Origin of the sequence: Paraburkholderia sp. BR10954, assembly GCF_040965775.1 — a bacterium.
GTDB classification, from domain to species: Bacteria; Pseudomonadota; Gammaproteobacteria; order Burkholderiales; family Burkholderiaceae; genus Paraburkholderia; species Paraburkholderia youngii.
Map to the genome: position 1 here is coordinate 54879 of NZ_JBFRCK010000022.1, position 56539 is coordinate 111417.

51 protein-coding genes (2 of these 51 only partly in view) are annotated in these 56539 nt (G+C 64.2%); 31 read left to right on the forward strand and 20 right to left on the reverse strand.

Going from position 1 to position 56539, the window contains the following annotated elements; all coding sequences use genetic code 11:
* On the forward strand, positions 1-917 hold the 3' portion of the coding sequence (locus AB4Y34_RS26460; RefSeq protein ID WP_368717690.1) for a phosphoribosyltransferase family protein. Its footprint begins 31 nt before the window's first position; 917 of the gene's 948 nt are visible here — the last part of the coding sequence; the start codon falls outside the window, past its left edge; its stop codon occupies positions 915-917.
* Positions 918-932: 15 nt separating this feature from the next.
* Here AB4Y34_RS26460 and AB4Y34_RS26465 read toward each other — a convergent pair whose 3' ends face one another.
* Positions 933-2600, reverse strand: a complete 1668-nt coding sequence (locus AB4Y34_RS26465) for an ATP-binding domain-containing protein (RefSeq protein WP_368717691.1) — start codon at positions 2598-2600, stop codon at positions 933-935.
* 238 nt (positions 2601-2838) lie between these two features.
* Here AB4Y34_RS26465 and AB4Y34_RS26470 point away from each other — a divergent pair, with 238 nt between their 5' ends.
* Complete coding sequence (locus AB4Y34_RS26470; protein ID WP_368717692.1) at positions 2839-3465, forward strand: glutathione S-transferase family protein; 627 nt, start codon at positions 2839-2841, stop codon at positions 3463-3465.
* A gap of 160 nt (positions 3466-3625) precedes the next feature.
* Complete coding sequence (locus AB4Y34_RS26475) at positions 3626-4231, forward strand: Fur family transcriptional regulator (RefSeq protein ID WP_368717693.1); 606 nt, start codon at positions 3626-3628, stop codon at positions 4229-4231.
* Between the two features lie 157 nt (positions 4232-4388).
* Here AB4Y34_RS26475 and AB4Y34_RS26480 read toward each other — a convergent pair whose 3' ends face one another.
* Positions 4389-4901: a response regulator gene (locus AB4Y34_RS26480; protein ID WP_176105726.1), complete on the reverse strand. Its 513-nt coding sequence runs from the start codon at positions 4899-4901 to the stop codon at positions 4389-4391.
* Between the two features lie 548 nt (positions 4902-5449).
* Here AB4Y34_RS26480 and AB4Y34_RS26485 point away from each other — a divergent pair.
* Positions 5450-6181, forward strand: a complete 732-nt coding sequence (locus AB4Y34_RS26485; protein WP_176382821.1) for a ribonuclease activity regulator RraA — start codon at positions 5450-5452, stop codon at positions 6179-6181.
* A gap of 49 nt (positions 6182-6230) precedes the next feature.
* On the opposite strand, the gene AB4Y34_RS26490 is transcribed toward AB4Y34_RS26485, so the two are convergent.
* Positions 6231-7001: a TetR/AcrR family transcriptional regulator gene (locus AB4Y34_RS26490; protein WP_368717694.1), complete on the reverse strand. Its 771-nt coding sequence runs from the start codon at positions 6999-7001 to the stop codon at positions 6231-6233.
* Positions 7002-7118: 117 nt separating this feature from the next.
* Between AB4Y34_RS26490 and AB4Y34_RS26495 the strand changes: the two genes are divergently transcribed.
* From AB4Y34_RS26495 to AB4Y34_RS26505, 3 genes are all read left to right on the forward strand, one after another.
* Positions 7119-8660: an MDR family MFS transporter gene (locus AB4Y34_RS26495; protein WP_368717695.1), complete on the forward strand. Its 1542-nt coding sequence runs from the start codon at positions 7119-7121 to the stop codon at positions 8658-8660.
* Positions 8661-9080: 420 nt separating this feature from the next.
* On the forward strand, positions 9081-10271 hold the full coding sequence (locus AB4Y34_RS26500; protein WP_176382818.1) for a hypothetical protein: 1191 nt from the start codon (positions 9081-9083) through the stop codon (positions 10269-10271).
* 256 nt (positions 10272-10527) lie between these two features.
* Complete coding sequence (locus tag AB4Y34_RS26505; protein WP_176105722.1) at positions 10528-11601, forward strand: TAXI family TRAP transporter solute-binding subunit; 1074 nt, start codon at positions 10528-10530, stop codon at positions 11599-11601.
* 44 nt (positions 11602-11645) lie between these two features.
* On the opposite strand, the gene AB4Y34_RS26510 is transcribed toward AB4Y34_RS26505, so the two are convergent.
* Positions 11646-13085, reverse strand: a complete 1440-nt coding sequence (locus AB4Y34_RS26510) for a PLP-dependent aminotransferase family protein (protein WP_368717696.1) — start codon at positions 13083-13085, stop codon at positions 11646-11648.
* A 110-nt stretch (positions 13086-13195) separates the two neighbouring features.
* On the opposite strand from AB4Y34_RS26510, the gene AB4Y34_RS26515 reads away from it, so the two are divergent.
* From AB4Y34_RS26515 to AB4Y34_RS26525, 3 genes are all read left to right on the forward strand, one after another.
* A complete protein-coding gene (locus tag AB4Y34_RS26515) occupies positions 13196-14083 on the forward strand; it encodes a DMT family transporter (protein ID WP_368717697.1) in 888 nt (295 codons plus the stop codon).
* Positions 14084-14201: 118 nt separating this feature from the next.
* On the forward strand, positions 14202-15110 hold the full coding sequence (gene sapR / locus AB4Y34_RS26520; RefSeq protein ID WP_176382814.1) for a sap1 transcriptional regulator SapR: 909 nt from the start codon (positions 14202-14204) through the stop codon (positions 15108-15110).
* A 76-nt stretch (positions 15111-15186) separates the two neighbouring features.
* A complete protein-coding gene (locus AB4Y34_RS26525; protein ID WP_176382813.1) occupies positions 15187-15768 on the forward strand; it encodes a GNAT family N-acetyltransferase in 582 nt (193 codons plus the stop codon).
* A 50-nt stretch (positions 15769-15818) separates the two neighbouring features.
* On the opposite strand, the gene AB4Y34_RS26530 is transcribed toward AB4Y34_RS26525, so the two are convergent.
* On the reverse strand, positions 15819-16373 hold the full coding sequence (locus AB4Y34_RS26530; protein WP_176382812.1) for a putative glycolipid-binding domain-containing protein: 555 nt from the start codon (positions 16371-16373) through the stop codon (positions 15819-15821).
* A gap of 166 nt (positions 16374-16539) precedes the next feature.
* Between AB4Y34_RS26530 and AB4Y34_RS26535 the strand changes: the two genes are divergently transcribed.
* From AB4Y34_RS26535 to AB4Y34_RS26545, 3 genes are all read left to right on the forward strand, one after another.
* A complete protein-coding gene (locus AB4Y34_RS26535) occupies positions 16540-16896 on the forward strand; it encodes an urea transporter (RefSeq protein ID WP_368367295.1) in 357 nt (118 codons plus the stop codon).
* Between the two features lie 171 nt (positions 16897-17067).
* Positions 17068-17844, forward strand: a complete 777-nt coding sequence (locus AB4Y34_RS26540) for a class II aldolase/adducin family protein (RefSeq protein ID WP_368717698.1) — start codon at positions 17068-17070, stop codon at positions 17842-17844.
* Positions 17762-18088, forward strand: coding sequence for a 4-oxalocrotonate tautomerase (locus AB4Y34_RS26545; protein WP_176105715.1), 327 nt, complete (start codon positions 17762-17764; stop codon positions 18086-18088). Before AB4Y34_RS26540 ends, AB4Y34_RS26545 begins: the two co-directional genes overlap by 83 nt.
* Before the next feature lie 164 nt (positions 18089-18252).
* On the opposite strand, the gene AB4Y34_RS26550 is transcribed toward AB4Y34_RS26545, so the two are convergent.
* From AB4Y34_RS26550 to garD, 7 genes are all read right to left on the reverse strand, one after another.
* The gene (locus AB4Y34_RS26550) at positions 18253-19491 is read right to left on the reverse strand and encodes a porin (protein ID WP_176105714.1); all 1239 of its coding nucleotides are present in this window, start codon (positions 19489-19491) and stop codon (positions 18253-18255) included.
* A gap of 78 nt (positions 19492-19569) precedes the next feature.
* Positions 19570-20922 (reverse strand): TRAP transporter large permease, encoded by a 1353-nt coding sequence (locus AB4Y34_RS26555; RefSeq protein WP_176105713.1) that lies wholly within the window; start codon positions 20920-20922, stop codon positions 19570-19572.
* A gap of 13 nt (positions 20923-20935) precedes the next feature.
* Positions 20936-21445 carry a TRAP transporter small permease gene (locus AB4Y34_RS26560; RefSeq protein WP_368717699.1) on the reverse strand — a complete coding sequence of 170 codons (510 nt, stop codon included), beginning with the start codon at positions 21443-21445 and terminating at the stop codon, positions 20936-20938.
* 167 nt (positions 21446-21612) lie between these two features.
* Complete coding sequence (locus AB4Y34_RS26565) at positions 21613-22605, reverse strand: TRAP transporter substrate-binding protein (protein ID WP_176105711.1); 993 nt, start codon at positions 22603-22605, stop codon at positions 21613-21615.
* 612 nt (positions 22606-23217) lie between these two features.
* A complete protein-coding gene (locus AB4Y34_RS26570) occupies positions 23218-24147 on the reverse strand; it encodes an SMP-30/gluconolactonase/LRE family protein (protein ID WP_368717700.1) in 930 nt (309 codons plus the stop codon).
* A complete protein-coding gene (locus AB4Y34_RS26575) occupies positions 24144-24998 on the reverse strand; it encodes an NAD(P)-dependent oxidoreductase (protein WP_176382808.1) in 855 nt (284 codons plus the stop codon). Before AB4Y34_RS26575 ends, AB4Y34_RS26570 begins: the two co-directional genes overlap by 4 nt.
* A 100-nt stretch (positions 24999-25098) precedes the next feature.
* Positions 25099-26688, reverse strand: coding sequence for a galactarate dehydratase (gene garD / locus AB4Y34_RS26580; protein WP_176382807.1), 1590 nt, complete (start codon positions 26686-26688; stop codon positions 25099-25101).
* Between the two features lie 254 nt (positions 26689-26942).
* On the opposite strand from garD, the gene kdgD reads away from it, so the two are divergent.
* The 3 genes from kdgD (at position 26943) to AB4Y34_RS26595 (ending at position 30376) form a co-directional block, all read left to right on the forward strand.
* Complete coding sequence (gene kdgD, locus AB4Y34_RS26585; RefSeq protein ID WP_176105707.1) at positions 26943-27860, forward strand: 5-dehydro-4-deoxyglucarate dehydratase; 918 nt, start codon at positions 26943-26945, stop codon at positions 27858-27860.
* A 189-nt stretch (positions 27861-28049) separates the two neighbouring features.
* The gene (locus AB4Y34_RS26590; RefSeq protein ID WP_176382805.1) at positions 28050-29408 is read left to right on the forward strand and encodes an MFS transporter; all 1359 of its coding nucleotides are present in this window, start codon (positions 28050-28052) and stop codon (positions 29406-29408) included.
* Between the two features lie 224 nt (positions 29409-29632).
* Entirely contained in the window at positions 29633-30376 is a 744-nt protein-coding gene (locus AB4Y34_RS26595) for a FadR/GntR family transcriptional regulator (protein ID WP_368717701.1), read from the forward strand.
* 144 nt (positions 30377-30520) lie between these two features.
* Here AB4Y34_RS26595 and AB4Y34_RS26600 read toward each other — a convergent pair whose 3' ends face one another.
* Positions 30521-32104, reverse strand: a complete 1584-nt coding sequence (locus tag AB4Y34_RS26600) for an aldehyde dehydrogenase (NADP(+)) (RefSeq protein ID WP_176382802.1) — start codon at positions 32102-32104, stop codon at positions 30521-30523.
* Between the two features lie 238 nt (positions 32105-32342).
* On the opposite strand from AB4Y34_RS26600, the gene garL reads away from it, so the two are divergent.
* The 4 genes from garL (at position 32343) to AB4Y34_RS26620 (ending at position 35594) form a co-directional block, all read left to right on the forward strand.
* A complete protein-coding gene (gene garL, locus AB4Y34_RS26605) occupies positions 32343-33143 on the forward strand; it encodes a 2-dehydro-3-deoxyglucarate aldolase (protein ID WP_176382800.1) in 801 nt (266 codons plus the stop codon).
* Positions 33140-34069, forward strand: a complete 930-nt coding sequence (locus AB4Y34_RS26610; protein ID WP_368717702.1) for a 2-hydroxy-3-oxopropionate reductase — start codon at positions 33140-33142, stop codon at positions 34067-34069. The genes garL and AB4Y34_RS26610 overlap by 4 nt, the downstream gene beginning before the upstream one ends.
* Before the next feature lie 392 nt (positions 34070-34461).
* On the forward strand, positions 34462-35295 hold the full coding sequence (locus AB4Y34_RS26615) for an RNase A-like domain-containing protein (protein WP_368717703.1): 834 nt from the start codon (positions 34462-34464) through the stop codon (positions 35293-35295).
* Between the two features lie 8 nt (positions 35296-35303).
* Positions 35304-35594: a contact-dependent growth inhibition system immunity protein gene (locus tag AB4Y34_RS26620; protein WP_368717704.1), complete on the forward strand. Its 291-nt coding sequence runs from the start codon at positions 35304-35306 to the stop codon at positions 35592-35594.
* Positions 35595-35794: 200 nt separating this feature from the next.
* Here AB4Y34_RS26620 and AB4Y34_RS26625 read toward each other — a convergent pair whose 3' ends face one another.
* The 3 genes from AB4Y34_RS26625 to AB4Y34_RS26635 all read right to left on the reverse strand — a co-directional run bounded on the left by AB4Y34_RS26625 (position 35795) and on the right by AB4Y34_RS26635 (position 39123).
* Entirely contained in the window at positions 35795-37093 is a 1299-nt protein-coding gene (locus AB4Y34_RS26625) for an MFS transporter (RefSeq protein WP_176382791.1), read from the reverse strand.
* 45 nt (positions 37094-37138) lie between these two features.
* A complete protein-coding gene (locus tag AB4Y34_RS26630; protein WP_176105699.1) occupies positions 37139-37936 on the reverse strand; it encodes an NAD(P)-dependent oxidoreductase in 798 nt (265 codons plus the stop codon).
* 365 nt (positions 37937-38301) lie between these two features.
* Entirely contained in the window at positions 38302-39123 is an 822-nt protein-coding gene (locus AB4Y34_RS26635) for an alpha/beta fold hydrolase (protein ID WP_176105698.1), read from the reverse strand.
* A gap of 531 nt (positions 39124-39654) precedes the next feature.
* On the opposite strand from AB4Y34_RS26635, the gene AB4Y34_RS26640 reads away from it, so the two are divergent.
* The 4 genes from AB4Y34_RS26640 to AB4Y34_RS26655 all read left to right on the forward strand — a co-directional run bounded on the left by AB4Y34_RS26640 (position 39655) and on the right by AB4Y34_RS26655 (position 43459).
* Positions 39655-41079, forward strand: a complete 1425-nt coding sequence (locus AB4Y34_RS26640; RefSeq protein WP_368717705.1) for a cytochrome ubiquinol oxidase subunit I — start codon at positions 39655-39657, stop codon at positions 41077-41079.
* A gap of 22 nt (positions 41080-41101) precedes the next feature.
* Positions 41102-42106, forward strand: a complete 1005-nt coding sequence (cydB, locus tag AB4Y34_RS26645) for a cytochrome d ubiquinol oxidase subunit II (protein ID WP_368717706.1) — start codon at positions 41102-41104, stop codon at positions 42104-42106.
* Complete coding sequence (locus AB4Y34_RS26650; protein ID WP_368717707.1) at positions 42081-42278, forward strand: hypothetical protein; 198 nt, start codon at positions 42081-42083, stop codon at positions 42276-42278. The genes cydB and AB4Y34_RS26650 overlap by 26 nt, the downstream gene beginning before the upstream one ends.
* A 437-nt stretch (positions 42279-42715) precedes the next feature.
* Positions 42716-43459 carry a response regulator transcription factor gene (locus AB4Y34_RS26655; protein WP_176123157.1) on the forward strand — a complete coding sequence of 248 codons (744 nt, stop codon included), beginning with the start codon at positions 42716-42718 and terminating at the stop codon, positions 43457-43459.
* Positions 43460-43497: 38 nt separating this feature from the next.
* On the opposite strand, the gene AB4Y34_RS26660 is transcribed toward AB4Y34_RS26655, so the two are convergent.
* Together AB4Y34_RS26660 and AB4Y34_RS26665 are read right to left on the reverse strand one after the other, a co-directional pair.
* Entirely contained in the window at positions 43498-45393 is a 1896-nt protein-coding gene (locus AB4Y34_RS26660) for a hybrid sensor histidine kinase/response regulator (protein WP_176382785.1), read from the reverse strand.
* A 239-nt stretch (positions 45394-45632) separates the two neighbouring features.
* Positions 45633-45791 (reverse strand): hypothetical protein, encoded by a 159-nt coding sequence (locus tag AB4Y34_RS26665; RefSeq protein WP_176105693.1) that lies wholly within the window; start codon positions 45789-45791, stop codon positions 45633-45635.
* Here AB4Y34_RS26665 and AB4Y34_RS26670 point away from each other — a divergent pair.
* Both AB4Y34_RS26670 and AB4Y34_RS26675 read left to right on the forward strand, forming a co-directional pair.
* The gene (locus AB4Y34_RS26670) at positions 45790-46581 is read left to right on the forward strand and encodes a hypothetical protein (protein WP_176382783.1); all 792 of its coding nucleotides are present in this window, start codon (positions 45790-45792) and stop codon (positions 46579-46581) included. The genes AB4Y34_RS26665 and AB4Y34_RS26670 overlap by 2 nt on opposite strands.
* 268 nt (positions 46582-46849) lie before the next feature.
* Positions 46850-50266 carry an alpha/beta fold hydrolase gene (locus tag AB4Y34_RS26675; RefSeq protein WP_368717708.1) on the forward strand — a complete coding sequence of 1139 codons (3417 nt, stop codon included), beginning with the start codon at positions 46850-46852 and terminating at the stop codon, positions 50264-50266.
* A 191-nt stretch (positions 50267-50457) separates the two neighbouring features.
* Here AB4Y34_RS26675 and AB4Y34_RS26680 read toward each other — a convergent pair whose 3' ends face one another.
* Positions 50458-51894 (reverse strand): FAD-binding oxidoreductase, encoded by a 1437-nt coding sequence (locus AB4Y34_RS26680; protein ID WP_368717709.1) that lies wholly within the window; start codon positions 51892-51894, stop codon positions 50458-50460.
* Between the two features lie 11 nt (positions 51895-51905).
* Entirely contained in the window at positions 51906-52880 is a 975-nt protein-coding gene (locus AB4Y34_RS26685) for an isopenicillin N synthase family dioxygenase (protein ID WP_368717710.1), read from the reverse strand.
* A 238-nt stretch (positions 52881-53118) separates the two neighbouring features.
* Here AB4Y34_RS26685 and AB4Y34_RS26690 point away from each other — a divergent pair, with 238 nt between their 5' ends.
* The 5 genes in view from AB4Y34_RS26690 to hutC are tightly spaced (at most 55 nt apart) and all read left to right on the forward strand, a layout consistent with a single transcriptional unit that may run on beyond the window.
* Complete coding sequence (locus AB4Y34_RS26690) at positions 53119-53946, forward strand: transporter substrate-binding domain-containing protein (RefSeq protein WP_368717711.1); 828 nt, start codon at positions 53119-53121, stop codon at positions 53944-53946.
* A 55-nt stretch (positions 53947-54001) separates the two neighbouring features.
* The gene (locus AB4Y34_RS26695) at positions 54002-54652 is read left to right on the forward strand and encodes an amino acid ABC transporter permease (RefSeq protein ID WP_176105687.1); all 651 of its coding nucleotides are present in this window, start codon (positions 54002-54004) and stop codon (positions 54650-54652) included.
* Between the two features lie 28 nt (positions 54653-54680).
* Positions 54681-55343, forward strand: coding sequence for an amino acid ABC transporter permease (locus tag AB4Y34_RS26700; RefSeq protein ID WP_368585298.1), 663 nt, complete (start codon positions 54681-54683; stop codon positions 55341-55343).
* 13 nt (positions 55344-55356) lie between these two features.
* Positions 55357-56244, forward strand: a complete 888-nt coding sequence (locus tag AB4Y34_RS26705; RefSeq protein WP_368717712.1) for an amino acid ABC transporter ATP-binding protein — start codon at positions 55357-55359, stop codon at positions 56242-56244.
* Positions 56241-56539, forward strand: the start of a protein-coding gene (gene hutC, locus AB4Y34_RS26710; protein ID WP_176382770.1) for a histidine utilization repressor. The gene runs 514 nt beyond the window's last position; 299 of the gene's 813 nt are visible here — the first part of the coding sequence; it begins with the start codon at positions 56241-56243; the stop codon falls past the right edge of the window. The genes AB4Y34_RS26705 and hutC overlap by 4 nt, the downstream gene beginning before the upstream one ends.

The following is a 56539-nucleotide window of genomic DNA, read 5'->3' on the forward strand; positions in this document are numbered from 1 at the left end:
AACAGCTCGATCACTGGATCGAATCGCTGCAGCCCGAGTTGCTCGCCGGGCGTTTCACGCTGGCGCTCGGCATTCTGCGCGGCGGCGCGCCGCTCGCGCTGATGGTGTCGCACGCGGTCGGCGCGCCGGTCGCGTTCCTGCGCTACGATCGCCAGACGCGCGCGGTCGCATGGGATTCGACGCTGCCGATCCCGCCCGCCGGCTCGAAAGTGCTGTTGTGCGAGGACATCGCCGGACGCGGTTTTACGCTCGCCGATTGCATCGCGTTCCTGCAATCGCACGGGCTCGAAGTCAAAACGCTGACCGCCGCGGTCGATGAACTGAGCCGCGTGCAGCCCGACTACGCGATCGACGCGCGCGGCTACTTCGCCCTCTTTCCATGGGAGCGCCAGGCGTACACCGAGCGCTACCGCGACGACTGGGCACGCGTCGAAGCCGGCGCCGCGCCGGCGATGGCCAATGACCACGAATACGCGGCTTACGCAATCGACCTCGATGGCATCCTGCTGCCCGACGTCCCGCTCGCGCGCTACGACGAAGACCTTGCCGGCGCGCTCGCCGAGCGCGACGCGCTGCTGCCGTTCGACGTGCTGCCCGGCATCGACCTGCAACACGTGCGCACGATCATCACGGGCCGCCCGGAGATGGATCGCGCGCGCACCGAAGCGTGGCTCGACCGACACGGCTTCGCTCATCTGCAACTGGTGATGCGCGCGCCCGGCCTGCATGACGACAGCCCCTCCGGCGCGGCCGCGCACAAGGCGAGCGCGGCGCTGCGCTCGGGTGTCACGCACTTCGTCGAAAGCGATCCGGTGCAGGCGCTGCTGATCGCGCAGCAGGCGCCTTTGTTGCGAGTGATCTGGTGGGATGCGCTGACGCGCACGGGGATGCTGGTGAGCGCAAGGGCGTGGAGTTGAGCCGAGCTCAGCGCTCTACTTGTCCTTCCCCTCGCGCAACTGCAAATGACGCGCGGCCCGCTGCGACGCGACGACGATCAGCTTCATCGTCGCGCGCGTCGCGCCGACGAACAGCTTGCGCGCGACGCGTTCGTCGAACGCGTCGAAGTCGATCTCGGTGAAGATCACGCACGGCGCCGCCTGCCCCTTGAAGCGGTAGATCGATTCGAACAGCACGTCGCCGTCGCGATACTCCGGGTTGCCGAACAGATCGTATTTGCCGGTGAAGCTGCGCAGCCGATGCGGTCCGAGATGATCGAGCGCGCTCATCGCCGAACCGTCCCTGCCGCGGAACGACAGCACCACGATGTCCTGCTTGCGAAAGCCGAGCCCGAGCGCGTGGGTGATCGCGCGCTTGGTCGCGTCGATACTGCTTTCGGCGGCCTGCGCTTCGTCGTAGACCGACACCGAAACGTCCGAGCCGTCGAACGGACTGCCCGACGCGAGCGCCGCGGCAAGCGGCACCGACGAGCCGACCACATCGCGCAGATAGTCGAGGATGTCACGCGGACTGCGGTAGTTGGTGGTTTCCTTCAGCGTGGCCCAGCCGGGCAAGGACACCGGCTCGCGCATGTATAGATTCTGCAGCGGGTCTTCGAGCCACCACCACGCGCCGCCCGGCCGCAGCAGCCGCTCGAGCGAGGCGATCCACGACTGCTGGAAATCCTGCCCTTCATCGACGATCAGCGCGTCGAACTGCCAGCGCGGTTCGATCGGCGTGTCGGCGAATCCGGCCTCCAGTTGGTCGAATACCTGCGCGGACTGGAAATCGGGCGCGCGGCCCGCGTCGCGCATGATCCAGTCGCACAGCTGGTGATAGTTCGCGACCTTCGCCTCCGGCGGCGCGACCCGCGCAATGTGATCGGCGAGCGGCCGGTTGAAGCACACGTACAACGGTCGCTCGTCGCGCGCGACGGCGTCCTTCATCACCTGCACCGCGAGTTGCGTCTTGCCGGAGCCTGCCGTGCCGACCACGCGCAAACGGAACGGCGCGAATTCGAGCCGCCGGGCCCACGTGGCGAGTCCGCCCGACAGGCGCGTGACGAGCGTGCCCGCCTGGCCGACGAGCGCGCTCGTGTCGGGTGCCAGCGCGAGTTCGTCGGCGAGAAAGTGGTGGATTTTCGATGCGCTGGGAAGGCGCGGCTCATCGGCCGGCAGCGCTTCGCGAATGATCGCCGCGAGCCGTTCGCGCCGCGTCGCGTCGACGATGCGCGCGGGATTCACGCCGGCGATCGCCGCGTCCTTGACGATGTGATCGGGACAGTACAGCAGTTCCTCGATGAAATACGTGCCGGCGCCGAACGCCGCGGTAAAACGCCGGTGCAGACTCTCGATCGTATGCGCGAGCGCGATCGCGACGTTGCGCTCGGTCTGCAGATACACCTTGACGAGCCCGTTCGGCGTTTCACGCAGAAAGCCGGTCTTCTGCTCGACGATCATCAGACGCCCGGCAGGACTCACGATCACGAAGTCGGCCTCGCCGAATACCGAGAAGTTCTGGTTCAGGCGAGTCCAATGCACGCCGTGATAGACGGTGTAATCGTCGGGCAGTGCCTGTTCGAGCAGCGCGAGCGTTTCGCGTTCGCGCGCCGCCGCGCCGGTCGCTTCGAGGCTCTTCCAGTCGTCGGGAACAATGCGGGCCATGCGATGCCTTATTGGGTTTGGATGCGTGAGTCCACGCGTGTCGGCTCAGTGCGCAATTCGGGGTGCGGTCATTGTACGCAACGCGGTGGCGGGCGTCGCGTCCGCGAGGCTGGGTGCCGCCTCGCGCGCAGAGCGCCGTTCGGATGCCGCGCAAAGCTTCGCGCATCGTGTATCGTAACTGGCTGAACGCCGCGCGCGAGGCGCGGCTTGCCAACCGTAAGAGAAAAGGATTTACCGGATGATTACGATCTGGGGACGTACCAATTCAGTCAACGTCCAGAAAGTATTGTGGTGCTGCGACGAACTCGTCCTGCCATTCGACCGCATCGACGCGGGCCTGCAATTCGGCCGCAACAACGAACCCGACTATCTAGCGATGAACCCGACCGGCAAGATCCCGACGCTGGTCGACGACGACTTCGTGCTGTGGGAATCCAACTCGATCCTGCGCTATCTGACGATGCAATACGGCGAATCGAGCCTGCTGTATCCGGCCGAGCCGAAACTGCGCGCGAGCATCGACCGCTGGCTGGACTGGTCGCTGTCGACGCTGCAGCCGGTGGAACGTCCGGTGTTCTGGTCGCTCGTGCGCACGCCGGAGGCCGAGCGCGACGCCGCCAAACTCGCCGCCGACGTGAAGGCGGTCACCGTGCTGTGGCGCCTGCTCGACACGCATCTGCAGGGCCGCTTCTTCCTCGAAGGCGAGAAGTTTACGCTCGCCGATATCGTGATCGGCGCGTACGCGAAGCGCTGGTTCGGCCTCGACGGTTTGCAGCGGCCGCCGCTGCCGAGTCTGGAGCGCTGGTATTCGCGTCTGACGACGCGCACCGGCTTCAAGAAGTACGTCGATTTTCCGTTGACCTGAACGGCCGGTTCATTGGCGACTTCGTAAGCGCCGCCCGCGCGCTTGTGCCGCGCCTGTGCCGCGCCTGTGCCGCGCCTGTGCCGCGCCTGTGCCGCGCCTGTGCCGCGCCGATCCCCCGACCGGCGCGGCGACCCACCGCGCATGCCTCTATAATCGACGCATGAAAACCGCCAACCCCGCCGCCAACCCCGCCGCCAAGCCCGCCGCAACCGGCCATCCGGTCACTCCCGCACCTGCCGCCTCCGCCGCCGATGCGCACGAGCATCATGTGCATCACGACGTGCATCAGCCGTCGCAGGAAGCGGCTCTCGCACTGGCCGAGCAATATTGCCGCGAACGCGGCGAAAAACTCACGCCGATCCGGCGCAAGGTGCTCGAACTGCTGCTGAACTCGGGACGCGCGACCAAGGCCTATTCACTGCTCGACGAAATGCGCCAGATTCACCCGGGCTCGGCGCCGCCAACCGTCTATCGCGCGTTGGATTTTTTGCTGTCGGCGGGACTCGTGCATCGGATCGAGTCGATCAATGCGTTCACCGTTTGCCATGATCTGACGCAATGCCAGCACGGCATTCTCGTCGTATGCCAGCAATGCGGCAGCGTCACCGAGTTGCATCAACCGAAGCTGCGCCAGGCCCTGATCGCGCAGATCGAAGACGCGGGCTATCGGCTCGCGAGCGACGAAATCGAGTTGAAGGGCCTCTGTGCGGCCTGTCAGGCGGCCGCAATGGCTGCCGAAGCCGCGCCGGTGGCCGCGGCGAAATAGCGGCGCGCTACGCGTCAGGTGCGCAACGCGGTGTGATGCGCTGCGAAGCGTCAATGGCTGAGCGCTGTTCCGCGAAACGACGTCTTCCCGCCGCGCGCCGGCCTGCTACTACTCGCTCTCCACGAAAGCCCGCTGCGAGCCCGCTACGAAGCGGCGATCACCCCGCCGCGCGGGCGTCGATCGCGTCGCGCAGCAACGTCACGAGCGCTTCGGGTAACGCGGGTTTGGTCATGAAATGCTGGAAGCCTTCGCCGATGCTGCGCAGGCGATATGCGTCGTCGGTATGGCCGGTCAGCGCCACCGCCACCGCGGGTGAATGGCCGCCGCAAATCTCGTGGTCGCGCAGCCGCTGGATCAGATAGAAGCCATCCATGGTCGGCAAGTCGAGGTCGCAGACGACCGCGTCGGGAAGCAACTCCATCGCCGCCACGACACCCTCTTCCGCATCGGCGACTGCGCATACCTTCGCGCCTTCCGCCTCGAGTAGCAAAGTCAACGATTCCCGGCTGTCGGGATCGTCCTCTACCAGCACGATCGTGGCCTGATCGAGCCTCATTGCTGCATTCATCGTATGTTGTTGCTCTGGAAAACCGGTTAGGCCATCGGAAGTGGCCAATGTTTCACTCTGCTGATTGCCGCCGATTTGCGCGGCCGATGTGTTGCTGTCCATGGTTCCGACTCGATTTCGCACGCCGAGTTGCAGACAGGTCCGCGATTGTAAAACATTGCTGAGCACCTTCCCGAGTACAACGCGTGCGCACGGTAACGCGCCAAAATTGCACGTCGATGAAAAAACGGCGCTCGACGCATGCCGCGATTTAGCTGCTGAGTGTCCGCAGTTTTTCCGCGGCTCGCCGATTGCCGGCACCCGATGTTCCGGCGCGGTTCGCACGAACCCCGTTCGTACGGCCTTCTCCGCCCGGTCTCGATTCCGTCCTTCGTATTGTTTGCGCGACGCGGCGCTGTCGTTCGTGTCGCGCCGCTCGCATCCGACGACTCTGCAAGCATGTCGCGTGCCTCCATGCAGGGGTTCGCGTCACGTGAAGAGGGGCCGGGTCGCGCGTGTCGATGACACAAAGATGAATTGGCGCTTACCCGCTAACCGTTGGCGCCGCGGCGCTATCATCGTGGGCGCGCATGCGCGGCATGCTTCGGTTCGCGGCCGTCCGCACGCGTCTATCGATGTCCGCTCATCCTAACCCGAGGCTACCCGACACCATGTCCGCCACATCGTCCGCGCTTTGCACCGCGACGCTCGAGATCCTTCGTCACGTCAGCACCGCCACGCTGACCACGCAGCTATTCAAGCGCGGTCTGCGCAATACCTTCATGCAAGGCGTCGCACCGCTCGGTCCGCTCCGCTGCGCGAATCTGGTTGGGCCGGCGTTCACGCTGCGCAATATCCCGTCGCGCGAAGACATCGACGTGCTGGAGCTATTCGCGGACCCTGAGTACGCGCAACGCAAATGCGTCGAGACCATTCCGCCGGGCCATGTGCTCGTGCAGGATTGCCGCGGCGAGCGCGGCAGTGCGTCGTTCGGTTCGATTCTGTCGCTGCGTTTGCAGGTGCGCGGCGTGGCCGGCATGGTGTCCGACGGGCCGGTGCGCGACAGCGCGACGATCGCCGCGCTCGACATGCCGGTGTTTTGCGCCGGCGCGAGCGCGCCGCCCAATCTGATCCGCCATCACGCGGTCGACATCAACGTGCCGATCGGCTGTGGCGGCGTCGCGGTGTTTCCGGGCGACGTGATCGTCGGCGATGGGGATGGGGTCGTCGTGATTCCGCTGAAGATGGCCGACGACGTCGCGCAAGCCGCGGCCGAACAGGAACGGCTCGAAGCGTTTCTGACCGAAAGGATTCGTGCCGGCGCCGCGCTACCCGGCACCTATCCGCCGAACGACGAGACGAAGGCGGCGTTCGACGAGTGGAAGAAAAACCGCAAAATCTAGGGGCCTTTTCAAACGAACCGGCGACCGGTGCGCCACACCGGCCGCCGGTTCAAGCGCCCTTGGCGGGCCCGATGCCCTGCACCAGCAACGCCACCGCATGCCGTGCGATCTCCGCGCCGCCGATATTGCGGCGCAACGGATCATTACGCCACAGCTTCGAGGTGGCCAGCGGCAGAATCGTCATGCCGAGCAGCGTGACGAATACGAGCGCGGGTTCGAGCGATGCATTCAGGCGCCCCTCCTTCTGCCAACGCGCGATCGCCAGCAGCGACTCCTTCTGATGCGCGAAGCCGAAACGCTCATGCATGCGCTGGCGCAGCAGACCGCCGTCGCCGATCACTTCGCGAATCCACAGCGACGCGAACCACGGGTTATCGCTCGCGATCTGCACGAGCCGCTCGGTGAACTGCGTGATCGCCGCGACCGGATCGTCGGGATTTTCCCGGAACGGCAGACCGAGGCTTGCGCGCAACGGCGCGAAACACTCGTCGATCAGCACATCGAGCAGTTGATCGCGTGTCTTGAAGTAGTAGTGCACCATCGCGGGGGTGAAGCCGGTCTCGCGGGCGATCTCACCGAGCGATGTCTCGACGATGCCCTGCCTTGCGAACAACGTCAGCGCAGCGTCGAGCAAGCGCGCACGTTGCTCTGGGCCGCGCGCGGCGCCCGTCGGCCGGCCGGGGCGGCGGGCGGGCGACCCGGTTGGCGCGCCGCTTGTGAGATTCGCGGTTTGCGTATCCGCTTGCGTCGCCTCGAGTTTGGGCTTCGACGCGCCACGCTTTTTCGCGGCAATTCGCGCGGGTGGCCCCGCATCTGTCACGACGTGGTCCGCAGCGGCGTCATCAGACGAGATCCTTGTCATTGCATTGAATTTGACGTGAGAGGCGATGTCGCCTATATTAATCGTTCGGTTAATTAATTTCAACGCGTTGCCGCCATGGAACAACCCGCTACGACCCTGTCCGTCGACTCCGCGCCCGACGAACCCGGCCAGGCCTCGGCTGCAGACGCAGCCGCTCATCCGCCGATCCGGCTGCTGTTTCCGGCACTGCTGCTGGTCATGCTGCTCGCCGCGCTGGACCAGACGATCGTGTCGACCGCGCTGCCCACCATCGTCGGCGATCTGGGCGGGCTCAATAACCTGTCGTGGGTCGTGACCGCCTACCTGCTCAGCTCGACGATCGTCGTGCCGCTGTACGGCAAGTTCGGCGACCTGTTCGGCCGCAAGATCGTGCTGCAGACGGCGATCGTCATCTTTCTCGTCGGCTCGGCGCTGTGTGGCATCGCGCAAAACATGAGTCAGCTGATCGTGCTGCGCGCGCTGCAAGGCCTCGGCGGCGGCGGCCTGCTCGTCGTGACGATGGCGGCGATCGCGGACGTGATTCCGCCCGCTGAGCGCGGCCGCTATCAGGGCGTGTTCGGCGGCATCTTCGGTCTCGCCACCGTCATCGGTCCGTTGCTCGGCGGCTTTCTGGTCGAGCATCTGACCTGGCGTTGGATCTTCTACATCAACCTGCCGCTTGGCATCCTGTCGCTGATCGTGATCGGCGCGGTGTTCAAACCGCACGTGCGCCACGTCAAGCACACGATCGACTACATGGGCGCCGCTTTTCTCGCCGGCGCGCTGACCTGCATCATCCTGTTCACGAGCCAGGGCGGCACGATCCTGCCGTGGACCTCGCCCCAACTGTGGTTCACGCTCGGCATGGGCCTCGTAGCGATCTGGGGCTTCATTCACGAAGAGCGCAGCGCGGTCGAGCCGATCATGCCGCTCGGACTGTTCAAGCAGCGCACGTTTCTGATCAGCAGCCTCGTGAGCTTCATCATCGGCGTATCGCTGTTCGGCTCCGTTACGTTCATTCCGCTCTATCTGCAGGTCGTGAAGGCCTCCACGCCGTCGCAAGCCGGCATGCAGATGCTGCCGATGATGGGCGGGCTGTTCATCCTGTCGATGGTGACGGGCCGTCTGATTAGCAAGATCGGCAAGTATCGGCTGTTCCCGATCATTGGCACGTTCCTCGTCTCCGTGGCGATGCTGCTGCTCGCGCGCCTGCAGATCGATACGCCGATTCATGTGATGTATCTGTACATGGGCCTGCTCGGCTGTGGCCTCGGCATGGTGATGCAGGTGCTGGTCCTCGCGGTCCAGAACACCGTCGAGTTCAAGCATATGGGGGTGGCGACGTCGGGCGTCACGCTGTTTCGCTCGATCGGCGGCTCGATCGGCGTGGCCGGTTTCGGCGCGGTGTTTTCGAACGGACTCGCCGCACGCCTCGAAAAGCTGATCCCGCCCGATACCGAACTTCCGCAGGCCCTGGGTCCCGCCGCGATTCATCAGCTACCCGAAGCATTGCGCAATGACTATCTGCATGCGTTCGCTGGCGCGTTGCATACCGTGTATCTGTCGGCCGCATGCGTCGTGGTGCTCGCCTTCGCGCTGGCATGGCTGCTGAAGGATCATCCGTTGCGCAGGCACTGAGCGTTCTTCTGCGCCTGATCCGGATGCTGATGCAAACACTTACCGGCAAGCATCCAATAGCCGGGCGATCACGAGGCCGCACGCGCAGCGCGTCGGCCTCGTTGTTTTTTTGTCGCGCTCACTAGATGGGGCGCGCCCGTGCATTTGTCGTGAAACAACAGACACATACATTCGTTTTTGAGCGTAACGGCAAAGTTTCTTCATACCTCCGAATGAGCGGTAGCGCACACAATCCAGGGGCCTACCGCGTTGACGTCCCCCGTGAAACATCACATATTGGAAACCGTGGAAACGCAGGCGCGGCCTACGTCTCCGCGACCTCCGGCGCATGTGGATCGTGATTCCGCGGACAAGGCTCCTGCCTCAACACGATCCGGAGCATGCCTTTACGGCATCGTTTTCCAAAGGTGGGTCCACGGCATGTCCACCCAGACAGCAACCGGCCAAAGTTTCCCCACGCCCTGCAAACGCTGCGGCGGCGCACTGTACCGACAAGTCGACGCCTGCCCCTACTGTGGCGCTGCGCATCCGTTCGAGCAAGACGATCCGCACATCCGCACCGGTATTCCAGGCAGCCGCGCGAGCGCTACGCACAAGCCGCTGCCCCGCTTCGACGACGAGCTCGGCACACGGGATGAGCCCGTCATCGCCTCGGCCGCGATGGCGTCCGAATCTCTGTTGCAGAGCGAGCCGATCATGCACACGGCGCTCGTCTCGACCGACACCGCTATCCCACCTTACGAAGATCCGATGTACGCGCCGCGCAACACTGCGCAGACGATCTGGCGCGTGCTATACGTGATCGGCGCGGTCATCGCGATCGGCCTGGCGTATATCGCTTATACGTTATTCAGCGACGGTGGCGAATCGGAAGATAAAGGCGTCGAGCAGATCACTCAGGATGTCCGCACCACGACGACCGGCATGATCGCGCCGCTTGCGTCCGCACCGGTGATGGCTCAGGCACAGACCGCACACGCGCCGGCCGCGGCCAGGCCTGCGCCTCCGCCCGTGAGCGAACTGGCGGCGAAGCCCGCGCCCGTCGTGCCCACGGTTCCCGTCATTCCAGCGACACCGGCTGCGCCGCCTGTCGCGCCGCCGCTCGCTGCGACGCCCGTGCGGCCCGCGACGCCATTCCACGACGCCGCACAGGCGTTGCAGGTCGCGAGGACCGCGATCCGCGCCAACGACCTGTCCGCCGCGCAGGCCGCTCTCGCGGCCGCACAAACGTTACAACCGGGAAACAGCGATGCGCAGGTTCTGGCCGATCAGATGCGGCCGCTCGTCCAGCGTCGCGATACCGCGCTGCAGGCCGCGCAGGTCTGCGTCGCGCAGCAGTCGTGGCCGTGCGCGCGTCAGCACGCGAACGAGGCGCTCGCGATCGACAGCAGCAACGACGCGGCGAAAGTGATCCTCGAGCGCGTGATTCGCGAGACCGGCTGGGCGCCGCTGACTCCGCCGCATGCGGCAACGGACGCCGCACCGGGCGCGCCGCTCGCGCAGGCGCAACTGCAGGTACCGCTGCCCGCCGGCATGCTGGAGCACGGCGCGCTTGCCGCGACGGCAACGAACGCCGGCGTCGTACGAACCACGACGCCGCGGAGCAACTAGCGCTCAAGCGCGACGCAACCCTCCGCTCAGGGTCGCGGAGACGCGAACGACTGCGCCGTCGCGCAAAAACATTGCTTCGCATACCAGATCGAATGGTCGCCGTCTGTGCCGATCCCCACATAATCATTCGCCCTCTGAGCGGCAACAGACGGAGCGGCCCTGACAGCAGTTTGAACATGACATGGCAACCGGATCACTGGTGCTTCCACGCGCCACGCGTGAAGCGGGATCAACCTGACCGATAGGTAGAATGACCATGCTGAAGAGACTTCTCGCGGGCTGGCTGGGGCTGGTGGTACTGGTCGTATGTTCGCTGGCCGGCGCGGAACCGGCGCACTACAAGATCGTCACCGGGCCGGAGCGCGGCACCTATATCCAGATCGGCAACGACCTGTCGAAATGGGTGGCCCAGCCGGTCGGCATCGACCTGGAAGTGGTGGCGTCGAAAGGCTCGGCCGAGAACGTGCAGCGCATGCGTTTCGAGCCCGGCGTGAAGCTCGCGCTCGTGCAGTCCGACGTGTACCAGGCGTTCATCGACATGGCCAACACGGGCAATCCCGATGCGGGCACGACGATCCGGCCGTTGCGACTGATCATGCCGCTCTACGACGAGGAAATTAACGTCGTCGTGCGGGCGGATTCGCCGCTGAAAACGCTCGCCGACATCAAGGACAAGACCATCAGCGTCGGCCTGCTGGGCAGCGGCACCGCGCAGTCGGCGACGACGCTCTACCGCCTGATGTTCGGCCAGCCGATTCCCGAGCAGAACGTCGTGCATCTGAGCAACGAGGACGCGCTGGCCGCGCTGATCGTGAAGAAAATCGACGTCGCGATCATCGTGGTCGGGCAACCCGCGAATCTATTCACCAGCATGAAGCCCGACCTGCTGTCACAACTGCGTCTGCTGCCCGCCGACCCCAACGCGCCGGAGACGAACCGCGCAAAGCAGACCTACTTTCCGACGACGATCCGTCAGAGCAGCTACCCAGGCTGGCTGAAGGAAGACGTGCCGGGCCTCACGGTCAAAGCGTTTCTGGTCACCTACGACTATGGCTTGCGCGACACCGTCAGCAATCTGAATCATTTCGCCGACTCGTTGTGCGCGAACTTCGACAATCTGCAGGAGCACGGTCATCCGAAATGGAAACAGGTGAAGCTCGAATTGCCGACGCTCGTACGCGGATGGAAGTACTACGGTCCGGTCGAAAAGCACCTGCGCGCGTGCCTCGCGAACCGCACCGCGGCGATGAGCGCGGCGGCCGCGCAACCCGCGCCGAAACCGCACACGCCCTGCTCGGAACAGGAGCGGATGCTTCTGCTGTGCAAATAACGCCGTAGCTAGGACCGCGCGCGCCTGATTCGATTCGGTTCGTTTCAGACGCGCTCGCGCGCCGCGTCGGCCGACACCGCGCACGCATCCATCGCCCGTTGCAACGCCTCGTACACCTTCGGGCGATTGCATTGCGACACGTTGAAACGCAGAAAGCCCGCCGCCGCTTGCGACGCGCTGAACACGTTGCCCGGCGCGAGCACGACGCCCGCCGTCAACGCATGACGGGCGATGTCGGCGGCATCGAGCGCCTCGGGCAAGCGCGCCCACACGAACAGGCCCGCGCGCGGCCGTGTCCAGATATCGAGGCCCGCATAGCCGAGACGCCTGATGGTCTCTCCCATCGCATCGGCCAGCTTCGCGCGCATCGCCTCGAGATGACGCCGATAGGTACCGTCGACCAGCATCCGATGCACGACGCTCGCCGCTAGCTGGCCGTTGCCGAACGACGTCGCGAGCTTCAGATCGATCAGCGGTTCGACCCATTCGGCTCGCGCGGCGATATAACCGCAGCGCACCGCCGCCGACAGCGTCTTCGAAAAGCTGCCGATCGACACGACGCGAGAGAGCCCGTCGAACGCGGCGAGTCGCGGCGCAGGTTCGTCTTCGAAGTCCGCGAAGATGTCGTCTTCGACGATCAGCAGATCGTGCTCGCCGGCGAGCTTCAGCAGCCTGTGCGCGACGGCTGGCGCGAGCGTCGCGCCGGTCGGGTTGTGGATCGCCGAGTTGGTCACGTAGAGCCGCGGACGCTGCTCGACCAGAACGCGCTCGAACGCTGCGAGATCCGGTCCCTGCGGCGTGTACGGCACGCTCGCAATCCGCACGCGATGCGCGCGCAGCAGCGCCTGAAAATTGAAGTAGCACGGATCGTCGATCAACACCGTGTCGCCGGGTTCGAGCAGGAAGCGGCACACGAGATCGAGCGCATGGGTGCCGCCGTCGGTCAGCAGGATCTGCTCGGGCGGCGCATCGACGCCGTGCGCGGAGAGCCGCCACGCAAGCTGCTGACGCAGCGCCGCCAAGCCGGCCGGGCTCGCGTAGTCGGCGAGCAGTGACTGCGGATCACGGGCGACCGCACGCAGCGCGCGCCGCACGCCGTCTTCCGGCAGCCACGAAGCCGGCATCCAGCCGCAGCCGGGCTTCAGCGCTTTCGAGCCGGTCTCCAGCGACTGCCGCGTGAGCCACAGCGGATCGACCTCGCGATCGAGCCGCGGCCCGAGATCGGCGAGCGCGAGCGGCGGCGCATGGCCCGACACGAAGAACCCTGAGCCGCGCCGCGCGACGATCACCCCTTCCGCGACGAGACGGTCGTAGGCTTCCACCACGGTCGATTTCGACACGCCGAGCGTGTCGGTCATCGCGCGAATCGACGGCACGCGCGCGCCCGGCATCAGCGAGCGGCTCGCGATGCGCTCGCGCAGATTGTCCATCACGAGGCCGACGCGCGTGCCCGGCACCGTCTCGTTGCTGTCGCTTCCCGCCATCTGTACTGCTCCATGTTCGGTACAGTTTGTGCGAACTGTACTGATCTGTAGCTTAACGTTTACGGCGGCGGCGCGCATCATGTGACTCTTTGAGCGCAGGGATGTACGCAATGGACAAGACCACCAACGGCTGGCTCAGCGGTTTCGCAGGCGTGCTGATTTTCAGCGGCTCGCTGCCGGCCACGCGGCTTGCCGTGCAGGGACTCGATCCGGTGTTTCTGACCGTGGCGCGCGCGACGATCGCGGGCGTTCTCGGTCTTCTATTGTTGCTGGTGTTCCGCGAGACGCGGCCGCAGCGCCGCCATCTGCTGCCGCTCGTGGTGGTCGCGCTCGGCGTCGTGGTCGGCTTTCCGTTGCTGACCGCGCTGGCGCTGCGGCATGTGAGCGCTGCGCATGCGGTCGTGTTCATCGGTTTGCTGCCGCTCGCCACCGCGATCTTCGGCGTTCTGCGCGGCGGCGAGCGGCCGCAGCCGGCGTTCTGGCTGTTCTCGGCGCTCGGCAGCGCGGCGGTGGCCGCGTTCGCGTTGCGGCACGGCATCGACGCGTCGCCGCTCGGCGACGCGCTGATGCTCGCGGCGATCATCGTGTGCGGGCTCGGTTACGCGGAAGGCGCGCGGCTGTCGCGTCACCTGGGCGGCTGGCAGGTGATTTCGTGGGCGCTCGTGCTGTCGCTGCCATTGATGCTGCCGCTCGCCTGGTGGACGCGCCCCGTGTCGTTCGACGGTGTCGGCGCCGCCGCGCTGTGGGGACTCGCGTATGTGTCGCTGTTCAGCATGCTGATCGGCTTCGTATTCTGGTACCGCGGACTCGCGCTCGGCGGTATCGCGGCGGTCGGTCAACTGCAGTTGCTGCAGCCGTTTTTCGGGCTTCTGCTCGCCGGCGTGCTGCTGCACGAACAGGTCCCGCCGTCGATGATCATCGTCACCGTGATCGTGGTCGCATGCGTGGCGGGTGCGCGGCATTTTTCGCGCGCGGCGCCGGCGCGGCGGGCGGCCTGACGCGGCTCGACCAGCGAACGGCAAACAGTTTTTTTCAGGATCGAATTGCGCGAGTCGTGGGTCGATATGTCATCATTTCGCAGATTGGCACAACCAGCGCCTTGCGCCGCGACTGACGATGACGACTGCTTTTGCCCAAACCGTCGAAGCCCGTTTTGCCGAACTCACGCCGACATCGAAACGCGTCGCCAGCTACATGCTCGCGAACCTCGACCGGCTCGGCCTCGAGACCGCCGACCAGATCGCGCAGCAAGCCGGCACCAGCGGCATTTCGGTCGGCCGCTTTTTGCGCAGCGTCGGCTATCGCAATCTCGACGATCTGAAACGCGAGCTGCGCGGCACGCAGCAGCGGCCCTGGCTGATTACGGACCGGCTCGACGCGTTCCGCCGTGGACCGAGCGACAGCACCCAAACCCGTGAGCCGCATGAACCGTGCGTCGCTGACGGCGCTTCGCCGCGCGACGCGGCGCTAGCCCAATCGCTCGAGCTCGAGATCGGCGCGATCCAGCACGTGTACGAACTCGCGCGCTCGCCGGCCTTCGCGCGCGTCGCCGAGCGCATCGCGAACGCCGATGCGGTCTATATCCTCGGCATCCAGTCGACGCGCGGTATCAGCAACGCGTTTTACAGCTACCTCGAATACATCCGCCCGCGCGTGTTTTATTCGGATGGCATGTCGGGTTCCTACGTCGATTCGTTGAACTCGGAGTTCAGCACGCCGTATCTGATCGTCACCGACACGCGCGCCTATTCGACGATCGCGCGACGCTATTGCCAGGCGGCCTCGCAACGCGGTCTGCCGTTCGCGCTCGTCACCGATATCTATTGTCCGTGGGCGCGCGATTTCGACGGCGACCTGCTGCAGGTGAAGACCGACGTCGGTCAGTTCTGGGATTCGCTCGCGCCGCTAACGTGCCTGTTCAACCTGCTGATCTCGGCGGTCGTCGAACGGCGCGGACCGGCTATCGACGAACGCGTGGCGCGCAATCGCGAGTTGCAGAGCGAGTTCGACCAATTCGATCTTTGACCCGCTTCAAATCCGCGCCGGCCACAGGCATAGTGAAGGCTTCCACCAAACTGAGCCTGCCACGACCGGACCACGCATGAGTTCAACCCGCCCTCGGCTCGACGCCCCGCTGATCCGCGACGCCACCGAAGCCGACCTCCCCGCGATCCAGGCGATCTATGCGCATCACGTGCTGACCGGTGTCGCGTCGTTCGAGGAAACCCCGCCGTCCGTCGACGAGCTGCGCACGCGGCTCGCAAGCGTGCGCAGCCACGGACTGCCGTATATGGTCGCGGAGATCGACGGCGAGGTCGCCGGCTATTGCTATGCGACGCCGTATCGCCCGCGCGCCGCCTATCGCAACACGATCGAAGACTCGATCTACGTGAACGACGCATATCGCGGACGCGGCATCGGACGCTTGTTGCTGCAGGCGCTGATCGATCGTTGCGAGACCGGACCGTGGCGTCAGATGATCGCGGTGATCGCCGATGGCGGCAGCGGCGGCTCGTTGTCGTTACATACGCAGCTTGGCTTCGAGCTGACCGGCACGTTGAAGGCGGTCGGCTACAAGCACGGCCGCTGGCTCGACACCACACTGATGCAACGCACGCTCGGCCGCGGCGCATCGACCGGGCCCGACGACGTTTCAAACGCGGCAGGCGGCACGCACGGGTAGTCCGCCGCGCGCACGGCGCGGCCTAGCAACCGCGACGCCGAAGGCTAAACCTAACGGGCGCGCGGCAAACGCGCGAACAAGGTCGGATAGTCGATCACGAGGCCATCGCTATCCACGCGCATGTTGGCGGTGAACTCGCGAAAAATGCCTTCGTAGCGGTACTCGCCATTCAACTCGATGCACGTGTATGCCTGCTCGGCGCGCGTAACCTGCAAGTCCGGCGTCGAGATGTACGCGACTTCGATCGGTCGACGTTCGCCCTCGGCCAGTTGCAGCCGGCGGATCGGCAACGTATTGGTGTACGGCGTCGCGGCGATATCGATATCGATACAGCCCTCGATCGCACTCAGCGCGAGGCCGTGCCCGTCGTGCCAATGGCCTTCGCCATCGCCATGCAGTTCCAGCTCGCCGCCGCCGACGATCTTCAGGTGCGCATAGCGCGTGCGCCAACGTGCGTCGCAGCGCACCGCGTAATGCAGCCCGTACGCCTTGCCATAGCGCTGCCCGATCACGACGCTTTCCACGGCGAAGCCGTCGTCGCGCGCATCGAATACCAGATGTTCGATGCCGTCGCCCTCTTCCGAGGCCCATCGTAATTCACGCATCGGCGTCTCCTCGCGAAACGGCGCAGTGGGCGCGCCGGCCTTTCATCGTAGCGCGAAAGTGCGCGCGCGAGTCAATCCCGACCCAGGCGCTTACGGCCGGCAAATAGCCAGTATCAACGCGCGAGATGCCTGAGTGTTGGCCGCTCGCCTATGCTCGCGGTTTGTCGTGACTCCGAACCCGCAGCCGATGCACGCCGCCGCGGCGGGTGTACTGGTGCTGTTCGGGATTGCCGCCGCCTCGCGCAAACACGCGCTCTATGCGCTGGGCGGCGCGACATTGGCGAGCGCGGCACACCTGTTGCTCGGCGCGAGCGTTGCTTCATTCGACGCCGGCCTGTGGGGGTTCAACGGTGCACTGACCGCGCTCGCCCTAGCCGACTCGGGCTACGCGGCGACGCTCGGCGGCATCGCGATGTCGGTGCTGTTGCAAGCGGCCGCGCTGCATTGCGGTTGGCTTACGATGACCGCGCCGTTCGTGCTCGCAACATGGACCATCCAGTCGCTCGGGCACCGCAGCGCGTAACGCAAGAATGGGGCGTGCGCTGTCGCCAACGGCGCGGCATTGTGCGGTAGCATCCCAAGCCGGTTCCCGCGTCGCGCGGCCTCGCATTCAGCAACCTTCTTGCCTTGGCGATCAATCGCATGGCGCCGAAGTCAGTGCTGAAACACTCACTCCGGCCGACAGGAGATAGATATGTCATTCGCCCACTCACCCGCTGGCCGCATCGCGGAGTCCGGTCCGCTGTCGGAAGCGGAACAGCAAACCCGCATCGATCTGGCCGCCGCCTATCGTCTCGCCGCGCTCAACGGCTGGGACGATCTGATCTACACACACATCTCCGCAAGCGTGCCTGGCGAACCAGGCCACTTCCTGATCAATCCGTTCGGCCTCGCGTTCGATGAGGTATGCGCGTCGAATCTCGTGAAAATCCACATCGCGGGCAATATCGTCGGCGCCAGCGAACATCCGGTGAACGCCACCGGCTTCGCGCTGCACGCGGCCGTGCATGCAGCGCGCGACGACGCGTTCTGTGTGATGCATCTGCATAACACCGCGGGCGTGGCCGTGTCCGCGCAGCCGGAAGGATTGCTGCCGGCGTCGCAGCACGCGCTGCGCTTTTACGGCCAGCTTGCATATCACGACTACGAAGGCCTCGCGTTCACGCCGGCCGAAGGCGAGCGCCTCGTCGCGCATCTCGCCGATCACCCCGCGATGCTGCTGCGCAATCACGGCACGCTGACGCTCGGACGCACGGTTGCCGAAGCTTATGTGCTGATGGCGACGCTGCTGAAAGCCTGTGAAATCCAGATTCAGGCGCAAAGCTGCGGCGCGCCGCTGGTCGTGCCGAGCGACGCGGTCGCCGCGCGCACGGCGGAGCAGCTCTACGATGGCGGCGCGATCGAAGGCGCGCTCGAATGGCCCGCGCTGCTGCGCAAGCTCGATCGACTCGATCGCGGCTATCGCGCCTGAACGCCCGAGCCGGTCCGCTTCGTTCCAGTCCCAACTCTCCACCCCACGGAGCAACGTCATGCCCACGTTTCATATCGAACTCTTCGAAGGCCGTACGCTGGAACAGAAACGCCAGTTCGTCGAAGCGATCACGAAAGCCACCTGCGAGTCGCTCGGCGTCGAGCCGAACTCGGTCGACATCATCCTGACCGACGTGAAGCGCGAAAACTGGGCGACGGGTGGGCGTTTGTGGTCGGAGGCCTGATCGACCCGGAAAAGCGCTGGCGAGACCAGCGCTTCGATGCATAAAACGAGGCATCGAAAAAAAAGCTGCGCACGTGAGGTGCGCAGCTTTCGAGGCTTACAACGCGAAAAAAATCGCGTCGATGTGGCGGCAAAACAACGTGCCGCCACGTATTCAGTAACTGTTTAGAACTTGTGGATGATACCAACGCCGACAGCGACCTGGCTGCGCGACGATGCCGGCGCGCTGTTCTGACCGTCACCAATGCTTGCTTGTGCGTTGATGATCGTCTTGCCGTCGCCTGCCAGCGTCTTGCCGTTAGCACGCTGATAGGCTTCCAGCGCGTACAGACCGGTGCGCTTGGACAGGGTGTAGTACTGCGACAGGTTGAACTGGTTGTAGCTAGCCGTGTCCGAAATGCCGTTCGACGACGTTGCACGGGTGTAGCTATAGCCAGCGGCCAGGTCCAGCACCGAGATCGGCTTCCAGTGCAGCACTGCGCCACCCGTGTTCCAGATTTGGGTGCCGTGGAACAACGAGCCCGAACCCGCAGCGTATTGAACGTTCGAGTATGCGAACGAAACGTCCAACGCCGAGGTGAACGCGTAGCCGCCCGTCACTGCGACGCGCTGCTGCTTCGCTGCGGTCTGGAAGCCGTTGTTGATTGCCGAGACCGCCGGCTGTGCGCCGTTGTTCGACATCGCCGAATTCCAGTTCGTGCTGGCTGCGGCCGTGGCGGTGGCGGGGGTGAAGATGCCCGCATTGTCGATACGCTGGATACCTGCTGCGATGCCGACCGGGCCGTTCAGGTACTGTGCTGCCACGCTCCAAACCTGGCCAGCGGCGAAGCTGCCTGCGTTGCCGCCCAGCGAGTACGAACCGCTGACCGTCAGGCCGCCAAAGCTCGGCGACGTATAGACCAGCGAGTTGTTCGAGCGGTACAGCGTATCCAGCGAGTCGATATCACCCGGGTGCGCGCCGTAAAAACCGGTCAGCCACGTGGTCGGGCTATACGGCGACAGCAGCGTGTAGTACGAGGTGTACTGGCGGCCGGCCGTCAGCGTACCGAACTGGCCGTTCGTCATACCCACCCATGCCTGGCGGTTGAATGCCAGACCCGACACGCCTTGCGCGCCGGTTGCGCTGTTAAAGCCTTGTTCCAACTGGAAAATTGCCTTCGTGCCGCCGCCCAGATCTTCCGAGCCCTTCAGGCCGAAACGGCTGCCAGCCCAGACGCCGTTGATCATTTGGACTTTCGAAGCACCACCGGGCGAGGGCTTCGACGATCCCAGTGCGCTCAACGACGTCGAGCTGTTCTGCCAGCCCAACCCAGCATCGACGATACCGTAGAGCGTCACGCTGCTTTGAGCATGTGCACCAAGCGCGACCAACGCCACTGCCGAAGCCACGAGAGTCTTTTTCATTTCTACTCCTCTGTTAAAAACTTTTTGAAGCAGCGCTATGCAAGCGCCGCAGAGTGTGGGTAAGACGTTTTATTTGAATCAGAACACCGGATGACCGTTGATGACGCTCGGCAACCACGTCGAGAACCACGGTACGTAAGTGACAATATTGATGGCCGAGAAGATAGCGAGGTAATACGGCCACGCCACCTTAGTAGTTTCCCCTATCGACACATTGCCAATTGCGCAACCAATGAACTGCACCGAGCCAATCGGCGGATGCACGAGACCCAAGGCGCAGTTCAGCAGGATCATGATGCCGAACTGAACCGGGCCCACGCCGTTGTGCATCGCCATCGGCAGGAACAGCGGGGTCGTGATCAGGATGTGCGCCGCCATGTCGACGAACGTACCGAGGAACACCTGAATCACGTTGATGTACAACAACATCAGCCACGGCAGCGAGGTCGCGCCGTCGAGCATGCGTTCGATCGCGTCCGGGATCTCCAGATAGGCCATCTGGAAGCGCAGCATGTTCGACACGCCGATCAGCAGCAGCACCACGCCGGTCGTTTTCGCGGCCTTGCCGAGCGCATGGCCGAGCTTCTTCAGCGTCAGCGTGCGATATACGACGATGGTCAATATCAGCGAATAACCCACGGCGATCGCGGCCGCCTCTGTCGCAGTGGCGATACCGCGCGCCACGCAGAACAGAATGATCGCGATGACCATCAGACCTGGCACCGCGCCGATGAACGTACGCAGCACCGCCATCCAGCCCGGGAAACGCTGTAATTGGGTCGAACCGTCGGGACGGCGCGGATAGCCGAACTTGACGGCCTGCCAGTAAGCGGCGATCAGCACGAGGCCCATCACCCAAAGCACCGGCAACAGACCCGAGAACAGCAGATCGCCGATCGACACGCCGCTCATCTGCTTGCCGTTCAGCACGCCGCTTACGCCTTGCGCCGCGAACGCGTAGATGATCATGTTGGTCGACGTCGGCATCAGCGCGCCGGCGAGCGACGAGTGCGTGGTCACGTTGACCGCGTATGCGGCGCTATAGCCTTCGCGCTTCATCAGCGGGATCACCACGCCGCCCATTGCCGACGTATCCGCGGTCGGCGAACCCGACACGCCGCCGAACAGCGTACAGGCGACCACATTGGCCATGCCGAGGCCGCCGCGGAAATGGCCGACCGTGGCCTGCGCGAAGCGCAGGATGCGGTCGGCGATGCCGCCGTGGAGCATCAACTCGCCGGAGAAGATGAAGAACGGCACCGCGAGGAACGAGAAACCGTTCATGCCGGAAATCATCGACTGCATCGCGGTCGCGGTCGGCAGACCTTCGAACAGATACGTCAGGACGCAGGACAGGCCCAGCGCGAATGAAACCGGAACCCCTAGAAAGAGGAAAACCAGAAAACTGACGGTAAGGAGGGCAAGTTCCATGATGGCTCTGCTTTTATTCCGTGGCGGAGAGTTCGAGCGCTGGCTCTTCCCGTTTCCCGGCAAAGAGCTCGAGCAGATGCTCGATCGAAAACGACGCGATGCACACGCTCGCGAAGATCGGGATGCAGTAGCGCACGCCTTCCGGCACGCCGATGATCGGAATGCGGTCGCCCATCGTGGTTTCGGCCATCTCGAAGCAACCGACGAAAACGGCCACCGCGAAAGCAATCAGGCAGAGGTGCTGAATCCCTTTCGCGATCACCTGGCCCTTCTCGGGCAATTTCTTGACGAGCGAGTCGAGTCCGATGTGACCGCCCTCGCGAACCTTCAATGCGGCGCCGAACATCGCGATCAGGATCACCAGCAACAATGCGATGGGCTCGACGTAATCGGGTGCGTCGCTAAACACGTAGCGCATCACCACGCTATAAATCACGAGCAGGCAAAGTGCGGCGAGGCTGACCGACGCCACGACCAGCAGCACGCGAAAAAGAAAATCATTTGGGCGTTTCAGGAAACTCATGATCCTGTCCTTGCTTACGTCCGACCTGTGCTTGAAATTCAGCCGTCCCGACGCGATCCGCGCGCGCGAAACTGCGCGGCGGAATGTCTCGCGAGTTTCCTCGCGGACCATTCACGCCGCTGCTGCGACAAACGTTGCTATTGCTGATTGCGCCCGGGACGCGAGACTTACTTGATTGCCTGGATCTCGTCGACGATCTGCTTCATCTGCGGGGTCTTTTCGTACTTCGTCCACACAGGCTGCATCACCTTCACGAAAGCCGCACGGTCGATCTGCGAAGCCGCGACCACCGTTGCGCCGCCCTTCGTGACGGTCTTCTGCGCGTCGGCTTCACGCGCGGTCCACAGCTTCTGGTAGTACGGCACCGAGTCAGCCGCGGCCTTCTTGATGATCTGCTGCTCTTGTGGCGACAGCGTGTCCCACACCTTCTTCGAGAACACCAGCACTTCGGGGGTCATCGAATGCTGGGTTTCCGAGTAGACCTGAGCGACTTCGAAGTGCTTGGTTTCTTCGTACGACGGGATGTTGTTTTCGGCGCCGTCGACGAGGCCGGTCTTCAGGCCCGTATAGACTTCCGAGAACGGCATCGGCGTCGGCGTGCCGCCCATTGCCTTGATTTCGTCGACCATCAGGTCCGACGGCTGCACGCGAACCTTCAGGCCCTTCATGTCAGCCGGCGACTTGATTGCCTTCTTCGCGTACATCGAGCGTGCGCCGCTCTCGTAGAACGTCAGCGCGATCATGCCCTTCGCGGTGAACGCGTCGAGGATCTTCTGGCCTTCCGGACCGTACATGACCTTGCGGAAGTGATCGACGTCGCGGAACAGGAACGGCAGCGACGGGATCATCGATTCCGGAACGATTTCGTTGAACGCAGCACCATTCGCGCGCGTCATGTCGAGCGCACCGATACGAACCTGGTCGATCGTGTCGTTTTCCGAGCCGAGCGCGCTGTTGCCGAACACCTTCACGGAGTCCTTGCCGTCGGTCGCCTTGCTGATCTGCTCGCCCATGTACTTCACGGCCATATTGGTCGGGAAGGTGTCGCCGTGCACATCGGCAACGCGGAACACGCGTGCTTCAGCCGACATCGTGCTGAACGCCAACGCCGCGGCTGCGACGATCATCGAAACACGGGAAGAGGCAAACTTCTTGTTCATCGTGACATTCCTTGAAAAATGGACCATCCCAGCGACAGCGGATGTGACATGGTTTTGACGCGTCTCCGGCTTCGCGCCCGCCGCCTTCGCAGGTGCGGGCGCTGGCCGTACTGGCTGTGCAACTTCCCCGGCACAGTTGACCCAGCACTCCAATCGACAACTCGACTACTTATTTCAATCACGCCGGCCGGCTTCCGACATGCATGCGGCATCGACCAAAGCCGCACGGCTGACCTGAAAACCTACCAAATTGCACTTGTCACACAAACACAGAAAGCCGTTTGTTTGCACTTATATGTTGTACGACGACATACGAAGTCTATAAAAGGGGTTTTAACTTGTACAGACGGTATTTACCCGGATCAAGAAGAGCGCTGGCACCTATGACCGGCATCGCACGCCGCCAAGCCCCGCGCCGTCCGGCGCCGAATGAGAGCGAATTGGCATCGGTCTCCGGAATTGTTGTATTTTTGCCGGACAAAGATGCGGGAAGATGGTCTTCCCGTCAAATGTTGTATGACGAGTGACGAATAAAGGGCCACACGAACGTCCCCAAAAATGAAAACGCCGGGAGAAAAAGTTCGTCCCGGCGCATGCCTCATGTAAGCAAGATTACAGTTGGCCCGCGAATTCGGGCTCAGGCAGCCCGCTCACGCCTGGCCGCAGCGCGAACACATGGCCGTCGTGCTCGCTCGCGCCGTTGGCCGGGCGGATCGACGTGACGAACAGCGTATCCAGATCCCGGCCGCCGAATGCGCACATCGCAGGCTTGATGGCCGGCACCGGAATCTGCCGGTCGAGCTTGCCCTGCGGCGTGAAACGCAGCAGCAGACCGGCGTCGTTCGCGCAAATCCAGTAGCAGCCGTCCGCATCGACCGCCGCGCCGTCCGGACGGCCCGAATAGTGATGCAGATCGGCGAACACGCGGCGGTTGCGCGGCTCGCCGGTGTCGACGTCGTAGTCGAACGCCCAGATCAGCCGGCGCAGCGGATGCGAGTCCGACAGATACATCGTCGTGCCGTCCGGCGACCAGCCGAGGCCGTTCTGCGTGATCAGCGAATCGACGACCGGCGCCGACAGCACGCCCTTCTCATCGAAGCGGTACAGCGCGCCGCCCGGGATTGCCGCCGCCATGTCCATCACCATGGTGCCGGCCCAGAAGCGCCCTTGCCTATCGCAACGGCCGTCATTGAAACGCATGCCGCGATGCGGGAATTCAGGCGCCGCGAGCTTGCGCAGCGACGCTGTCAGCAGCTCGCCGCCCCGCGCATTCGACGCGTCGGCGAGCGTGACCGCGAACAAGCCGGTCTCGCAGCCGACGAGCACGGTGCCAGCGTGATCGAACGCGATACAGGCAACCTGCTCCGGCAGTAGCCATTCGGTGCGCTTGCCAGTTTCGAGCGAGCCGCGCACGATTTTCCTCGCCGGAATATCGACCCAGTACAACGCCTGCTCGGCCGCGCGCCAGACCGGGCTTTCACCGGTGGCCGCGGGCAACGGACCGGCCGCTTCGAAGCGTTCCACTTGCGGATTTGCGCTCATCTTTTAGGCTCCCGCTTCGGCTCCATCGGACCGGCGAGCACGAACGGGCCGCCCTGGTACAGCTGGGTCGGGTCGTCGAAGCGCGCGTCGGGGGCGCTCGGCGGGAACAGGTGTTCGAACTGCGCCGAGCTGTCTTGCGGACGGTAGCCGAGGAACGCGGCGTTCGTGTTGTCGACCCACGCGGTGCGGTTGTTCGACACGCCGTAAATGATCGCGTGGCCGACGCGGTTCGTGAACAGCGAGCAGCGCACGAGCTCGATGAAGTCGCGGTAGCTCAGATACGTGACGAGCATGCGCGCGGTCTTCGGCTGCTCGAACGACGAGCCGATCCGCAGACACACGGTTTCGAGGCCGAAGCGGTCGAAGTAGTAGCGCGACAGCGATTCGCCGAAGCACTTCGACACGCCATACATGCCGTCCGGACGCAGCGGCGCGTCGGTGCCGAGCACCGACGTCACCGGATGGAAACCCACCGCGTGATTCGAACTCGCGTAGACGATGCGCTTCACGCCGTGCTTTTGCGCCGACGAGTACACGTTGTACAGGCCGCGGATATTCGCTTCGAGGATGTCTTCGAACGGCGCTTCGACGGAAATGCCGCCGAGATGCACCACCGCGTCCACGCCTTCGAGCAGCGCGTGCACGGCCGCTGCATCGGCGAGATCGACGACGGCGGCTTCCTCGTGCGCGGCGACTTCGCCGAGCGGCGCGATATCGGATACGCGCACGATGTCGGCCCACTGCGCGAGCGCGGGACGCAGTTGCTTGCCGAGGTTGCCCGCGGCGCCAGTGAGCAGCAGACGGCGGAAGGGTTTCTTTGCCGCGGAGCGGTCAACGTTCAAATCGGTCATGTCTCTTTGCTGTTGTGATTGCGGTCGGGTGTTCTGAACGGAAAAGCGAGCGCCGTTTGGACCGGCGCTCGCCTGAGATTGGATGGTGCGGGTTGCCTGATCAGGTCACCGGCGCCGGGTTGAAGAGGGTCAACGCATTGTGCAGCCCGAGCTTCTCCGCGCAGGTTTCCTTGCGGCCGCTCGCGACATCGAGCATCAGGCGGAACAGTTCCCAGCCCACCTCCTCGATGCTGGACTGGCCGGTCGCGATCGTGCCGGCGTTGATGTCCATCAGATCATGCCAGCGACGCGCGAGGTCCGAACGCGTCGCCACCTTGATGACTGGCACTTCGGCGAGGCTGTACGGCGTGCCGCGGCCGGTCGTGAACACGTGCAGCGTGATGCCCGACGCAACCTGCAGCGTGCCGCAGATGAAGTCGCTGGCCGGCGTCGCCGCGTAGATCAGGCCCTTCTGATTGACCTTCTCGCCGGGCGACAGCACGCCGGAGATCGCCGAGTTGCCCGACTTGATGATCGAGCCCATCGCCTTTTCGACGATGTTCGACAGGCCGCCCTTCTTGTTGCCGGGCGTCGTGTTCGCACTGCGGTCCGCGCCGCCCCGCTTCAGGTAATCGTCGTACCACTGCATCTCGCGGATGATCGCCGCCGCGACGTCCGCGTTGGCCGCGCGCGCGGTCAGCTGATCGACGCCGTCGCGCACTTCGGTGACTTCCGAGAACATCACGGTCGCCCCGGCGCGCACCAGCAGGTCGGTCGCGAAGCCGACGGCCGGGTTCGCGGTCAGGCCCGAGAACGCGTCGCTGCCGCCGCACTGCACGCCGATCACCAGATCCGACGCCGGACAGGTCTCGCGACGACGGTTGTTCAGGCGCTTCAGATGCCCTTCGGCCATCCTCATGATCGACGTGATCATCGACTGGAAGCCGACGTGCGATTCGTCCTGCAGCACCACGACGTCGCCGTTCTGGTCCAGCGCGACATCGCCGATGTCGGCGACGTCGTCGACCAACGCTGCCGCGGCGATCGGGATCGTACCCGGCGGCATCAGACGCTCGGGCTGCAGCTTCTCGCAGCCGAGGCTCACCATCATCACTTCGCCGCCGAAGTTCGGGTTCAGCGCGATGTTGCGCACGGTGCGGATTGGCACCATCGCGTCGGGCGCGTCGATCGCGACGCCGCAGCCGTAGGTGTGGCCGAGGCTCACGACATCGTCGACATTCGGATATTTCGGCAGCAGCTCGGCCTTGATGCGCGTGACCGCGTGTTGCACGACGTCGGCGACGCACTGCACGGTGGTCGTGATCGCGAGGATGTTGCGCGTGCCCACCGAGCCATCCGAGTTACGGTAGCCCTCGAACGTGTAGCCTTCGAGCGGCGGCATGTCCGGCGCCCTGGTCGTGGCGATCGGCAGGTCTTCGAGTCCCGGCGGGCTCGGCATGCGGATCACGTGCTCGTTGATCCAGCTGCCCTTCGGCAGCGGCTTCAGCGCATAACCGATCACGACGTTATAGCGGATGACCTCGTCGCCCTCGGCGAGATCGGCCAGCGCGACCTTATGGCCCTGCGGCACACGCTCGCGCAGCCTGAGCCCATCGGCAAATACCGCGCCCTCGCCCAAACCGCCGTCGTTGACGACGATCGCGACATTGTCATTGGGATGAACGCGGATGTAGAGCGGAGTTTGTTCCATTGATCAATCCTTGAGGCGTGATAGGCCTGCTTCGCCAGCAATCATACGTCATCCTACAACGTTAGAGTTTGCTCGGATGTTCCGTATTTACCCTATAGACAGCATTATGCCGTGAAGACCCCGTTGAGTTACGAGATTCGTTGTTGTACGATGACGTATAAGAAATCTGTTTTCCAAGATTTTCTACTAGTACGACGTCTGTCGTACTAGTTGGATCCTACTAACGACCCATCCGACGCCTGGATATTTAGATCATGACGACACCGCAGGAACTCAAGCAGATCGTTTCCGAAGGCCTCCTGTCCTTCCCCGTCACCGACTTCGACGCTAACGGCGACTTCCGCGCCAACACTTACGCAGAGCGCCTCGAATGGCTTGCTCCGTACGGCGCTTCGGCGCTGTTCGTCGCCGGCGGCACGGGCGAATTCTTCTCGCTGACGCAAGACGACTACACGCAAGTCGTCAAGACCGCGGTCGAAGTCTGCAAGGGCAAGGTACCGATCCTCGCCGGCGCAGGCGGCCCGACCCGCGTGGCGATCGCCTACGCGAAGGAAGCGCAGCGCCTCGGCGCGCACGGCATCCTGCTGATGCCGCACTACCTGACCGAAGCAAGCCAGGACGGTATCGCCGCGCACGCCGAAGAGGTCTGCAAGGCCGTTCCGGGCATGGGCGTGATCATTTACAACCGCGCGAACTCGAAGCTCAACGCCGACATGCTCGAGCGTCTGGCCGACCGTTGCCCGAACCTGATCGGCTTCAAGGACGGCGTGGGCGAGATCGAAAACATGGTGACGATCCGCCGCCGCCTCGGCGAGCGCTTCTCGTACCTCGGCGGCCTGCCGACTGCGGAAGTCTACGCTGCCGCGTACAAGGCGCTGGGCGTGCCGGTGTACTCGTCGGCGGTATTCAACTTCATCCCGAAGACGGCGATGGAGTTCTACCGCGCGATCGCCGCTGACGACCACGCAACGACCGGCAAGCTGATCGACGAATTCTTCCTGCCGTACCTGAAGATCCGCAACCGCCGCGCAGGCTATGCGGTCAGCATCGTCAAGGCTGGCGCGAAGCTGGTCGGCCACGACGCAGGTCCGGTGCGCGCACCGCTGACCGACCTGACGCCGGAAGAACTGGAACAGCTCGACGCGCTGATCAAGAAGCTCGGACCGCAGTAACGCACCGGCGTCGGGCTTCGAGCGAAGAAGCTCGCGAGCCTCATCGACGAGGGCTGCATAGACGGCCCCGTTGCGAACGCCCGGCACGGCAACGTTGCCGGGCGTTCGTGCATTTGCGCGACAGGCAGGTGGTCTGCGGACCGCCCGGCGTAGAGACCACACTTCGCCCAACAATACAGGAGATGACCCATGGACTTGAGCCGCACGGCCAGTTCCACCGACGCCGCCTCTAGCGCGGCACGCACCAAGGTCCGCTACGGGATTCTGGCGCTTATCTTCGTGATCACCACCCTCAACTATGCCGACCGCGCGACGCTGTCCGTCACCGGTTCCGCGATGCGCACCGCGTTCAGCCTCGACGCGATTCGCATGGGCTATATCTTTTCCGCATTCAGCTGGGCCTACGTGCTGTCGCAACTGCCGGCCGGCTGGCTGCTCGACCGTTTCGGCGCGCGCCGCGTGTACGCGGCGAGCATCTTCCTGTGGTCGCTGTTCACGCTGCTGCAAAGCTCGGTCGGCCTGCTCGGCAGCGCCGGTGCGGCGATCACCGCGCTGTTCGTGCTGCGCTTCGTGATGGGCGCGGCGGAGTCGCCGGCGTTTCCGGCGAACGCGAAGGTGGTCGCGAGCTGGTTCCCGACCAACGAGCGCGGCACCGCGTCGGCGATCTTCAACGCCGCGCAATACTTCGCCGCGGTCGTGTTCACGCCGCTGATGGCGTGGCTCACGCATGCGTTCGGCTGGGAGACGGTCTACGTCGTGATGGGCGTGGTCGGGCTGCTGCTCGCGCTGACGTGGCTGAAGGTCATGAAGAATCCCGCCGATCACCCGGGCGTATCGCGCGCCGAGCTCGCGTACATCGAGCAAGGCGGCGGCCTCGTCAGCGGTGCGCGCAAGACGCGTCCGGACGACGTCTCGAAGACCGGCGGCTGGACGCTCGTGCGTCAGTTGCTCGGTAACCGCATGCTGCTCGGCGTCTATCTCGCGCAGTACTGCATCAACGTGCTGACCTACTTCTTCCTGACGTGGTTTCCGATCTACCTCGTGCAGGCGCGCGGCATGACGATCCTGAAGGCGGGCCTCGTGGCCTCGCTGCCGGCGATCTGCGGCTTTCTCGGCGGCGTGCTCGGCGGCGTGCTGTCGGACGGGTTGATCCGCCGCGGCTGGTCGCTGACCGTCGCGCGCAAGGTGCCGATCGTCGGCGGCATGCTGCTGTCGACCTGCATCATCGGCTGCAACTACGTGTCGACCGACTGGATCGTCGTCGCGCTGATGTCGCTCGCGTTCTTCGGCAAGGGCATCGGCGCGCTCGGCTGGGCCGTCGTCGCCGATACGGCGCCGAAGGAAGCGCTCGGTCTGTCCGGCGCGATCTTCAATATGTTCGGCAACATCGCCGGCATCGTGACGCCGATCGTGATCGGTTATCTGGTCGCGCGCTCGGGCTCGTTCAATGGCGCGTTGGTGTTCGTCGGCGCGAACGCCCTGATGACGGTGATCAGCTATCTGGTGATCGTCAAGGATATCCGGCGAGTCGAGTTGCGTTCGGCGTGAGGCCGTTATAGGCTCAGTTATCGTTCCGGTTATCGTACTTCCGGGCGGCGGACGCCTGGCGCCTCGCGCGAGCCATGCGCACTGAGGCGCCAAACTGCGGGCATCCGCCGCTATACGTGACAATCGCGCCGAATTCGATCCGGCGCTTATATAATCAGTCGTCAGACGACGATATAATAAAAATGCAGGATTCCCCGCGATTTTTCAAACAAGGAGCGTTTTCGATGGCTACACCACTAGCATCCGCGGCACCGCCACGACGCGCTCGCAATCTTGCCGAGTTCGTCGTCAATTACGTCACCGAGCAGATCGCGGCCAGCGTGCTGAAGCCGGGCGACAAACTCCCGACCGAATCGCAGCTGATGAACACGCTCAGCGTGAGCCGTACGGTGATCCGCGAGGCAATCTCCCGCCTGCAGGCAGGCAAAATCATCGAGACGCGGCACGGTATCGGCAGCTTCGTGCTCGAGCCGCAGCGCGAAAAGCTCGGCATCGACATGGTGCCCGCCACCACGCTGCGCGACGTGCTGTCCATTCTGGAGCTGCGCATCAGCCTCGAAACCGAATGCGCCGGTCTTGCCGCGCAACGCGCGAAGCCGGACGACCTCGCGCACATGCGTACCGCGCTCGACGCGATCGAGGCCACGCGTCACAACGGACTCGACAGCGTGGAGGCCGACCTGCAGTTCCACATCTCGGTCGCGCGCGCAACCGGCAACCGCTATTTCGTCGACATCCTGTCGCAGATGGGCAGCGCACTGATTCCGCGCAACCGGCTCGACTCGGCCGGCATCGCGCGCGCCGATCCAGATGCATATCTGTCGCTCGTGAACCTCGAGCATGAAAGCATCCTCGAGGCAATCAGCCGGCACGACGCCGAAGGCGCGCGGGCGGCGATGCGCATGCATCTGTCGAATAGCCGCGAGCGGTTGCGTCGCGCGAATGAAGCGAACGACGCGAACAGCTGATTTTCACGAAGCACGCAGGCGAAAAAAATGGCCGGGAATATTCCCGGCCATTTTTTTTGTGATTGCAACCGCCCTTCCCTTCGATGCGGGCCTGGTGTCGATCTCGGCACCAGGCGCGCATCCGTTCAGGACGGCGTCACACGATTAACCGCGCGTGAGTTCGCCATCGCGACGACGCCACAGTTCCAGCGGGTTGCCGTCGGCCAGCGTTTGCGGCAGCAGCTCGGCAGGGAAGTCCTGGTAGCAGACCGGGCGCAGGAAGCGGTCGATCGAGGTGGTGCCGACCGAGGTCGCGCGGCTGTCCGACGTTGCCGGGAACGGGCCGCCGTGGACCATCGCGTGACACACTTCGACGCCAGTCGGGAAACCGTTGACCAGAATGCGGCCGGCCTTGCGCTCGAGAATCGGCACCAGCTTCTTCGCTGCCGCCACGTCGGCGCTGTCCATCTGCAGCGTCGCGGTTAGTTGGCCGGCGAAGTGCTCGGCGACCTTCAGCATTTCCTGCTCGTCCTTGCAGCGGATGATCGTAGACACCGGGCCGAATACTTCGTCTTCGAGCGCCGGGTTCGCGAGGAACGTCTGCGCGTCGGTCACGAACAGCGCCGCGCAAGCCTGGGTCGGGCCGGTAGCGGCGACGCCGCGTGCCACGACTTCGACACCCCTGGTTGCAGCCAGCTTGCCTTCGCCGTCTTCATACGCGGCGTGGATGCCCGAAGTCAGCATGGTCTGCGCCGGCTTGGCGGCGAGCGCTTCCGATGCCGTCGCGACGAAGCCCTTCAGCGCGTCGCTGTCGATCGCGATCGCGAGACCCGGGTTCGTGCAGAACTGGCCCGCGCCGAGCACGAGCGAGTCGACGAAACCGCGCGCGATGCTGTCGCCGCGTGCCGTCAGAGCGTTCGGCAGCAAAAACACCGGGTTGATGCTGCTCATTTCGGCGTAGACGGGGATCGGCTCCGGACGTGCCGCCGCGACGCGCATCAGCGACGTGCCGCCCGCGCGCGAACCGGTGAAGCCGACCGCCTTGATGGCCGGATGCGCAACCAGCGCCTCGCCGACCGAGTTACCCGCGCCGACGATCATCGAGAACACGCCTTCGGGCAGATCCATTTCCTGCGCGACGCGCTGGATCACACGACCGACCAGCTCCGAGGTGCCGAGGTGCGCGCGGTGCGCCTTCACGACGACCGGGCAACCGGCAGCGAGCGCCGCGGCGGTGTCGCCACCCGCCACCGAGAACGCGAGCGGGAAGTTGCTCGCGCCGAACACGGCGACCGGGCCGAGCGCGATCTTCTGCATGCGCAGATCCGAGCGCGGCAACGGCTTGCGTTCAGGCAGCGGCGAATCGAGCGTGGCGTTGAGCCATTGGCCCGCACGCACGGTTTGCGCGAACAGCTTCAACTGGCCGGTGGTGCGGCCGCGTTCGCCTTCCAGACGCGCCTTCGGCAGGCCCGATTCAGCCATCGCGCGTTCGATCAGCTCGTCGCCGAGCGCGGTGATGCCGTCCGCGATACGATCGAGAAACTCGGCGCGCACTGCGAGCGGCAGTTGACGGTAGGCGTCGAACGCCTGCTGCGCGAGCGCGCAGGCCTGCTCGACGTTCTCCACGGTGCCGCTGCCGAACACCGGCTCGGCAATCTCGGAACCCGTGGCAGGATTGAACGCGCGCAGCGGTTTTTCTTCGCCGCGCACTGCTTTGCGACCGATCAGCATTTCACCGGTAATGGGCATTTTGGCTTTCCTTAAATGAAGGCTTCAGATATAGGTCATCCTACAACATTGCGGGGCCTCCACGCAACCCGAAACGCTTGTCGGACAGGCTCATTCGGGTTTACACGACCGTTACAACCAAGGGGCTCAGTGCTAATCTGCCACAGTCATACGACGACTTATAACCTCGCATTCTGCGTGATTTATTGCGGTCGTCGAAGCCTGGTTCCCGATCCATCGTAGTTCGAGGAGACACCGCATGCCCGCCGTCACGCCTTACGAATCCTTGCCCAACCGCTTCCGGCGCGCGGTGCGCGAGGGAAAAACCCAGATCGGCTGTTGGGCATCGCTTGCCAGCCCGATCGCCACTGAACTGCTAGGCACGGTCGGCTTCGACTGGATGCTGCTGGACGCCGAACACGCGCCCAACGACGTGCTCACGCTGATCCCCCAGTTGATGGCGCTCAAGGACAGCGGCAGCGCGCCGGTCGTCCGGCCACCGGCTAACGACAGCGTCGTGATCAAACGATTCCTCGACAGCGGCTTCTCGAACTTTCTCGTTCCGTTCGTCGACAGTGCTGACGACGCGGCCCGCGCGGTCGCGGCAACGCGCTATCCGCCACAGGGCATCCGCGGCGTGTCGGTCGGCCATCGCGGCAACCGCTATGGCACCGTGCCCGACTACTTTGCGCTCGCCAACGACAATATCTGCGTGATTCCGCAGATCGAAAGCCGCAAGGCAGTCGAGGCGATCGACAGCATTCTCGCGGTGGACGGCATCGACGCGGTCTTCATCGGTCCGTCCGACCTCGCGGCATCGTATGGCCACCTCGGCAACGCGGGCCATCCGGACGTGCAGCAGGCGATCGCGCATGTGTTCGAGCGCGCGCGGGCGGCAGGCAAGTCGAGCGGCATTCTCGCGCCGGTGCAGGCCGACGCGGAACGTTATCTGTCGATGGGCGCGCGCGTCGTCGCCGTCTGCGCGGATCTCGGGCTGCTCAAGGGCGCCGCTCAAGCGGCGCAGAAACACTTCATGCAGAAACCGGCGGGCGAAGCTTGAACGCGGCCGCCACGATATCTTCGGAGCATTCCATGAAAAAAGCAGGCTTTATCGGACTCGGCATCATGGGCAAGCCCATGGCCGCCAACCTTCTGAAAAACGGCGTGTCGCTGGCAGCGTTCACGCGTAGCGGCGTGCCCGCGGAACTGACGCAGGCCGGCGCCGTCGCATGCGACAACCCCGCCGCGGTCGCAGACAACGCGGACGTGATCTTCGTCATGGTGCCGGACACGCCGGACGTCGAGCGCGTGCTGTTCGGCGAGAACGGCCTCGCGAGCGCGCTGCGCGCCGGCCAGACCGTCGTCGACATGAGCTCGATCTCGCCGATGGCGACCCGCGAGTTCGCGGCGCGGGTGCGCGAAACCGGCGCCGACTATCTTGACGCGCCGGTCTCGGGCGGCGAAGTCGGCGCGAAGGCCGGCTCGCTGACCATCATGGTCGGCGGCGAACAGGCCACGTTCGACAGCGTGAAGCCCATGTTCGACATGATGGGCAAGAACGTCACGCTGATCGGCGCGGTGGGCGCGGGCCAGGTGTGCAAGGTGGCCAACCAGGTGATCGTCGCGGCGACCATCGAAGCGGTCGGCGAAGCGCTGCTGCTCGCGTCGAAGGCGGGTGTCGATCCGGCGCGCGTGCGTGAGGCGCTGATGGGCGGCTTTGCGTCGTCGCGCATTCTCGAAGTGCACGGCGAGCGCATGACCAGGCGCACGTTCGATCCGGGCTTTCGCATCGAGCTGCACCAGAAGGACCTGAACCTCGCGCTGTCGACCGCGCAGGCGCTCGGCGTGTCGCTGCCCAACACCGCCACCTGCCAGGCGCTGTTCAACGCGTGCGTCGCGCACGGCGGCAAGGCGTGGGACCACTCGGCGATGGTGCGCGCGCTCGAAGTGCTCGCGAATCACGAGATTGGGCAGAAGACGGCTTGATTTGATGTAGGTTCGAAATCGTTGCAATCGGGTTGTCCGTCGGTATTTATTTGACCGATGGCCGGCTCGATTGCACTCTGCATTTTTGGGCGTCGTGCGTAGTTCGCGCGTGATGCCCTTTCCCTCTTCCGGGCCGTAGAGCTTTTTCGCCGCCTGACGCGACACGTTTGTATCGTGTTTAGCGATGGCGACTCCCTACCCCGTGTCTCCTCGGATTGACGTCTGCTCCTGTGCGTTAAGCCGCGTCGCTAGTGCATGACTACCAGCGATATGCAGTCAATGAATCGCAGCTCATCGGATTAATGGGACACAAGAATCATCCATCGCCCATTTCCTGTCCCTGTGGTCGACTGCTACGTTGGCGGCCTCGAACAATCACAGAGGAATACCGAATGTCGTGCGAACAAGATGGCGACGGCGTGCGTGTCGTGCTGAGTGCGCCGCAACTAGCGGCGGTGCTGACCCGCCAATCGATAAGCCACAGCGAAATGCTTTCCAACCGGTTATGGGGCGGATTGCAACTTGTCGGCGGTTTGCTGGAAATGGTCGGGGCCGGCGCGCTGTGTGTGATGCCTGAACCGACCATGGCGAGCAAGGCTGGATGCGTTGTGTTCGGCGTACATGGCTCGGACACGGCGGCCGCTGGCTTGCGTCAGATCTGGACGGCGCGAGATACGGCGACGCTGACCCAACAGGGCACGACGAAACTCGCGCAAGCGATGAAGGCCAGCCCCGATATGGCGAACAATATCGGTCTGTGGCTCGATATGGTCGTGCCGTTTGGCTTTGCTAGTTCGATCAAGGCTATACGGGCTTCGCGCATCGCGATGGGCCGGATCAGTCTGGACATGCACGAAGCGAGGGCAGGGAGCGGGATTGGCGGACACACGCTCTTGAAGCATGTCGGACGGACCGAAGCGCAGTTGCGAGAAAGACTCAAACGCGAGCCGCGTCGAGAGAAGGTTTCGTCGTTCACCAACCTTGAACGGGCCGAATCGGCCATCTCAGAAGTCATGCGTGCCAATGCGACCATCATTCGGGAATGGGCGCAGTCTTCGGGCCGAGGCGGCCCTCTCGCTTTGACGCGGCGCGTAGCGGGTAACGTTGGCTATGGCATAACGAGGGAGACAGGAAAACTGACGCCCATGAATGAGGTTGTAGTCGTTCTGAAATATCAAACCTACAACGGAATGCCATACTATATTGTTACTGCTTACATTAGATAGAGAAATCTATGCTATCAACCCGCTACCCCAAAATGTATCAGCTGTTTGGTGCATACCTGAATGAGGATTTCGATATATGGGGAAATACGATTCCCGAAATCATCTCTTGCTACAAGAGAGACTGCCCACGCGAGAGCCACCTCGAGATGGTTCATGAAATCAATTCATTTCTGGGCGAACACCCGGACGATTTGGACTCAGCGTTCAAAGATGCCTATGGTCAAGATTTTTCTCCCAAACTATGGGGCTACACGACCGCCTCATTTCTTGACGAATTAAAGAGGCTTCTCAGCGAGTAGTTTGTCCCGATGCTCCCGCATCCTTCTTGGAAGAATTAAAACGTCTATTGGGCGACTAGTCTGCTTGCCGGCTGCAACACTCACGGCGCGACATCGCCAACTCGAAAACGGCCGCACAACCGACCAAAAAAAACGGCGCCCACCTCATGAGCGCCGCTTCTTTCGCGGGATCGGCCGATACCAGCCGACCCCACTTCGCCTTACTTCGCCGCCACCGCATCGGACGATACCCACTGCGGCTCCGGCATCTTCTCCGAACTCCCGGCCATCAGACACACCACGACCGCAGCAATCAGATCAAACACCGCCAGCAAGACGAACAGCGGGCTGTAGCCGATCTGCGTGACGAGCACACCGAACAGCGCGGTGAACGCCGCGGCGCCCAGATACCCAGCCATGCCGCCCATGCCCGTCGCGGTCGCGACTTCGTGCTTGCCGAACATATCCGACGTGATCGCGTACAGTGCGCCCGACAGCGTCTGGTGCGCGAAGCCACCGACGCACAGCAGCGCCACCGCCATGTACGGGCTCTCGACGAGACCGACGCACGCCGGCCCGATCATGAACAGCGCACCGACCACGAACACCATCTTGCGCGACGTGAACAGCGACACTTTTGCGTACTTGTGAAACAGCGGGCTCAGATAACCGCCGAGCACGCAGCCGATATCGGCAGCGAGGAACGGCATCCACGCGAACATCGCGACTTCCTTCAGGTTCATGTGACGCTCGGTCATCATGTACAGCGGAATCCACGCGTTGAACGTTTGCCAGGCCGGCTCGGACAGAATCCGAGGAATACCGATCGCCCAGAAATCGCGGCTCGCGAGCATCGCGCGCCAGTTGCGCTTCGGCGTGTTGATGTCATCGTGATGCTTCGCTTCCTGGCCGCTCAGAATATAGTCGCGCTCGGCGTTGCCCAGCAGCTTCTGGTTGCGCGGATGCTTGTAGACGATGATCCACAGCAAGCTCCACACGATGCCCGCGACGCCGACGATCACGAACGCGAGTTCCCAGCGGCCGTGAAACAGCGCCCACACGACGAGCGGCGGCGCGAGCAGCGCGCCGATCGACGAGCCGATATTGAACCAGCCGATCGCAACCGAACGCTCCTTCGCCGGGAACCACTCGCTCGTCGCCTTGACGCCAGCCGGGATACCCGCCGATTCGGCGAGTCCGAGAAGTCCGCGGAACACCGCGAGGCTACGCCAGCCCGTCGCCCATGCCGCCGCCGCGCAAGCCACCGACCACGCCAGCGCGAACACCGCGAAGCCGATCTTGGTGCCGATCGTGTCGAGCACGAAACCGGCGACCGGCTGCATGAACGCATAGCAGAGCTGCCACGCCACGACCACGTGCGCGTACTGCTCGGTCGTGATGTCGAGCTCCTTCATCATCGTCGGTGCCGCGACCGACAACGTGTTGCGCGCCAGGTAATTGATGATCAGGCCGGCCGCGACCAGCGCGACCATCCACCAGCGAATACCCTTGATCTTCACCACTCCATCTCCTCGTGATGCACTGCCCGTTGAACTGCCCGGGACTTAGTCCTTGCGCGAATAGTCGATGCCGACGAAGCCGCCGCCCTGGAAGCGCTGGCCCAGTTCATCGAGCGGATTCGGGCGAGACAGGATGTCTTCGGCGTAGTCTTCGGCGTTCTGCTTCGGCTCGTAGCCGAGACGCGCGGCGCCGACGCTGTTGTCCCACCAGCTGCGCGTATTGGCCGACACGCCCCAGATGGTCATGAAGCCGACCTCTTCCGCTTCGATGCAGCGATCGAGAAAATGCATCAGGTCCTTGTGGCCGAACCAGGTGCTCAAGTGACGCTGCTCGGTCGGACGCTCGAGGCAGCTGCCGATGCGCACGCACACGCTTTCGATGCCGTGCTTATCCCAGTACATGCGCGCGAGCGCCTCGCCCCACACCTTCGACAGACCATAGAAGCCGTCCGGGCGCAGTTCGCAGTCGAGGCTCAGATGCTCGGTGACCGGATACATGCCGATCGCGTGGTTCGAGCTCGCGAACACGATGCGCTTCACGCCGTTGCGGCGCGCGCCTTCGTAGACTTCGACGAGGCCACGCAGGTTGTTCTCGATGATCTCGGGCAGCGGACGCTCGACGCTCGTGCCGGCGAAATGGATCAGCACGTCCACGCCGTTCAGCAGACGGTCGACGACCGCCGGGTCGCGCAGGTCGCCGTTCATCACGTCTTCGCCTTCGACGAGCGGCGTCAGCACTTTCGAGCCAGCGGCCGAGCGCAACGGCACGCCCCGCGCGACGAATTCAGCACGTACCACGGAGCCGAGCTGGCCGCCGGCGCCACTCAGGGCAATCTTCTTCATAGGGGTTCCTTTAACTGCGCCGCGCGCGAGGTCTACAGAGAACGGACAGAGGTTTGAGCGGCCGGCGGATCGCGCTGTGCGCGTCGCATAACACACCCGCGTTGTACGATAACGTACTATCGACGATGAACCCGCGGACTTCAACTCCGCATTTACCCTTAAATTACATAGGGCCAGTTTCGTAGCGTCTTAAAAAACAAAGACATACGAATGTCGTGTTCATGTGACATCGTATAACTCGCGCTGCATTTTTGTTCGAGAAGTGCATTCGCCTGACGCCCGCGGTCGCCTGGCATCCGGCGCGGGCGGCGTCCATGCGCCGCCCGCGCGGTCAAAAAATCACCTCATTGCGCGTTTCTGATCGCTCAAGCGCCGATGAATTCGAGCAGGTCGGCATTGACCTTGTCGGCCTCCACGGTGCACATGCCGTGCTGGCCGCCCGCATAGACCTTCAGCGTCGCGTTCTTGACGATCTCCGCGGTGCGTCGGCCGGCTGCGTCGATCGGCACGATCTGGTCGTCGTCGCCGTGCAGCACCAGGGTCGGCACGTCGATCTTCTTCAGATCTTCGGTGTAGTCGACTTCGGAGAACTGCTTGATGCAGTCGTATAGCCCCTTGATCGAACCGGCCATGCCCTGGCGCCAGAACGAATCGATCACGCCTTGCGACACCTTCGCGCCCTCGCGGTTGTAGCCATAGAACGGCACGGCCAGATCCTTGAAGAACTGCGAGCGATCGTCGAGGACGCCCTTGCGGATGCCGTCGAACACATCGATCGGCAGGCCGAGCGGATTATCGGCGGTCTTCAGCATCAGCGGCGGCACCGCACCGATCAGCACGGCCTTCGCGACACGCCCCGTGCCGTGCCGGCCGATGTAATGCGCGACTTCGCCGCCGCCCGTCGAATGGCCGACCAGCGTCGCGTCCTGCAAGTCGAGATGTTCGATCAGTGCGGCGAGGTCATCGGCGTAGGTGTCCATCTCGTTGCCGTCCCACGGCTGCTCCGAGCGGCCATGGCCGCGCCGGTCATGCGCGATCACGCGAAAGCCCTTGCTGCCGAGAAACAGCATCTGCGCATCCCACGCATCGGCCGTCAGCGGCCAGCCGTGCGAAAACACGACCGGGCGACCCTTGCCCCAGTCCTTGTAGAAAATCGAAGTACCGTCTTTCGTCCTGATCGTGCTCATCTGCTGACTCCTTTTTCGATGAAGTCTGCCGTCGCCGGCAGGTGGATGAAGCGGAAGCTGCTCACGAAGCATGCGCGCGACGCATGACGGAACGCCGTGCGAATACGGCAATGGATAACCGAACTACGGAAACGGCCGAATCGTAGAGATAAAAAAATCGCCTGACTAGCGCGCGAGCCGACGAAGTCGGTTTGGATGGATCGATTGTCGGCTGACGACGGGCACCGCTCTCGACCTTGCCGCGCAAGGCCGCGCAACCAGCATTGCTGCAGCGCGGTCGATTGACGCAGCACCCGCAACGACGCACATGCGGCCATGCATCGGCCGCTAAAGGAAACTTGAGACTCATCAACGGCTTGCCTCATCGATTAGCGTATTTCGCATAAAACAAGGCGGTTTTTTGACGCACAGCGCATTGCAACACATTTTGTTTCGATCCCCTACTCTTGCGCCATCTGCCCCGCGCAGTGCGCACCGATATCGGTCGATGCGCGTAATTCCGCTCACGCGGCCATCACGCACAACAGAATCATGAACTCGGCACTATCGGCATTCGATCTCGCGCGCATTCAATTCGCGTTCACGGTTTCTTTTCACATCGTTTTCCCCGCGCTCAGCATCGGTCTCGCCAGCTTCATTGCCGTTCTCGAATGGCGTTGGCTGAAAACCGGCAAGGCCTACTACAAAGATCTTTGTCTGTTCTGGTCGAAGATCTTCGCAGTGGCCTTCGGCATGGGCGTCGTCTCCGGTGTCGTGATGGCCTATCAGTTCGGCACCAACCGGTCCGGCTTCTCGAGTTTCGCCGGGCCCATCACCGGTCCGCTGCTGATGTACGAGGTGATGACCGCATTCTTTCTCGAAGCGGGCTTCCTCGGCATCATGCTGTTCGGCTGGCAGCGCGTGAGTCCGCGCGCGCACTTCGGCGCGACGCTGATGGTCGCGATCGGCACGCTGATCTCGACCTTCTGGATTCTCGCGTCCAATAGCTGGATGCAGACGCCGCAGGGCTTCGAGGTCGTCGACGGCCATGTCGTGCCGCTCGACTGGTTCAAGATCATCTTCAATCCGTCGTTCCCGTACCGGCTCGCGCATATGGCGCTGGCGGCGTTCATCGTCGCGGGGCTGGTGGTCGCGGCGGTCGGCGCGTGGCATCTGTTGCGCGGCCGACGCGATCCCGCCGTCAAGAAGATGTTCTCGATGGCGCTGTGGCTGCTGCTGATTCTGACGCCGATCCAGGCATTCGTCGGCGATCAGCATGGCCTGAACACGCGCGAATATCAGCCGGCGAAGATCGCGGCGATCGAAGGCATCTGGGACACCGAAAAAGGCGGCACCGCGCTGAACCTGTTCGGCATCCCCGACATGGAGGCCGAAACCACGCACTACGCGGTGTCGATCCCGCACCTCGGCAGCCTGATCCTCACGCATAGCTGGGACGGCGAAATCCGCGGGCTGAAGGAATTCCCGCCGCAGGACCGGCCGGATTCGGCCGTGGTGTTCTGGAGCTTCCGCATCATGGCCGGACTCGGCGTACTGATGATCGCGATGTCGATCGCGGCCTGGGTGCTGCATCGCCGTGGACGTCTGTTCGAAGCGAAGTGGTTCCAGCGGCTGTGCGTCGCGATGGGGCCGAGCGGCTTCATCACGCTGCTGGCCGGCTGGGTCACCACCGAAGCGGGCCGTCAGCCGTGGGTCGTCTACGGCGTGATGCGCACGTCGCAGGCGGTGTCGCCGCTGACCACGCAGCAGGTCGGTCTGTCGCTGATGACGTTCGTGGCCGTCTACTTCCTCGTGTTCGGCACCGGCATCTACTACATGCTGAAGCTGATGCGCTCGGGTCCCGCACTGCCTGGCGGCAAGCCGCATGACACGCCGCACGGCCTGCCGCAGCCGACGCCCGCGCAAACCGCGCGCCGCCCGCTGTCCGCCGCCGATCAGATGATCGACGTCGTCTAACCCACGCTACGAGAGAAAGAATATGGACGTAACCGTCGTTTGGGCCGCGATCATCGCGTTGGGCCTTTTCATGTACGTCGTGCTGGACGGCTTCGACCTCGGCATCGGCATCGTCTTTCCGTTCTTCCCGGACGAGAAAGAACGCGACCTGATGATGAGCACGGTCGCGCCAGTATGGGATGGCAACGAAACCTGGCTCGTGCTCGGCGGCGCCGCGCTGTTCGCGGTGTTTCCGGTCGTCTACTCGACCGTGCTGTCAGCGCTCTATCTGCCGCTCGTGTTCATGCTGGTGTGCCTGATCTTTCGCGGCGTGTCGTTCGAGATCCGTGCGAAGTCGCGTCGCACGAGGCACCTGTGGGACCTCGCGTTCATCGGCGGCTCGGCGGGCGCGACGTTTTTCCAGGGCATCGTGCTCGGCGCTTTCCTGCAAGGTATTCCGGTCGTCGATGGCGCGTATGCCGGCGACGCCTTCGGCTGGCTCACGCCGTTCAGCCTGCTGACGGGCCTCGGGCTCGTCGCGACCTACGCGCTGCTCGGCTGCTGCTGGCTCGTCGCGAAGACCGAAGGCGACCTGCAACGCCGGCTGCATCGGGTGGTCTGGCCGCTGACGTTGGTGCTGCTCGGCTTCATCGCGCTCGTGAGCCTGTGGACGCCGCTGATGGACGCGGGCATCGCGCAACGCTGGTTCCATGACGGGATCTTCTATCGTCTGCTGCCGGTGCCGTTCCTCGTCGCGATCTGCGCGTTCTTCATGCATCGCGCGGTGCGCGCGCGCCACCACAACACGCCGTTCGTGCTCGCGCTGGCGCTCGTGCTGCTCGGCTATCTCGGGTTGCTGGTGAGCCTGTGGCCGTACGCGATTCCGTCGAGCCTCACGCTATGGGAAGCCGCCGCGCCACGCACGAGCCAGACGTTCACGCTGGCCGGCGCGGCGGTGATCCTGCCGATCATCGTCGCGTATACGACGATGGGTTACTGGGTCTTTCGAGGTAAGGTGCGTCATGGCGACCAACATCACTACCACTGAAAAGCTGAGTGTCCGCGCGTCGGCTCCCGCTGCCAATGCGGCAGCGCCCGGCCGCAAGCTGCCGGGCTGGCTCTGGTTCATCGCGCTCTGGTGCTTCGGCGTGGCCGCGGCGATGTCGCTCGGTTTCGCCTTCAGGCTTCTGATGAAAGCGACGCTGTTTGCGGTCAGATAGTGGCGCGCGAACCCGTGCCGATCCGATGGGCATAACTTGCCGGATCGCCCGCCAGCGCTTCAAAAAAGCTGCGCACGGCTCGTCTACGTAGCAAGCCGGAACCTATGCGCGGGAGACCTGCCTTAACATCACGAAGCGCATCGAACGATGCCGGCAGCCGGCCATGCGCGTCGCAGCCCTGCCAAGCGGCGCGCGGCACGGCAAGGGAGCGGGACCCTGGCGAGCTGGAACGATGCCGGATGCGAATCGCAGCACGAGAGAACGGCAATCGGATCGGCTCGTCCGGGGTCCCTCAGATCGACCAAGAAGCGCGGAAGACCGGCCATGATGTGTGTCATGAGTACCGCAGTTATTTACGCTGCAAGTGCGCAGCCCGCAACGGCGGAATGCGCATCGGCGGCAGCCCTCAACGGACTGGCTCGACTCGCGGAGACATCATGAAGTTTCTTGTAGCCGACGACCATGAACTGATCCGGCAAGGCGTCAAAGGCATGCTGCGCGGCTTCGATCCCGACGCCCAGTTCGACGAAGCCGACAGCTGGGAAACCCTTGCGACCGCCGCGCGCCCCGATGCCAATCACGATCTGGCGATCGTCGATCTGCATATGCCGGGGATGAGCGGCGCGACGTCGCTCGAATCGCTGCTGAAGGCGAATCCGGCGCTGCCGGTCGTGGTGCTGTCCGCTGAAGAATCGCCCGACGAGATGCGCGCGGTGCTCGCGGCCGGCGCGCTCGGCTTCGTGCCGAAGCGCCAGCCCGCCAGCGTGATGCTGAAGGCAATCGAACTGGTGCTGTCTGGCGGCGCTTATGTGCCGATGGAAGCGCTGAGTCTGCTCGGCACGCGCGAGACGCAGGCGGCCGGCTGCGCCGGCGCAGAAGCGGATGCATCGGCAGCAGCGCCGCCCCCGAGCGCCGCCGCGCAGACCGAACCTCTCAGGCAGATGCCGTCGCTGCAGCCGCATCAGCAGCATTTGCTGGAGAATCTGTCACCACGTCAGCAGGACATCATGCGGCTCGTGCATCGCGGCTGGACCAACAAGATGATCGCGCGCGATCTCGGCGTCGCCGAGGGTACCGTGAAGGTGCATCTGTCGGTGATCTTCCGCGCGCTCGGCGTGCATAACCGCTCGACGGCGATCGCGGTAATCAATGGATGGCTGGAGGCGGGGAAAACGCTGTAGCGCTGCGCCGCAGCGCCAACCGTCGCTGATTCCCGTTGCTAAGGCTGCGTTTCGCTTTGCGCCCCGGAGCCCGCTTCCGTTTGCGGCGAGCCGCCCCCCGCGGGCGACTGCGCTGAACCGACCTGTGCCGCCCCGTCTCCCAAAATTACTGGGCCCGCCAGCCGCCCCTTGTCGAGTTCCGTCTGCTGCCACAGCATTTCCAGCGTGCGCCGCAACCGCGCCGGCGTCACCGGCTTGTGCAGCACTGGAATTCCCTGCAACGCGAGCGCCGCCAGCTCCGCCGACGCCATATCGCCGGTGATCAGCAGCGTGACCACATTGCCGTGCCCCTCGCGCGCGAGCGCGCCGCGCATCGCGCTCAGCGCCTGCGCGCCGGTGCGACGATTGGCGAGCTGGTAGTCGCACAGCACCGCGTCGGGCACGAAGCCGTCCGCGAGCGCGGCGAGCGCACCGGCTTCGTCGCGCGCGCCGCGCACCTCGCAGCCCCAGCGCTCGAGCAGGCTCGCGAGGCCTTCGAGTATCGATGGCTCGTCGTCGATGCACAGCACGCGCCGCCCCAGCGAAGCCGGGCCGCCCGCAACCGAATCGTTCAGACTCGCGACAATGCCGCTCGCGTCGCCCGCCTGCACCGCAAAGCGAAACACCGAGCCGCGCCCCGGCGCCGAGCGCAGCTGCAACTCGCCGCCGAGCAGGCCGACCAGCCGCCTGACGGTCGGCAATCCGAGCCCATGCCCCTGACGCGCGTCGCGCTGCGGATTCTCGACCTGGTAAAACTCCTCGAAAATGCGCTGATGCTCCTCCGGCGCAATGCCGACGCCCGAATCGCGCACCTCGATATAGCCGCCCTTTTGTCGCCCCGCGCGCCGGAAGCCGAGCCAGATCGCGCCTTGCTCGGTATAACGCACCGCGTTCGACAGCAGATTGCTGAGCACGCGCTCGAGCAGCACGGGATCGTCATAGACGACCATCGAAGTCGGCGCGATGCGCAGCGCGAGCCCCTTCGCCGCGGCCTGCGGACGATACTGGCTGCCGACCCGCTCGAACAGCTCGGCGAGCCGGAAGTGCAACCGAATCACCTGGGTCACCCCGCTTTCTAGCCGCGCGAGATCGAGCACCTGGTTGAACAGCTGATTGAGCGCCTCGACGTTATAGACGATGTGCCCGGCCGTCTTCGCGTGCTGCGCGGGCGTCGCCGCCGGGTCGTTCAGCGACGCCGCGAGCAGGCCGATCGCATGCAGCGGCTGGCGCAGATCGTGGCTCGCCGCCGCGAAAAAGCGCGTCTTCGCGAGGCTCGCTTCCTCGGCGACGCGCTTTTGCGCGGCCAGCGATTCCGCGAGGTACTGCTGATCGACACGCGCCTGCACGACCTGGCGAAACAGCTTGCGATAGCTCATCGCGTAGACGTTGATCGCGCAGAAGAAAAACGCGAGCACGATCGCGAGAATCGTGCGATCGAACGTATGGGAGCCGAAATGCAGCACGATCGACGGCAGCAGCAGAAACGGAATCGACGTCGAAAAATTGAGGAGATCGAACCCATTCGACATGAACACGCCGGCCGCGAGCGTCACCAGCAGCACGGTATGCAATAGCGGCAGATCGGTTTGCGGACTCTGGAACGCGAACCACACAGCGAAGCCCGGTCCGCTGTAAAGAAGCACGCCACGCAGCGCGTGCAGATAGATCCAGTCGCGCGGCGACGCCAGCTGCGGGTAGCGGCGATTGCAGATCCACAGCGCAAGGCCCGCGCAATTGGCGAGCGCATAAAAAACGAAGCACGCGATAAACAACGGCGGCGCCGGCACATGCGGCCAGTAGATGGCTACCAGCACCGCGATCGAAAACCAGTGGGAAAAGAACGCGATCGGGTCCTGCGCGTAGAGCACGCGCACGAGGTCTTCGTCGATGGCACGCTGGATCGGGTCGGCCCGCATGGGGCACTCTCCTCTGTCGATCGGCGTTAGCGCTTTAGCGCCTGATCCGATCCCACGCAGTTTGATCGCGGGGGCATCGCAACTTCGTTGAGACGAAGCACTGGCCAGGCGGCGGTGCTCCGCGAAAGCCGCGGGTCGAACCGGGCGACCAAACGCGCCGCCCGCGCGGTTTATTCTACGGCGAATGCGCACGCTTCAGACGAATCGTCAGCAATCCGTCAGAAGGTTTACCCGGGAGTTTACCCATCAGCTAACACTTCTTCCATATAGGCGAAGGCCTTGCCGCGAACCATACTGCATTCACGTTTCAGCGCGGCATCACAGGCAACTTCCCCCGCTTCGCGGCCCACGCGTCGCGGCTCACCGCGCTCCCTGCCAACCGTGACGGAGGTTTCCATGGGCGCAGTCCCGAGCTACGAGTTCGCCCGCCAACTCGACGACGCGATCCTGCCCGACCTGTGGCGCAGACGCACCCGGCTCTCCGCGGACGAAATGGTGTCGATGGTCGAACTGGTCAAGCGCGCGTTGCGGACCTATCACCCGCTCGAATTGCAGGCGCTCGGCGAGGACAAGGAAGAACTGGTCGCGCAGTTCATCTACGCGAAGGTGTTGCGCCTCGCGCCCGGCCACACCGAAACGAACGCCTGCGCCGACAGCGCGCCGTCCAACAGCTACGCAGTGTGCGCGTATTTCCGCCGCTATCTGATCGACTGCCTGCGCAGCGCGTGCCATCAGCGCAACGTGTCGATGGAGACCGAGGGCGTCGCGCAGGAAATCGATCTGCACGCGCACGCGCTCGAAGACCCGGTGGAAAGCGTGCTGCTGCAATACGGCCTCGACGAACAGCAGGTGCGGCGCGCGGCGCGCGAGTTCATCGAAGGGCTCGACGAACCGGAGCGGATCGTGCTGGCCGGCAGCCTCGGCTGGTGCTCGGAAGGCAAAGGCGGGCTTTCGGCGGTGGCGGCGCAGCATCGAGTGCCCTCTTATCACTATCGCGCCGTCAAACTCGGCGTCACGATGAAAAAGACGGCCGCCGCCGCGGAATTTTCCAACACCAAGATCGGCCGCTGGCTCACCGACGCGCTCGGCATCGAGATCGACGTCGACAATCGCGCGGCGATTCTGGTTGCGCTGAATCTGCTCGCGGCGGAATCGAGCGATAGCGAATTCAATGAAGTGGCCGCGTAATAGTTCGGAGAACCAACAGGCCACATAAGAAGCGGAGTAAGAGCGCATGCCCGTACGGCCGGGTACACCCGGCAATGGCCGGCCGGTCATGCCGCCCTGAACGTCGCACGCTACGACTTCGGCGCGCCTCTTCATGGCGCGCATTTTTTGCATTCGCTTTTTTTGCAGCGATATTCCGCCTACGATAAAAAAGCTGCCGCAGCACGCCGTCTTTGTTCCGAAGCCGCGCTTCCTTTCCCCGCATCCGATTCCAGACGAGGTGGTCCTGATGAACCGCTTATCGAGCGCGCCGACGGCGCTGCAACGGCATTACGAGGTGGTGGTGATTGGCTCGGGCTACGGCGGCGCGATCGCCGCGAGCCGCATGGCGCGCGCGGGCCGTCGCGTATGCGTGCTCGAGCGCGGCCGCGAATTCATGGCCGGCGAGTATCCGCGCACGCCCGTACAGGGCGTCGAGAATATCCAGTACAACACGGCCGAGGCGCAGATCGGTTCGCCGCTCGCGTTGCTCGAAGTGCACGTGAACGAGGACGTCAACGCGGTGGTGGGCTGCGGGCTCGGCGGCACGTCGCTGATCAATGCGAACGTCGCGCTCGAGGCCGATACGCGCCTGTGGGACGACCCGCGCTGGCCCGCCGCGCTGCGCGCCGACAAAGCCGGACGCGACGACGGCTATGCGCTCGCCCGGACAATGCTGTCGCCGTCGCCGGTCCCCGACGACTTCCCGGCGCTGCCGAAGCTGCAGGCGCTCGAAAAATCGGCGCAGGCGCTCGGCATGGCAGACCGCTTCAGCCGTCCGCCGATCACGGTCACGTTCGAGAACGGCCCGAACGCGGCGGGCGTCGAGCAGCAGCGCTGCGTCGGTTGCGGCGATTGCAACTCCGGTTGCAACTACGACGCGAAGAACTCGACCCACATGAACTATCTGCCCGACGCGGTCGCCCACGGCGCGCAGATTTTCACCGGCACGGCCGTGCATTCGGTGCTGCGCGATCCCGACACCCAGAAATGGAAGGTCAACTTCCAGCTCGTGAAGCTCGGCCGCGAAAGCTACGACGCGCCCGATCTGTTCGTGCTGGCCGATATCGTCATCGTCGCGGCGGGCACGATCGGCTCGACCGCGCTGCTGCTGCGCTCGCGCGCCGCCGGCTTGAGCACGTCGGAGATGCTCGGCCAGCACTTCACCGGCAACGGCGACGTGCTCGCCTTCGCATACAACACGAAGGACCCGATCAACGGCGTCGGCTGGGGCGAGCACAAGCCAGGGCAGATTCCTCCGGTCGGGCCGACCATCACCGGCCTGATCGACAATCGCGCCGCCGAGAAAAACGTCAGGGATGGCTATGTGATCGAGGAAGGCTCGCTGGCCGGGCCGGTCGGCGAAGCGCTCGTCGGCATGCTCGGCGCGGTCGCGCCGCTCGAAGGCGTGGATGCGGCCGGCGCCCCGTCGCTGCTCGAACGCGCGGCCTACGACGCGCGCGCGATCGAGAGCCTGATCCGCGGCCCGTACCACGGTGCGCTCAATCACACGCAAAGCTACCTCGTGATGGCGCACGATGACGAAAGCGGCCGCATCAAGATCGGTGACAAAGGCCGTGCGCGCATCGAATGGAAAAACGCCGGACGCCAGCCGATCTTGCAGACCGTCGAGGACGTGCTGATCGAGGCCAGCAAGCCACTCGGCGGCAAATATCTGCGCAACCCGATTTCGACGAAGATCGCCGGCCGGCGCACCGTGACCGTGCATCCGCTCGGCGGCTGCGGCATGGCGGAGGACGCCGCGCATGGCGTGGTCGATCATCTGGGCCGCGTGTTCAGCGCCACGGACGGCGCCGCGGTGCACGACGATCTGTACGTGATGGATGGCGCGGTGATGCCGATGTCGCTCGGCGTCAATCCGCTCCTGACCATCTCCGCGCTCGCCGAACGCAACTGCGCGCTGCTGGCCAAAGCGCACGACTGGTCGATCGATTACGCGTCGAAGGGCCCCGCCGCCGCGCCGCCCGCGCAGAAGATCGGCCTGCGCTTCACCGAGACGATGGTCGGCACCTACACGCCCGAGGTGGCGGGCGAAGCTGCAAAGAGCCCGATCGAATTCACGCTGACGGTCGAGTCCGACGATCTCGCCGACATGCTGAGCAACCCGAATCACCTCGCGCGCACCGCCGGCACGCTGACCTGCGGCGCCCTCTCCGCACAACCGCTGACGATCAGCGACGGCACGTTCAACCTGTTCGTCGTCGATGAGTCCGACGTCGACGAGCGCAACATGAACTACCGGATGACGCTCGACGCGGCCGAAGGCAACACCTGGTATCTGACCGGCAGGAAGATCATCACGCGCACGTCGCCGATCAACCTGTGGGAGCAAACCAACACGCTGTATGCGGAGATACGCGCGTCGAATCAGGACGATGCGCCCGTCGTGGGCACCGCCACGCTCGTCATCACGCCGGAAAACTTCCTCAAGCAGCAGCGCACGCTCGAAGTCACGCACGCGCCCGACCTGAAGACGCGCCTCGAATGGACGCTGAAGTTCGGCAAATTCTTCGCGGGCGTGCTGTTCACCGAATACGGCGGCGTCGCCGCGCCGCTGCAGTTCTACGATCCCTACACGCCGCCGCGCGCCAAGCGCACGCTGCGCGCGCCGGCGCCGCAGATCACCTACTTCGATACACCGGACCGCACTCGGCTCAAGCTCACGCGCTACTTCGATCCCACCGGGGACAAAGAGTCGAAGCCGATCCTGCTGATCCACGGCTCGGGCGTCTCGAGCCGCATTTTCTCGACCGATCTGATATCGACCAACCTCGTCGAATATCTATACGCGTCGGGCTACGACGTATGGCTCGTCGATCTGCGCGTCAGCATCGAACTGCCGAGCGTGCTCGTGCCGGCCAACGTCGACATGGTCGCGCGCGAGGACATTCCCGCCGCGGTCGCGACGATTCGCGAGGTGACCGGCGCGCCGAACATCCAGGTACTCGGCCACTGCCTGGGCGGCCTCGCGCTCAGCATGTCGCTGCTATACGGACTCGAGGGCGTGCGCTCGGCGGTGATTTCGCAGGTGTCCGCACATCCGGTGCCGGGCACGCTGCAACGGATCAAGGCCGGCTTGCATATTCCCGACCTGATGCAGCATCTGCGCATCCGCGACCTCACTGCCTATACGCAGGAAGATTCGTGGCCCGAGAACCTGTTCGACGAAGCGCTGCGTCTCTATCCGGTCGATCACGACGAGGGCTGCGGCAATGCGATCTGTCATCGCGCGACGTTCCTGTATGGCCTGCTCTATGAGCACGACAAGCTTAACGAGACGCTGCATGCGAACCTGCAGGAACTGTTCGGCATTCACGACATGGGTGTGTTCCAGCATCTGGCCACGATGGTCCGCGCGGGCCATGTCGTCGATGCGCGCGGCGACGACGTGTATCTGAGCGGTGCAAACGGCATGAAAGGACTCGAGGGCATGCGTCTGCCGATCGGCTTCATTCACGGCGAGAAGAACGAAACCTATCTGCCGGTCAGCACCGAACGCACTTACGACCTGCTGCGCGAGCGCTTCCCCGAGCAGCCGTACGAGCGGCATCTGGTTCCGGGCTATGGACATATCGACTGCATCTTCGGCAAGAACGCGGCGGTCGATGTTTATCCGCTGATCGTCAACTATCTGAACGCGCACTGACGGCGCCGCATCGCCGATGCACCGTGCGAAGTCGATCGCCTACTCGGACAGCGCAAGCGGCGTCTATATTCAGCGCGATGTTCAAGCGGCTCGGCGTCGCCGGCCGCACAGGAAACGGTTCGTGCAACCGGGCTCGATCCGGTCGCCGCGCACTGAGCGATCAGGCGGCGCACGCGCCGCCTCCATCAGTATCAGAACAGCTTGCCCGGATTCAGGATGCCGTGCGGATCGAGCGCATGCTTGATCGCGACCATCGCGGCAAGCTCGGCCGGCGAGCGCGAAATCGGCAGGAACTCGCGCTTCAGTGACCCGATGCCATGCTCGGCCGACACCGACCCGCGCAGCGGCCCCAGCATCTCGTAGACAAACGCATAGACCGAGTGATGATCGACGCCCGGAATCGAATGGCCATCAACGGTCAGATGCAGATTCGAATCACCGATATGCCCGAAGAAATACGCTTCGTTGCCGGGCCAGCGCTGATCGAGCGCCGCGCGGCAACGGTCGACGAACCTGCCGATCTCGCCGATCGGCAGACTCACGTCGAAGTTGATCGGGTCGAGCTTGAGCGGAAACTCCGCGGTGCACTCGCGGATCGCCCATAGCGCGCGCGCATCGGCAACCGACTGCGCGATCACCGCGTCGCGCAGCGCGCTCGCCTGTAGCGCATCGCTTAGCGCTTGCGCGAAGCGTTCGCCAGCGTCGTCGGCATCGAAGCCCGCGTGCTCGATCAACGCATAGAGCGGATACGCGACGTCGAACGGCGAGCGCGCGCCGGTCAGCTTCACGCCGAAATCGTAGAAGTCCGGCCACATGAGCTCGAACGCGCCGATGTCATTGCCGAAGCGCGTCGCGAGACGGCGCAGCAGGCTCACCGCGGCATCGTAATCGTTCAGCGCGACGAGCGCCGTATGACGCGCCGCGCGTCGCGGATGCAGCCGCAACACCGCGCGCGTGATCACGCCGAGCGTGCCCTCCGAACCGATGAACCAGTGCTTCAGGTCATAGCCGGTGTTGTTCTTGACCATCTTGCCGAGCGAACTGAGCACGTCGCCATTCGCGAGCACCACTTCGAGACCGAGCACCTGATCGCGCGCGGTGCCGGACTGGATCACGCGATTGCCGCCCGCGTTGGTCGCCAGATTGCCGCCGATCTGGCATGAGCCGCGCGCGCCGAGATCGAGCGCGAGTTCGAAGCCTGCTTGCTCGGCGGCTTCCTGCGCGGCCTGCAACGTGGTGCCGGCACGCACGGTCAGTGTGGCCGACGCCGCGTCGAGTTCTTCGACGCCGCTCAAGCGTTCCAGCGACAACGCGATATCGTTGGCGCGCGCGATCGCGCCGCCCGCCAGTCCGGTCATGCCGCCTTGTGGCACCACTGGCTGATGCGCGGCGTGGCAGATCGCCAGTGCGCGCGACACCTCGTCGGTCGTGTGCGGCAGCAGCAGCGCCGCCGGACGGGTCGGCTCGTGGCGCGTCCAGTCGGTCATTGCGTGTTCGCCGATCTGTTCGCCGACGCGCACCGCGTCGGCGCCGAGCGCGGCGCGCAACGCCTCGAGTGTCGTCGCGAGCGGCGCGGTCGCGCTTGCGATCTGGGTTCTCTTGTCTTCGGTGATGCTCTGCTCTGTCATGCAGGAGTTCCTTACCGTGCCGTAGCGGCGAGTTTCTTACGATAGCCCATCGAATCGTTGATGCGGCCGAGGATATAGTCCCCCGCGGCGACCGGCTGATATTTGCTTTGCGCGTCGCTCGCGCCCAGCTCACGGGGATCGACGAGCGCGCCATAGGTCGGATCGTAGAACGTCGCGATCGAATAGCGCTCGCGCCCCGATGCATTGATCACACGATGCAGCGTCGAGCGAAAGCGGTCGTTGGTCCAGCGTGCGAGCAGGTCGCCGACGTTTACGACGAAGCTGCCTTCGACGGGCGGCGCCTCGACCCAAGTATCGTTGGCTATTTCGCGCACCTGCAGGCCGCCGACCTGATCCTGCCACAGCAAGGTGATGCAGCCGTAGTCGGTATGCGGCGCGACGCCAAACTGATCTTCATCCGATTGCGGCGGCTGCGGCGGGTAGTAGACCATTTGTGTGCGCTGCATGCGCTTCGTGTAGCGCGGCACGAAGAAATTTTCTTCGACGCCGAGGCTCACCGCGACCGCGCGCAACAGATCGGCGCCGCACGCGCCGACCGCCTCGTAATAGTCATACAACACCGGTCGCAACCCGGGCATGAACTCCGGCCAGTTGTTCGGCCCGCGCAGTGCTTGCCCCGCCAGCACGTCGGGATCGTCTTCCGGCAGTTCGAGGCCGATGCTGAAGAACTCCTTGTAGTCGGGACGCTTGGCCTGGTACATGGTCGCGTCGCCCAGCGCATTGAAACCGCGATGCCGATGATTGACGGCCGCGCGTCGTTTGGTGTCGACCGGAAACGCGAAGAAGGTGCGCGCGGCTTGCGCGGCGGCATCGATCGTCGCCTGCGGTACGCCGTGATTGACGATGTAGAAAAAACCGATCGTCGTACACGCTTCATGAATTTCTTGCGCGACGCGTCGGAGCGCCTGCTGATCGCCCGCGCGCACGCCGGCGACATCGATGATCGGAATGCGAGTCGCGGGCATCGCGCTGCTCCTTCGAGGATCGGTATTGCAGTGGTATATACCGCCAAAAGCACTGCTGCAAGTTGCTTCGCGCACCTCCATATCAGGGCTTTTCTCTACTCGCGCGAGCATTTATTTTTCGCCGGAAACGCAGTATATACTGCCCTGCAGGGCCCGCAATCGGCGTCGGCGCGGCGGGTCCACAACGAAGACTTCGACACGCCGGCCACCCAACACCAATTCGCCCCCGGAGAACCTCATGCGTATCCTTGCAGGCTGGAAATGTGGTCTGGTCATGCTGGCGCTGTGCGCGGCGAGCGTCGCAGCGCACGCCGAAGACCAGCTCGCCAAAGTGAAGAAAGCCGGCGAACTGGTGGTCGGCACCGAAATGCAGTTCGCACCGTTCGACTTCCTCGAGAACGGTCAGCAGGCCGGCTTCAACAAAGACCTGTTCGCGGAGATCGGCAAGGAAATCGGCGTCAAGGTGCGCTTCATCGATCTGCCGTGGCCGAGCGTGCTGCCCGGTCTCGAAGCGGGCAAGTTCGATATGGTCGGCGGCCCGTTGACGGTCACGAAGGCGCGCATGGAACGCTACACGTACACGCTGCCCGTCGCCGATGCGACCGACGCGCTGCTCAAGCGCGCGAACGATGCGTCGATCAAGCAATCGGCGGATAGCGCGGGCAAAACGATCGGCGCGGGCAAGGGCTCCGCGCAGCTCGATCAGCTGAAGAGCTACGCGGCCACGCTGCCGAAGCCGCCGGAAATCCGCGAGTACGTCGACAACAATCAGGCTTACGCGGACCTCGCGGCAGGCCGCATCGCCGCGGTGGCGAACTCGATGACCAACATCGCGTATGTCGCCAAGCAGCGCCCTGAGATGTTCGCGGTCGTGCAGCCGCCGTTCGGCGCGAAGGTGTACTTCGCATACGCATTGCGTAAGGACGCCGACAGCAAGCCGCTCGCCGACGCGTTCAATGCCGCGCTCGTGAAGATGCAGAAGGATGGCCGCCTCGCCGCGTTGCAGAAGAAGTGGTTCGGTGTCGCGATGGAGATGCCTTCCACGATGCCCACGCCGAACTACTGAGCGTCCTTTGCGGGAGCGACACGCGTCGCCCTTCCCGTTCCACAGGCCGCGACCTATGTTCAACACGACCGTCTTCGTTCAGGGCCTGCCGCTGCTGCTGCATGCGGCGCTCGCCACCGTCGGCATTTCGCTGACGGGGCTCGTGATCGGCTTCTTCGTCGGCATCGGCGTATGCACCGCGCGGCTGTCGCAGCATCGCGCCGCGCGGCTCGCGGGCGGCGCCTACGTGTTCTTCTTTCGTGGCGTGCCGATGCTCGTGCAGCTGCTGCTCGTCTACTACCTGTTGCCGTTCGCCGGTATCAACGTGTCGCCGATCGTCGCCGCGATCAGCGCGGTGTCGTTGTGCTCGGCCTCGTATATCGCCGAGATTCTGCGCGGCGGGTTTCTAAGCATCCCGCCCGGACATCTCGAAGCCGCGCGCATGCTCGGGCTCTCCCCGCTCGATACGCTGCGGCGCATTCTGGTGCCGCAAGCATTCCGTTTGACGCTGCCGTCGCTCGTCAACGAAATGGTGCTGCTGATCAAGGCTTCTTCGCTGATCTCGGTGGTCGGCGTCGCCGAGTTGACGCGCACCGCGCAGAACATCGCCGCGAGCACTTACCGGCCGCTCGAAGCGTATGTCGCGGCAGGGCTGATCTACTTCGTGATCTGCGGTTCGCTCGCGCTCGTCGCGCATGCGGCCGAGCACCGTTTGCAGCACGCCTGAATCGACTCACGTTTAAGCCAACCTCGCCATGCAAACGTTCGATCCGACCGTCATCACGCACAACCTGCAGCCTATCGCCGCCGGTCTCGCGACGACGCTCGGCAGCTGGGCCGCGGGCGTCGCCATCGGTCTCGTGATCGGCTTCCTGATCGCGGTGCTGCAACTGTTCTGCGGACGCTGGCTGCGCGCCGCGCTGCGCGTCTATATCGAACTGTTGCGCGGCACGCCGTTTCTGGTGCAGCTGTTTCTGCTGTACTACGGCGGCCCGTCGATCGGGCTCACGCTCGAACCGATGACGGCCGGCATCGTCGGCCTGGGTCTCTACGGCAGTGCGTATTTCGCCGAGGCCTTCCGCTCCGGCTTCCAGTCGGTGCCCAAAGGTCATCTCGAAGCGGCGTCGTGTCTCGGGCTCACACGCTGGCAGGCGATCGTACGCATCCAGGCGCCGCAGATGCTGGTGCTGATCGTGCCCGCGCTGACCAATCTGATCATCGTGCTGAGCAAGGAAACGGCCGTGCTGTCGATCGTCACGGTGCCCGAACTGACCTTCGTGCTGACCGGTATCGGCTCGGCCACCTTCGCTTTCGTCGAAACGCTGCTGGTGCTGTGCGTGTGCTATCTCGCGCTGGTCGAGCTGACCTCGCGCGCGGGCATGTGGGCCGAAGCCCGCCTCGCACGCTTCATGGCATGATTCCGGGACCCCTATGAACGCCATCGCCGACATGCACTCCCCCGCGCAATCATCCGCGCCGTGCGCCAGCGCAACGGCGAACGCATCGAATGCCGCGCCGCTGATCGAAGTGCGCGATCTGCGCAAACGCTTCGGCGATGTCGAGGTGCTGCGCGGCATCGATCTCGAGATCGCGCGCTCGGAAGTGGTCTGCATCATCGGGCCGTCGGGCTCGGGCAAGAGCACGCTGCTGCGCTGCCTCGCCGCGCTCGAAACCTACGATCACGGCGACGTGCGCATCGAAGGCGAACTGCTCGGCTATACCGAGCGCAACGGCAAACGCGTGCGCGCGTCGCATGGTGAAATCAACCGCGTGCGCCGCAACGTCGGCATGGTGTTCCAGCAGTTCAACCTGTGGCCGCACATGACCGCGCTCGGCAACGTGATGGAAGCGCTTCTGCGCGTGCGGCGCCTGTCGAACGACGAAGCGCGCCGCCGCGCGAACGCGATGCTGGAGACAGTCGGCCTCGCGCACAAGGGCGATGCGTATCCGGCGAAGCTGTCGGGCGGTCAACAGCAGCGCGTCGCGATTGCACGCGCGCTCGCGATGGAGCCGCACATCATGCTGTTCGATGAACCGACTTCGGCGCTCGATCCGGAGCTCGTCGGCGAAGTGCTGCTGGTGATGAAGCAGCTCGCGCGCGACGGCATGACGATGGCCGTGGTCACGCACGAAATGGGCTTCGCCGCGCAGGTCGCCGACGAGGTCATGTTCATCGACCAAGGCCGCATTGCCGTGCAGGGCAAGCCGCGCGACGTGTTTCACGATGCCGCGCAGCCGCGTCTGCGGCAGTTTCTACAGAACTATTTCGACCGCAATGCGTTCTGGACGCGCGGCCCCGACGACACCCCGCCGCTATGAGCACCACCGCTCGCAACAAGCCTCACGGCAAATTCTCCGCCAGCGCGGCCCGCGCCGCGGCCAGAACCGCGCGCGGCAGTGATGAGGCGCCCGCCGCGCGCTATGAGCAGGTCAAGCAGCACATTCGCCAGATCATCGACTCGGGCGAACGCCAGGCGGGCGATCGTCTGCCCTCCGAACTTGATCTCGTCGGGACGCTCGGCGTATCGCGGATGACGGTCAACCGCGCGCTGCGCGAGCTCGCCGACGCGGGACTCGTCACCCGCGTATCGGGCGTCGGCACTTTCGTCGCACC

Coding starts and splice junctions, on each gene's coding strand:
- AB4Y34_RS26600 (WP_176382802.1), bottom strand. CDS start 32,104: ATGCCCATTACCGGTGAAATGCTGATCGGTCGCAAAGCAGTGCGCGGC.
- AB4Y34_RS26675 (WP_368717708.1), top strand. CDS start 46,850: ATGAACCGCTTATCGAGCGCGCCGACGGCGCTGCAACGGCATTACGAG.
- garL (WP_176382800.1), top strand. CDS start 32,343: ATGCCCGCCGTCACGCCTTACGAATCCTTGCCCAACCGCTTCCGGCGC.
- AB4Y34_RS26705 (WP_368717712.1), top strand. CDS start 55,357: ATGAACGCCATCGCCGACATGCACTCCCCCGCGCAATCATCCGCGCCG.
- garD (WP_176382807.1), bottom strand. CDS start 26,688: ATGGAACAAACTCCGCTCTACATCCGCGTTCATCCCAATGACAATGTC.
- AB4Y34_RS26545 (WP_176105715.1), top strand. CDS start 17,762: ATGGCGGCGCGATCGAAGGCGCGCTCGAATGGCCCGCGCTGCTGCGCA.
- AB4Y34_RS26665 (WP_176105693.1), bottom strand. CDS start 45,791: ATGGAAACCTCCGTCACGGTTGGCAGGGAGCGCGGTGAGCCGCGACGC.
- AB4Y34_RS26660 (WP_176382785.1), bottom strand. CDS start 45,393: ATGCGGGCCGACCCGATCCAGCGTGCCATCGACGAAGACCTCGTGCGC.
- AB4Y34_RS26530 (WP_176382812.1), bottom strand. CDS start 16,373: ATGCGTGAATTACGATGGGCCTCGGAAGAGGGCGACGGCATCGAACAT.
- AB4Y34_RS26640 (WP_368717705.1), top strand. CDS start 39,655: ATGAACTCGGCACTATCGGCATTCGATCTCGCGCGCATTCAATTCGCG.
- AB4Y34_RS26475 (WP_368717693.1), top strand. CDS start 3,626: ATGAAAACCGCCAACCCCGCCGCCAACCCCGCCGCCAAGCCCGCCGCA.
- AB4Y34_RS26615 (WP_368717703.1), top strand. CDS start 34,462: ATGTCGTGCGAACAAGATGGCGACGGCGTGCGTGTCGTGCTGAGTGCG.
- AB4Y34_RS26480 (WP_176105726.1), bottom strand. CDS start 4,901: ATGGACAGCAACACATCGGCCGCGCAAATCGGCGGCAATCAGCAGAGT.
- AB4Y34_RS26575 (WP_176382808.1), bottom strand. CDS start 24,998: ATGACCGATTTGAACGTTGACCGCTCCGCGGCAAAGAAACCCTTCCGC.
- AB4Y34_RS26570 (WP_368717700.1), bottom strand. CDS start 24,147: ATGAGCGCAAATCCGCAAGTGGAACGCTTCGAAGCGGCCGGTCCGTTG.
- AB4Y34_RS26650 (WP_368717707.1), top strand. CDS start 42,081: ATGGCGACCAACATCACTACCACTGAAAAGCTGAGTGTCCGCGCGTCG.
- AB4Y34_RS26540 (WP_368717698.1), top strand. CDS start 17,068: ATGTCATTCGCCCACTCACCCGCTGGCCGCATCGCGGAGTCCGGTCCG.
- AB4Y34_RS26560 (WP_368717699.1), bottom strand. CDS start 21,445: ATGAGTTTCCTGAAACGCCCAAATGATTTTCTTTTTCGCGTGCTGCTG.
- AB4Y34_RS26630 (WP_176105699.1), bottom strand. CDS start 37,936: ATGAAGAAGATTGCCCTGAGTGGCGCCGGCGGCCAGCTCGGCTCCGTG.
- AB4Y34_RS26500 (WP_176382818.1), top strand. CDS start 9,081: ATGTCCACCCAGACAGCAACCGGCCAAAGTTTCCCCACGCCCTGCAAA.
- AB4Y34_RS26470 (WP_368717692.1), top strand. CDS start 2,839: ATGATTACGATCTGGGGACGTACCAATTCAGTCAACGTCCAGAAAGTA.
- AB4Y34_RS26670 (WP_176382783.1), top strand. CDS start 45,790: ATGGGCGCAGTCCCGAGCTACGAGTTCGCCCGCCAACTCGACGACGCG.
- AB4Y34_RS26685 (WP_368717710.1), bottom strand. CDS start 52,880: ATGCCCGCGACTCGCATTCCGATCATCGATGTCGCCGGCGTGCGCGCG.
- AB4Y34_RS26590 (WP_176382805.1), top strand. CDS start 28,050: ATGGACTTGAGCCGCACGGCCAGTTCCACCGACGCCGCCTCTAGCGCG.
- AB4Y34_RS26525 (WP_176382813.1), top strand. CDS start 15,187: ATGAGTTCAACCCGCCCTCGGCTCGACGCCCCGCTGATCCGCGACGCC.
- AB4Y34_RS26485 (WP_176382821.1), top strand. CDS start 5,450: ATGTCCGCCACATCGTCCGCGCTTTGCACCGCGACGCTCGAGATCCTT.
- AB4Y34_RS26690 (WP_368717711.1), top strand. CDS start 53,119: ATGCGTATCCTTGCAGGCTGGAAATGTGGTCTGGTCATGCTGGCGCTG.
- AB4Y34_RS26550 (WP_176105714.1), bottom strand. CDS start 19,491: ATGAAAAAGACTCTCGTGGCTTCGGCAGTGGCGTTGGTCGCGCTTGGT.
- AB4Y34_RS26700 (WP_368585298.1), top strand. CDS start 54,681: ATGCAAACGTTCGATCCGACCGTCATCACGCACAACCTGCAGCCTATC.
- AB4Y34_RS26635 (WP_176105698.1), bottom strand. CDS start 39,123: ATGAGCACGATCAGGACGAAAGACGGTACTTCGATTTTCTACAAGGAC.
- AB4Y34_RS26515 (WP_368717697.1), top strand. CDS start 13,196: ATGGACAAGACCACCAACGGCTGGCTCAGCGGTTTCGCAGGCGTGCTG.
- AB4Y34_RS26680 (WP_368717709.1), bottom strand. CDS start 51,894: ATGACAGAGCAGAGCATCACCGAAGACAAGAGAACCCAGATCGCAAGC.
- kdgD (WP_176105707.1), top strand. CDS start 26,943: ATGACGACACCGCAGGAACTCAAGCAGATCGTTTCCGAAGGCCTCCTG.
- AB4Y34_RS26655 (WP_176123157.1), top strand. CDS start 42,716: ATGAAGTTTCTTGTAGCCGACGACCATGAACTGATCCGGCAAGGCGTC.
- AB4Y34_RS26555 (WP_176105713.1), bottom strand. CDS start 20,922: ATGGAACTTGCCCTCCTTACCGTCAGTTTTCTGGTTTTCCTCTTTCTA.
- AB4Y34_RS26565 (WP_176105711.1), bottom strand. CDS start 22,605: ATGAACAAGAAGTTTGCCTCTTCCCGTGTTTCGATGATCGTCGCAGCC.
- AB4Y34_RS26695 (WP_176105687.1), top strand. CDS start 54,002: ATGTTCAACACGACCGTCTTCGTTCAGGGCCTGCCGCTGCTGCTGCAT.
- cydB (WP_368717706.1), top strand. CDS start 41,102: ATGGACGTAACCGTCGTTTGGGCCGCGATCATCGCGTTGGGCCTTTTC.
- AB4Y34_RS26465 (WP_368717691.1), bottom strand. CDS start 2,600: ATGGCCCGCATTGTTCCCGACGACTGGAAGAGCCTCGAAGCGACCGGC.
- AB4Y34_RS26620 (WP_368717704.1), top strand. CDS start 35,304: ATGCTATCAACCCGCTACCCCAAAATGTATCAGCTGTTTGGTGCATAC.
- sapR (WP_176382814.1), top strand. CDS start 14,202: ATGACGACTGCTTTTGCCCAAACCGTCGAAGCCCGTTTTGCCGAACTC.
- AB4Y34_RS26510 (WP_368717696.1), bottom strand. CDS start 13,085: ATGGCGGGAAGCGACAGCAACGAGACGGTGCCGGGCACGCGCGTCGGC.
- AB4Y34_RS26595 (WP_368717701.1), top strand. CDS start 29,633: ATGGCTACACCACTAGCATCCGCGGCACCGCCACGACGCGCTCGCAAT.
- AB4Y34_RS26495 (WP_368717695.1), top strand. CDS start 7,119: ATGGAACAACCCGCTACGACCCTGTCCGTCGACTCCGCGCCCGACGAA.
- AB4Y34_RS26505 (WP_176105722.1), top strand. CDS start 10,528: ATGCTGAAGAGACTTCTCGCGGGCTGGCTGGGGCTGGTGGTACTGGTC.